The organism is Gemmiger sp. An50, from assembly GCF_002161595.1.
In the GTDB taxonomy this organism is placed as follows: Bacteria; Bacillota; Clostridia; order Oscillospirales; family Ruminococcaceae; genus Allofournierella.
Genome location: NZ_NFID01000005.1, coordinates 1 through 56695, shown reverse-complemented (window position 1 = coordinate 56695; position 56695 = coordinate 1). Strand labels below are relative to the sequence as shown.

Here is a 56695-nt window from a genome sequence, read left to right as displayed (position 1 = left end):
GAGATGCCTTGATGCAGAAAACCTATACCAAGGATTTTCGCACACATAGATCTGTAAAAAATACGGATTTGAATATGTACTTCAAGGAAAACCATCACACAGCGATTATTAAAAAAGAAGATTGGCTAAAGGTACAAAAGCTGCTGACAGAGAAACGTGGTACGCCCCCCAAAGCAAAACTGAGATTGCTGGGTACCCGATTCATTGTGAACCGTTTGAAAGACGGTTTGTTCAAAGGGTATCTGATTGTGGATTCCCGCTGGTCGTTTGCAGAGCGACAGGAATTTGTAAAAATGATACAAGAACCGCAAAATATGCAGAAGTAAAAGGATGGTCTATTATGAATTTTGATTTTTCCGCTTTGAATTTTGAAACGATTGATTCCAATATTAACGCATATCCCGATATGTTCCTGAACCAGAATGGCGTGACTTTCACGAAAAAGGTACTGGAGGATTTGGGGTATCCGGCCTACGTTCTGTGTTTGCTGGATGCCAAGGCGAAGGTGTTCGCGATCCGTATGTGCAAGAGCAACGAGCCGAAGGGCTTCAAATTTTCCAAGCCCAAGGGTGAGCAGAAAGGCGTTGTGACCATCGCCAATAAAAACCTGTTGGAGCCTCTGCGTGCGGTTACGGGAGAAAGCTGGATTCCGGGAAAGCGGTACCGCGTGCGCGGGTTCTGGGTTGCTGATGCAAAGACCATGTGCTTTGACTTGAACGAAGGTGTGCAGGAAGATTTCCGGCCTGTCGCGTCTGATGCCGAAGAAAAATAACGCATAGCAAGTCTACCCCAATGCATTGGAAGGATTACCCGACCGCTCTTTTGAATTTAGGTATGCAGTGCGGAAAAACGATTCTTCCTACTAAAGCCAAACAATAAAATGCGGCCACCGCAGGATATGTCCAGCGGTGGCCGTTTTCGTTCAAAAAATTCTCGGGATCGATATGGAGACATAAAGTTTAATGCGTACCTTTGTAGCAGTGTGCTTTCCCGATCGTTGTCGTATCGCCCATATATTTTACGCCATTTCTGTGTGGAAGTGCGTGGAAAGACATGGAATTATATGCGGCTGATTTTTCTGAAAATGCTTGTAACAGCAGGCTTTATCGGCTTTTGGGAAGATATAAGAAGTTATAAAATCAGGCCGGTCCCCTCCGATTCCTAATTTCATAGTTCGATCTATCTCCTTAATTTTTCGTTCGTGTTTCCTGGGGGAATGCGTTTGCAGGAGTCCGTTCGATCTGCCGGGCAGCCCGGAGCCGGTGGACGGGCAGCCGGATGAATGCGGGCCACTGTGGCCCGGAACGGGAGGCTCGGAGAGGTTTGGCGGAGCTGTCCTACAAAGAAAAGAGCATACCACTACATAGTAATGATACCATATAGCGATCTGTTTCTCAAGGCGGATTTTCGCCCTTTGGAACGGCGAAGAGCAGCATGCGGCCATTCTGGCGGGTCCATTCGTGTTGCGAAGGAAAAAACGGGAAGGATTGCGGGCGGAAACCTGCAGAGAACTGAAGGCTTTGATTTTTTGAACAATTTGGCTTTGAAAAGTTTGTCGAAATTTTTTTGAAGATTTTGAGCTTGCCGACAGAGGGGAAATCACCGTAACTGATATTATCAAAGTGGAATGATTGGTTAACAAAGTATAGGCGATTGAAAACAATACGACAAAAAACGACAGGTGAATTTGTTAAAAAGTAACTTTGTATTATCATTCTTGACCAAAAATAAGCGAAAGAACTGTTAAAGATGCTGCCTTTGTTATATTACGATGAAAAAATTGACAAAATAGAAATGCTTTTGTATAATTCGAACTAAAGATGACACGGAAATTTCAAGCTTTTTTCACGAAATCATTTTGAAAAATTGAAAAAAGCCAAAGCCGGAACAACAAATGCCTGCTGAAAAAGAGGAGAAAGCAGAGTTTTGTAGCAATTTTTGGATATTTTGTAAATGCTGTTTTGACTATTCACGTTAACGATGTTAACACGATAATAACAACTGGATTTGAACGAATCGAAAACATACGGAGCATATTCGGGCGATGAAAGAAAAAATAGAAAACAATACCATGGGAATAACGCCCAAAAACAAGCGCGGAAGTTTTTGGAAAACCGTTGGCAACGTGGCGTTTTATCTGGTTATGGCACTGATTCTGGTGTGGGCCTTCTGGTTTTCCAGAAGCGATGATCCCACCAAATCGGTTTTTGGATACCGCTTTTACTACATACAGAGCCCCAGTATGGAGCCGGATGTGCCGGTGGGGGCGGCGATTTTTACGAAAATTACCGATCCCGGCGAGATAAAAATCGGGGATGTGATCACCTACTATCTGGGCGATACCAGCGTATCCCATCAGGTCATCGAGATCCAGTCAGCGGGTGAGGGGATGCAGGAACTTTGGTTCCGTACAAAGGGCGTCGCCAACGAGGAGCCGGACCCGGAACTGGTGCCGGCGGAAGCGGTGGCGGGTGTAATGGTCCTTTGTATCCCCAGGCTGGGATTTGTGATGTCCTGGATCGGGGAGCACATGATGATGATCCTGTGGCTGTTCGGGTTGATCTGCGTTTTGTGTGTGCTGGTGCAATGGCTCGTGCGGGAAAGCAAAAAAGAGCCGAAAGAACCGCAGGAACAGCCTTGCCCCCAGGGGTAGTCCTTGCCCCCAGGGGTAGTGAAATTGGAACGAGCGGTGTCAATGTGAATGCTGCAGCCGTTGACACTGCAAAAAAGATGATATAAGGAGGAAAAAATGAAAATCAAAAAGAGCTTGGTCGTGGGCGGCGTGGCGCTGACCACGGCGGCACTGCTGTTCTCTGGCACGTTCGCGTGGGTCAGCAGCGTACAGGAAGCAACCAACCGGTTCTTGATGGAAGACTACAACGTTGCGCTGCATGACGTTCTGGATGGCACGCCTGTGGACAACGGCGGTTCCCATCAGGTGGAATGGGTAGCCGGTACCGAGGTCAACAAGGACATCTGGGTCAGCAACGAGGGTTCGGATAATATCCTGGTTCGCGTAAAGCTGATCGAGAACATGAGAATCCGCAAGGGCACTGAAGAAAAACTGAACGTGGAGAATGTGGTTCACGGCAGTGCTGAGGATGTACTTCATGATTACGTCACCTGGACCAACGGCGCGGCGGTCAAGACCTATGACGAGTGGAAGGAACTGAGCAAAGAGGAGCAGAGCGGCGAATACTGGGTACTGGCCGACGACGGCTATGCCTACTGGATGAAGCCTCTGGCACCCAGCGGCGATGAAGACGCTGTGGGCGCAGTGGGCAATACCGCCCTTCTGCTGGACGGCGTTACCCTGAACGAGGGTCAGGAAGGCGCCATCGAATACTCCATTAAGGTGGAGATGGATGCCATCGACGCCCAGCTGGCCGGCCTGAACGAGGAAGGCACCACCTGGACCGGCGAAACCGCCAAGGCGATGGCTACCGCCGCGGTATACGATCCGATTCAGGAAGAGATCAACCGCATTCAGGAAGACATTGCCAATCCTCCCACGGACAAGGAAGCCCATGTGAGCGCTTACCTGGCACAGAAGCAGAAGGCCCTGGACGCTTACAAGGCTGCCCAGAGCGCGCCCGATCCCGAAGAGAAGGAAGCTTATCTGTATGAAGCCAAATGGCGTGATCTGCGCGGTGAAAGCGAGATCGTCGGCGGCGATTACGTGAAGAGCCCCGGAAGCGGAGCGCAGTTCATCATGCGTGTGGATGACCGTCAGCCTGGTACCGGCGTTGTGGATGAGGCCTGCACCGGCACCATCGTGATGTACTACAGTAAGGATCTGCCCAATGCCCGCATTACTGATCTGAGCAATCCTGGCGTATGGCAGCACACGGATTATGTGGATGGAGTTCTGCGTGAGTACACCGTTACCGGTATCGAAGCTGGCGCCATGAAGAATGTGACCGCCAAGAACCTGATGCTGGAGAAGTGGAAGGCACATCCCGAACTGCTGAACGAGCACACCTTCGACGGCCTGACCACCACCTACGTAATCGTGGGCTACAAGGTTGCCGTCGGTCAGGAATTCCTGGATGATTTCAAGGCCGGCAAGTACGGTGTTCTGGCCAATGAAGTTCCCGAGGAAAACTACAAGTACTGGAAATAAGCGCAGCGTTTGGCTGTGAATCCGCATTTGCAGGCGGCCCGTTTTTGTGGGCGGGGCCGCCTGCAAAAATGCGGACAGGCCTTGTTTGAAGGCCACGCGGTTTCCGGCAAAGACTTATTTCAGGCCGTGTGCAGCAGAAAAACGGTTCTGCACGCGGCCTGATGTAAGGCTTTGGCGGATGTTTTTTCAATCTGCAAAAGAATTTTATTGGCACAGCAGGGAGGTATGGAACGCCATGAGGGAACACATGGGCAAAAAAACCTGGCTCCGGCGTTTGGGGGGACTGTGTGCGGCGCTGCTCATCTTTGTCAGCGCCATGGCCCAGGGCTCTTACGCCTGGACGGGCACGACCCAGACGGCAACCAATATATTCCTGCAGTATGAAAACTGCGGGAAGGTGCGTCTGGTAAAGTACGAAAAGGATACCCAGACCTCGCTGGCCAATGCGGTGTATGATCTTTACAAGGAAGATGGGACCCGAATGCCGGGGCGTTACACCACCGACGCCGAAGGAGTCATTGTGCTGCAGGATCTTGCGCCGGGAGAATATTTCCTGCGTGAGGTGCGCACACCCTATGGATATAACTTCGCAGACACGGAAAACGCGCTGCGGTTTACGGTACAGCCCAATGAAGAGGAAGTGCAGGAGCTGCGCGCGGAAAATATCCGGCGCAAAGCGGCGCTGACCATCCGCAAGGAAGTGGAAGGTCAGATGACCGATCCTGCCCATAAATTTACGTTCAATGTCTGGGTTGGCACGGAAGAGCAGACGTCCTTCGCCTACCGCATTTACGATGCGGCCGGAGTGCCCCTGACGGAACAGCTGACTCTGGTGAGCGGCCAGGCCATTTCTCTTTCGGCCGGCGAATTTGCCGTGGTGGAGGATATCCCGGTGGGAAGCGCCTATTCCGTGCGGGAAGTGTGCGAGCCCGGGTATGAGGTCGCCAGCACCGGCGCTTCCGGCACCATTCTGGAAGAGGGAAGCACCGCTGTGTTCCGGAATACCGTGAAAGAGACGGTACAGCCCTTGTATGGGGCTTTGACCATTACAAAAGAGGTTGAAGCCGTGAACGAGGGCGGAGACAACGAGCAGCCGGAAACTCCCAATGCGACGGAACCTCCGGCAACGGAAACTCCCGCCAGCCCGGAACCTCCGGCAACGGAAACTCCCGCCAGCCCGGAACCTCCGGCAACGGAAACTCCCGCCAGCCCGGAACCTCCGGCAACGGAGACTCCCGCCACTCCGGAGCCCCCGGCAACGGAAGCTCCTGCTACCCCGGAACCCCCGGCAACGGAAGCTCCCGCCACTCCGGAACCCCCGGCAACGGAAGCTCCCGCCACTCCGGAGCCTTCGGCAGCGCAAGCGATGGCATTGAAGACATCTGCTTTGCCTCAGCTGCGGAACGCATCCCAGAAGGCAGAGCCTGTGCAGCCGGTTGCGGATACGGCGCAGCCGGTACCAGCCCCGGAAGAAATCTTCCGGTTTACAGTCTGGATCGGCAATGACCCGGAGGCCGAATACACCTATACGGTGGATGGCGGTGCCCCGCAGACCCTGCGCAGCGGCGATACCCTGGAACTGCGGGCAGGTCAGAGCGCGGTCTTTGACCAGACGATTCCCGCCGGAACCTGGTATGAGGTCGTGGAACAGGAGCCCGGCGACTACAATGTTCGAACCGAAGGCAGCACCGGTACGGTAAAGACGGAAGGCAGCCTGGCCCGGTTCGTCAATACACCGGAGCGCACGGAGGGAGAACCTTCGGTGCTTCGCATCCATAAAATGATGCCGGATGCCGCGGCAGCAGACGAAAACGCGCGTTTTGCGTTCCGTGTACGCATCGGCAGCGATCCGGAAGCAGTTTTCACCTATACCGTGGATGGCGGCGAGGCGCAGAGCCTGAAAAACGGCGAAGTGATCTGGCTGGCCTATGGACAGACCGCAGAAGTTTCGGGCCTGACCTCCGGCACGGCCTATGCCGTCACAGAAGAGGTCCCGGCGGGCTATTCCTGCAGCAGCGAGCGTGCCTCCGGCACACTGGAGCCGGAGGGAACCACTGCTATCTTCCGCAATACCCTGCCCGCCGAACAGGAGCGCGGCAGCCTTACCATCGGGAAAACGGTGGTGAACGGCCTGGAGGATGCGGACCAGAGCTTTGACTTTGTGGTGACCATCGGCGAAGATCCCGAGGCAGAATATCCTTACATCCAATACAGTGCCGGAGAAACTCCGCAGCAAACCTCTGGTGTGCTGAAAAACGGGCAGACGGTCTCTCTGCGAAACGGAGAGAAGCTGGTCTTTGCAGACCTGGAAGCCGGTCTGACCTACTGCGTGGAAGAAAAGGACACCATGCCCGAGGGCTACGTGACGAGTGCCGTGGGCAGCTTTGGAACCATCACGGCCCAAGGTGTAAAGGCTGATTTTGAAAACCGCTATGTGGGCGTGCGCCCGGAAGAGGCGACGATCCTGCTGCAGGGCACAAAGCAATGGGATCATGGCGATACGCCGGACCAGCTGCGTCCCCAGGCAGTGAAGCTGAACGTACTGCTGGGCGAGACGATTGTGGCGGAGCAGACCGTCACTGCACAGCAGGAATGGAAGTATTCGTTTGACCTGCCCCGCTATCAGGCGGACGGCGTGACCCCGGCGGAATACACGCTGCGGGAAGAGCCGGTGGCCGGATATACAGCCTCTTATGGCGAAGCTTCGGCCGATGAGCAGGGCAACATCACGCAGGATGTTCTGAACACTGCCCTGGCGGCTGTGTACTACACACCCACACTGCAAAAGGAGCTGGCAGGCGACGAGCCTCCGGCAAAAGCCGAGTTCGTCTTTGAGCTCAAGGCGGAAGATGCCATGAGCCCGCTGCCGGAAGGCGCGACGGATGGAACGGCGCAGACCAGCATTACCGGTGCGGGTACCGCAGACTTCGGTGCGATCCGTTTTGACCGGGCCGGAAGCTATTCCTATACCATCCGGGAGCTGCCGGGCAGTCAGGAAGGCTATACCTATGATGAGTCCGTATACCGCCTCCTGGTTGAAGTGGAGGAGCAGGGCGGTGCGCTTGTGCTGACCCGTACGACGATGGAGCAAAACGGCAAGGAGACGGAGGAAATCCGGTTTGTGAACCGGTTCGAGAACAAGGCCACTCCGGAGCCTACCCAGACTCCTCAGCCTACAGACCGGCCGGAGCCTACTCAGGCACCTCAGCCCACGGACCGTCCGGAACCCACCGGGGCCCCGGTGCCCACCAGCCCGGCCCAGACACCGGTTCCCACGCCTGTAGCCACCGAGCGTCCGGCAGCCGGAACAGCAGGGACCGGCGGGGAAGACGGCACAGAACCGACGCCCCCCGCGCCCACTGCAGCACCGGAACCGGAGCAGACCCAGCCGCCGGAGGAATATGAGGACATAGACCCGGAGGAAACACCTCTGGCAGGCGGCACCAAAACGTCCTGGGCGCTGCTCAATCTGATTCTGATGATCCCGACAGTTCTGAGCGGCCTGGCTTCCCTGCTGTGGAGCCGGAGCAAGGAACAGAAGGCGGAACAAGAGACGGCGACCCGCGGAAAGAGACAGATGTTCTGGCGCATTGCCGGAGCGGTCGTGGCTATAGCATCCGTTGTGGCCTTCTTCCTGACGGAGGATATGCAGCTGCCCATGGTATTTGTGGACCGCTGGACGATTCTGATGGCCCTGCTGGCAGTGATTCAGATTGTGGCTCTGGTTCTGCGCCGCCCCGGACGGGAGGAACAGGACTGACCACCCCGTGAATCAGACCAATTGAAGCAAAACAAATAAGAGTGCGGCATCCGTTAGCGGATGCCGCACTCTTGTTTATTGGATATTGTTTCGAAACTCAGGTTCCGGCAGAGCCGCTTACAGGCTGCGGCCAAGCTCGTAGCCGTCCCAAATGGCGGCCATGATGTTGCGCACCTTGTTGGAGTCGCCGATGTTATGTACCGGCACGTCGCCCTGAGCCAGTTTGTTGTACAGGCCGTCGTTTGCCCGGTAACCCACGCAGCAGATCAGCGTGTCGCAGGGAACCTGGAACTGTTCTTCGCCCTTGCGCACCGTCACCTGATCCGGTGTGGTCTGCTCCACCACCGCATTGTCATGGATGGTTACATGCTCGTGGTTCAGCAGATCCTCCAGCATGAACTGATTCATATGGGGCACCACGCCGTGGCCGCCCAGCCGGTCGGATTTTTCCACCAGGGTGACCTTGTGGCCCCGCAGTGCTGTGACCCGGGCAGTCTCCATGCCGCCCACGCCGCCGGTGACCAGGATATTCTTCTTGCGCAGAGCGGGCTGCAGGCCGTAAATCTCCTCCCGACCGCAGGCAGGGTTTACCGCGCAGCAGACCGGGCCGTTGGCGATGCGGCCCAGCAGACAGCCGTCGTGGCAGCCCAGGCAGGGACGCACCTCATCTTCACGGCCATAGCGGATCTTGGTCACGTATTCCGAGTCGGCCAGCAGCGGGCGGCCGTAGCTCACGATGTCGCAGCAGTCGCCGATGGCGGCGTTGGCCATCTCGGGGTCGTCCATGCGGCCGGCCAGGATGATGGGCACGTTCACGTGCTGCTTCAGGATGCGGGCATATTCATTGTATACGCCCTTGCCGAAGTACATGGGCGGATGGTTCCAGTACCAGGAATCGTAGGTGCCGGCATCCACGTTCAGCATGTCGTAGCCGGCTTCCACCATCAGCTTGGCCGCCTGGATGCCTTCCTCCACATCGCGGCCCGTCTCCTGGTAGTCCTCGCCGGGCAGGCCGCCCTGGCGCAGGCCCTTCATGCAGCTCTTCAGGCTGTAACGCAGGCTGACGGGGAAGTCCGGTCCGCAGACCTTCTTGATGCCCTTCACGATCTCGGTGGCCACGCGCAGGCGGTTTTCCAGTGAGCCGCCGAACATGTCGGTGCGGTGGTTGTAGATGCTGATGGCGAACTGATCCAGCAGATAGCCCTCATGCACCGCGTGGATCTCCACACCGTCGAAGCCGGCCTTTTTCGCAATGGCGGCAGACATAACGAACTGCTTGATAAGCTTCTGGATCTCCTCCACGGTCATCTCGCGGTGGATGACGCTGGGGTCAAAGCGGTTGCCCTGCTCAGAGGGAGCAATGTTGTTTTTGATGAAACCGGGCAGGGCGCTGCGGCCCAGGCCGCCGGTGAGCTGCAAAAAGATCTTTGCGCCGTAGGCATGGACGCGGTCGTTCATGCTGCGGGTGCTGTGGATAAAAGCCACAGGGCAGGTGGTGGGGCAGGGCAGCGCCACGGTAGGGAAGCCCTCGATGGTGGTGTCTACGCTGCAGATGCCGGTGATAATCAGGCCGACATCATTTTTGGCGCGCTCCACATAATAATCCTGCAGGCGCTGATTGAATCCGCCATTGCTGTCTGCATAGCCAACGGGGCCCATCGGGGCCATGGAAGTGCGGTTCTTCAGGGTCAGCTTGCCGATGGTGACCGGCTCGAATAGCTTTTGATACTTCATACGACGTCCTCCTGTTTGAGTGGATGGAATTTCACAGAATTGATTCGGCGAATTTCTTCGGTTAAGTCCTACCACAGAGAAAAAGACCCGTCAAGAGATTAACATGTACAAAAAAACAGGCTGTATTTTGGTAAATACAGCCTGTTTCAGGTTAATGTTTTGTTATGCGGTGTAGCTTTTCAGATAGTTGGAAACCAGCTCCAGCGCGAAGGCCTTCAGGTCATAATTGCCCTTGCACTGGCACCAGTTGTACAAAACGCCGCGGGAGATGACCAGAATCTCCCGGCAGATATCCTCCGCCGGTTTTTCGCTGCGGATCACGCCGTTCTGCTGCAGGTGGGCCAGAATGCGGGTCAGTCCCAGAGGAAGCCCTCGCTCGGGCGAGAGGAAAAAGTCGGTGCCTTCGGTCAGCTGAGCCTTGTAGATCTGCAGGATGCTGTCCACGCCAAAGTCCATGGCGTACTGCATCTGACAGGCGATGTACTGAAGCACTGCGTTTTCGGTGCAGTCCTCCGCCAGGCTGGGGTATACCGTTTCGGTAAAATAGGCGTCACACTGGGAGTAGGATTCGATCACGATGCCCGCCTTGCTTTTCAGATGATGATAAAACGCGCCGGTGGAAACCCCTGCGGCACGGCAGATGTCCTCGATCTTCACGTTGTCGAAGCCCTGCTCCTGGATCAGCCCCATGGCCACGTTCAGCAGCTTTTGTTTTGTCTGCTCGGCCTGCTGCTTCCGGCTGGTCTTTGCCGGGGCGTTGTTTTGTTCTGCCATCGGTCCCGCTCCTCAATAGATAGAATCGAACAATCGTTGTGTCCTTCTGCACTATAGCAGAATCCGGCGGGAAACGTCAATAGAAAAGCGTCGGGCCGGCCACGTACAGGCGGAATGCATAAAAGAATGCTGGCTTTCCCTGTGTTCTTTTTTTATCCACATTTCTATTGTATAATAGATACAATTACTTGAATACCTGAAACAATCCGGGCCGCGGGGATACCCCGCGCTGCCCGACAAAGAAAAAGGAGCGGGAGAATATGCCCAACCAGAAAATTTTGATCGTGGACGATGACCAGAACATCTGCGAGCTGCTGCGTTTGTATCTGGCCAAGGAAGGCTACGAGACTCTGATCGCCCACGACGGCGAAAAGGCCCTGGAGCTGTTTGAACAGAACAAGCCCAACATGGTGCTTCTGGACGTGATGATGCCCAAGATGGACGGCTGGGAGGTCTGCCGCCGTATCCGTGCCCAGGCCAACACCCCCATCATCATGCTCACCGCCAAGGGCGAGACCTTCGACAAGGTGCTGGGCCTGGAGCTGGGCGCCGACGACTATGTGGTCAAGCCCTTTGATTCCAAAGAGGTAGTGGCCCGCATCAAGGCGGTGCTGCGCCGCTGCAACCCGGAGGAATCCGGCAAGGACGGCGTGATCCAGTTCGAGAACCTCTCGCTGGACATGAGCCGCTACGAGCTGAAGGTGAAGGGCAAGGTGGTGGAGGCTCCCCCCAAGGAGCTGGAGCTGCTGGCCTATCTGGCCGGTCATCCCAACCGGGTGTTCACCCGCGACCAGCTGCTGGACGAGGTGTGGGGCTTCGAGTACTATGGCGACTCCCGCACCATCGACGTGCACATCAAGCGCCTGCGGGAAAAGCTGGAGGGCGCCAGCGAGCAGTGGAGCCTGAAGACCGTTTGGGGCGTGGGCTACAAGTTTGAAGCAAAGGATTGATCGCGCGTGAGAAAAAGCATCAGTTCCATGTATTTCAGCACCACCGCCATTCTGCTGATTGTAAGCACGGCGGTGATGGGCCTGATCCAGATGTATCTGGTGATGGGCTATTTCCAGGACGACAAGCGCAGCACCCTGAACGACGTGGTGCAGGTGACCGCCATGCAGGTGCAGGAGGATTCCCCCCTGCGCCGCCTGCTGGAGGACGAGAGCGCCCGCATCAGCGTACAGGACCAGATGAAGCTGATCGGCCGCACCAGCAGCACCAATCTGCTGCTCACCGACGCCTCCGGCCAGGTGATGCTGTACACCCAGAACGAGGCCGAGCAGCTGATCGGCAGCCAGGTGGACGCCGAGATCCTGCGCCAGGCCCAGGAAGAGGACGGCTTTTTTGAGACCGGTACGCTGGGCGGGCTGTACGCCGGCAAATACTACACCGTGGGCCGGGTCATGCGGGACGAGACCGGCGCGGCCAGCGGCTATGTGTTCGCCTCGGCCAGCGCGGCCAGCCTGAACGTGTTCGTGAGCGACATGTTCTCCATCTTTGTGCTCAGCGCCGGGCTGCTTTTGCTGGCGGCCAGCCTTCTGGCCATCTTTGTGACCAACCGGCTCACCACCCCGCTGCGGCGCATCAGCGAGGCCGCCCGCAAGTTCGGCAGCGGCGATTTCAGCGTGCGCGTTCCGGTGGACGGCAACGACGAGGTGGCCCAGCTGGCGGTGACCTTTAATAACATGGCCCGCAACCTGGAGACCATCGACTCCTCCCGGGCCAGTTTCATGGGCAACATCGCCCACGAGCTGCGCACCCCCATGACCAGCATCAAGGGCTTCATCGACGGTATGCTGGACGGCACCATCCCCGACGACATGCGCCAGCACTATCTGGGCCTGGTGAGCCAGGAGGTGGGCCGGCTGACCCGCCTGATCCAGAACATGCTGGACATCTCCAAGCTGGAGGCGGGCGAGTACCGGGTGAACGCCCAGAGCTACGACATTTGGGAGAGCGTCACCGGCGTGGTGTTCAGCGCTGAACAGCGCATTCAGAACCAAAAGGTGGAGATTCAGGGCCTGGCCCCCACCCGCACCCTGGTCTATGCGGACCAGGACCTGGTGTACCAGGTGATCTACAACATTCTGGACAATGCCCTCAAATTCACCCCCGAGGGCGGCTATATCCGCTTCTCGGTGAAAAAGAGCGGCGGCATGGTCACGGTGTCCATCCGGAATTCCGGCCAGGGCATCGGGGCGGACGCGCTGCCCTTCGTGTTCGAACGCTTCTATAAAGAGGACAAGAGCCGCGGGCTCAACGCCCGGGGCAGCGGACTGGGACTGCACATCTGCAAGATCCTGGTGGGCCTTTCCGGCGGCAAGATCTGGGCCGAGAGCGAGGAGGGCCAGTGGTGCCAGTTCAGCTTTACCTTGCCCTGCGACCCGCCCCCGGAGCAGCGGCGCAAACAGCCCGGAAAAAAGTAAAAAGATAAGAGGTGCGGTTTCCGGCCAATGGGCTGGAAACCGCGCTTTTTGTTGTTTTTGTGCAAAAAACGTGAAAAGGGTTATGGCGGTTTGCTTTTTAGCGGGAAATAGGATAAAATTATACTGTATATCTTTGCGCACGCTCTGACGTTTTACGATTTGTAGAGCGGGCCCGTTGCGCGTGATCCATAAGGAGGACCTTTCCCATGACTCAACTGAGCCCCTCGATTCTGGCGGCGGATTTCGCCCGCCTGGGCGAACAATGCCGGCAGGTGCTGGACGCCGGAGCCGACATGCTGCACTTCGACGTGATGGACGGCTGCTTTGTGCCCAACATCAGCTTTGGCGTGCCGGTCCTGCAAAGCCTGCACAAGGCCCTGCCCGAGGCCTTTTTCGACGTACATCTGATGATTCGCCGCCCGCTGGACTATGTGGAGGGCTTTGTGAAGGCCGGCGCGGGCTGCATCACCTTCCATCTGGAGAGCGAGAGCGATCCGGGTGCAACCATCGACGCCATCCACGCGGCGGGCTGTAAGGCGGGCCTGTCCATCAAGCCGGGCACCCCGGTGGAAGCTCTTCTGCCTTACCTGGACCGGCTGGAGCTGGTGCTGGTGATGAGCGTGGAGCCGGGCTTCGGCGGCCAGAAGTTCATGCCCAGCGCGCTGGAGAAGCTCAAGGCGCTGCGGGCTGAGTGCACCGCCCGGGGCCTTTCGCCCTGGCTGGAGGTGGACGGCGGCGTGGACGCGGTGACCGGACCTGAGTGCGTGGCCGCTGGCGCCAATCTGCTGGTGGCGGGCAGCGCGGTGTTCGGCAAGGCCGACATGGCCGCCGCCGTGCGCGGGCTGAAGAGCCTGTGACCGGCCCAAATTTTGCAACGAAGGGAGCAGAGCACTTGAAGGAACAACAACTGGCCCGTATCCGGCAGGATAAGGGCGTTCATCGAGATCTGTTTTATATGTGCCTGCCGCTGCTGGCCATGGCCTTTGCGTTTTACGGGCTGCGGTCGGTGCTTTTGTGCGGCACGGCGGTGATCGCCGCCAACCTGAGCGACCGCCTTGTGGCCCGCCTGCGCAGCCGTCCCTATGAAAAGGGCGAATGGAGCAGCGAGGCCTTTGCCTTTATGCTGGCCCTCATCCTGCCCGCCACGGTGAGCTACTATGTGGTGATCGTGGGCGCGGTGGCGGCGGTGCTGCTGGGCAAGGAGGCCTTCGGCGGCTACGGCTGCTATGTGTTCCACCCCACCGCCGTGGGCTATGCGGTGGTGGCGGTGAGCTGGCCCGAGCAGGTGTTCCGTTATCCGGAGGCCCATCTGTTCCAGGGCCTGCCGCTGGGCAGCGTTTCCGGTGTGCAGCTGGTGGATTCCCCCCTGCATGCCTTAAAGACCGGCGGTCTGCCCACACTGGATAATACCACCCTGTTTCTGGGCAACTACGCGGGCCCCATGGGCGTGACCGCCCTGCTGGTGATCCTGGCCTGCGCGCTGTTTTTAGCAAACCGGCGCCGGCTGCATCTGAGCGTTGTGTTCGGCTTTCTGATCACCTGTGCGCTGGTGGCCTTTGTGGCCCCCCGCCTGGGCGACATCCCCGCCTTCAGCATGCCCTGGACTTATGTGGCCGACCGGCTGGCGGTGATGAAATACGAGCTGTGCAGCGGTGGACTGCTGTTTGCCGCGGTCTACCTGATGGCGGACCCGGTGATCTGCCCCACCAACCGGATCTCCCGGATTTTGTACGGGGCGCTCAGCGGCTTCATGGCCATGATGTTCCGCTACTACGGCAACTACGAGACCGGCGTGTGCTTTGCCATCCTGGCGATGAACGCCTTCTCCGGCTGGCTGGACCGGGCCGTGCTTCGCATCCTGCACCGAAAGGGGGTCGTGCGCCGTGAACTCTAAAAAGGCGAAATACCTGTCGGAAAACATGGAGCGCATCGCCCGGCGGGATCGAATCTTCCTGAACAACCCGGTCATTATGCAGGGCATGGGCCTGGCGCCGCTGGTGGTGGCCGCCACCAACGGCATGAATGCCCTGATGCTCAGCGTGGCGGTGCTGCTGCTGCTCACCCCCACCCGCGTTGTGGCGGCCATGGTCTGCCGCACCGGCCGGGGCCAGCTGCGGGCGCTGGTGTACTGCTTCACCAGTTCGATTCTGTACATCGGCGTCTATTTTGCACTGCGCGCCATGTTCGACGTGGAGATCCTGCAGCTGGGCGTCTATCTGCCCATGCTGGTGGTGGAGCCGCTGATCATCAAGCGGTACGAGCGGCCCCAGCCCGAGCGGGTGATGACCGCCCTGCGCAAGGGCCTGCGCACCACCGCGGGCTATGTGCTGGTGCTGATGCTCATGGGCTGCCTGCGGGAGATTCTGGCCGCGGGCACCCTGTTCAGCGCCCCCATCCCCCGGCTGAGCACCACCCTGCTGCCCATGGCCAGCCTGCCCGCGGGCGGGTTCATCCTGTTGGGCGTGGTGTGTGCCATCTGGCGTGGTTTGGTACGGGCCTATAAAAAACATGTGCATACGGAGGCGAGACGAGGCGAATGATGGAAGTAATAAAAGCCTGCAGCACCTTCTTTTTGTATGCTGTAACGGCGATTTTCGCGGAAAACGCGGTGTTTAGCCGGGCGATGGGCGTGTCCCGCCTGGTGAAGCTGGTGGAGGACTCCACCGTGGACACCCTCACCTTCGGGGGACTGCTCTGTCTGATCCAGCTGGTGGCGGCGCCGCTCACCTACTGGGTAAACCTGCTGCTCACCCCGCTGAGCTGGCGCAACGCCGTGCGCCCGTTTTTGTTCATTCTGTGCAGCACGGTGGCCTTCTTTGTGGTGCTGGGCGTGCTGCTGCTGGTGCTGAAGGAAAAAGCCCGCCGCATGCTGGCGGTGCTGCCCATGGCCACCTTCAACACCGCAGTGCTGGGCGTGCTGCTCATCGCCGCCACCCAGAGCTTCAATCTGGTGCAGACCATGGGCTTTGCGCTGGGCAGCGGCATGGGCTACACCGCCGCCGTGGTGGTGGTGAGCGAGGGCCAGCGGCGCATGCGGCAGGACATGGTCCCCGGCAGCTTCAAGGGCCTGCCCATTACCCTGATCTACATCGGTATCCTGGCGCTGGCCATCTACGGCTTTACCGGACACCGGATCTCCATTGGTTGACACAGCGCGAAGGGCGCCAAGCGCCCACGCGGAAAGGCGGCTTGATTTCGTATGGCAAAGAAAAACCTGGGTAAAGTAAAGCGGTACCGGCGCAGCTTCTACACCGGCCGGCAGCGCGCAGCGCGCATCATCGGCGGCGCGGCGGCTCTGGTGGCCCTGTTCGTGGCGGGCTGGCTGGTGGGCCCCGCGGTGATCAATTTCGGTACCAGCACCTGGTACAGCATCATGCGGGGCGATTCCGACAAGGCCCCCACCAGCACCTCGCAGAGCGTTTCCCAGCCCGAGAGCGGCAGCGGCGAGAGCCAGGGCCAGGCGGCCAGTGAGCCCCAGCCCACGGCCCAGCCCCAGCCGGAGGGCGATATGACCCAGGGCGGCTGGGCCTTCCTGGACCCGGCCAGCCTTACCAGTGCGGACGCAGCGGCGCAGCTGGCTGGCCAGCTGGCCGGTGAAGGCGTGCGCTATGCGGTGGTGCCCTTGAAGGACAGCACCGGCAGCGTGTATTACGCCAGCGCTCTTCCGGCGGCGGCAGCCGGCCTTTCCACCACCCAGATCGACGGCGCGGCCGTGGCTTCGGCTCTGAAAGAGCAGGGCATCGTGCCGGTGGCGGGCGTGTGCGCCTTCCAGGACCCCCTGGCGGCCAGCGCCAATCGGGAGATGGCGGTGAAGTATCAGGGCACGGATTATCTGTGGCTGGACGCTGCCCAGGACAAGGGCGGCAAGGCCTGGCTGAACCCCTGGTCCAGCGCCGCGGTGGACTACATCGGCGGCATCATCGACGAGGCGAAGGCCATGGGCTTTGAGCAGATCTGGCTCACCGGCGTGCAGCTGCCCACCACCGCAGGCCGCGACAAGGCCAGCTATGGCGACACCGCGGGCGTGACCGAGGCTCAGTGCCTGGCAAACGCTCTGGCCGCCTGGCAGGAAAAGGCCGATTGCTGGGTGGAATATCCGCTGAACGTGGCCAGCGGCCAGGAGACCCGCCTGACCGGCGGCACCATCGACGCGCTGGGCATTGAGAATCTGGCCATCCGGGTGGACGGCGAGCTCACCGAGGAGACCCAGACCCAGCTGGACGCCGCCAAGGCAGCGGCCAAGGGCTGCGCCTATGTGGGTGTGCGCACCGGCGACGTGTTCGCGGTGGAGGCGGGCCAATGAGCCAGCCCTGCTTTTGCCCCGGGGAGCTGCTGCTGCCCGGGGAACCGATTTCCGTTGAGCAGTGGGCCTGCCCCTCGGCGGGCGCTTTGAGCCGGGAGAGCTGGCAGGAGCTGGAGGCCCGGGGGGAAAACGCCCCCGGCGCCATGCGGCTGCTGGTACCGGACGCGCTGCTCCAGCGGGTGGAGACCGGCCAGCGGCTGGCCGCGGCAAAGGCGGCCATGGAACGGGCGGAAGAGACCCTGACGCGGGCAGTAAATGGCGTTGTCTATCTGGAGCGCACCCTGCCCGACGGCCGGGTGCGCCGGGGCCTGGTGGGCCTGGTGGACCTGGAGCAATACGATTTTGCCGAGGGCAGCCGCACCCCGGTGCGGGCGCCCGAGGCGTTGGCCGCCCGGCAGGTGCTGCCCCGGCTGGACCGCTGGGAGGACGCGGCGCTGCAGAGCAGCCACATCCTGCTGGCGGCGGACAAAAGCGAGGCGGAGCTGTTTGCTCCCCTGGCGGACATACAAAAGGAAGAGCCCCTCTATGAGGGGAATTTGAGCTATGGCGGCGGCAGCGTGAAGGGCTGGGCGGTGGAGGACACCGCCCGCTTGAACGCTCTGGCGGCGCTGTTCGATGCGGAAAAAGCACCCGAAGGCGCGGTGCTGCTTGCCCCGGTGAGCGGCGGGGAAGACCTGGCCGCCGCCCGGGCCTTTTGGATGCTGGCGAAAGAGGAGCTGAGCGAAGCGGAGCGGGAAGGGCATCCGGCCCGGTTCTGCCTGGCCGAGGTGTGCAGCATCCAGAGCCCCGGCCTGCGCCTTGCCCCCGCCCACCGGCTGGTGATGGGGGTGCAGGGCCTGCCGCTGCTGGCCGCCTTCCGCACCTGGTGCGCCGGGCAGGGGGTGCGTCTGGAGGACGAACCCGCGCCGGAAAGCCTTCGGCCGCTGTGCTTTGTGTACGGGACCTGGCAGCGGCAGGTGTGGCCCACCGGCGGCCGGTGGCCGCTGGCTGCGGGCCTCTTGGAGGCCTTTTTGCAGGATTACCTGCAAGCCAATCCCGCCTGCTTTACCGACCGGATGGCCGATGAGGCCGAGCTGCGGGAGCTGGCGGCGGACGGCAACACCGGCATTTTGCTGAGCGAGACAAACGAGGATCTGTTCCGGGGCCTTTGCGGGGGCGGGTTTCTGCCCCTGGGGCTGTTTGCGCCCCTTCCGGCCCGGGAACAGCGGTACGAGCTGGAGTGCAGGCGCATCCGCTGAGAGCGCCGCGCCCCGGCTTGTTTCAGACAGAGGCCGCGCCCGATGAACGGGTGCGGTGCTGCCTTTTAGGAAAGCGATTTTTGGAGGATTATGAATTTTAGCGAACTGAAACTGACCCGCCCCCTGCTGAAGGCAGTGGAGGAACAGGGGTACAAGACCCCTTCGCCCATCCAGGCCAAGGCGATCCCGCCGGTTCTGGCCGAATACGACCTGCTGGGCTGCGCCCAGACCGGCACCGGCAAGACCGCCGCCTTCGCGCTGCCCATCCTGCAGCGGCTGGCCGCCAGCCACCCCTCCCACAAGGGAGTGCGGGCCCTGATCCTGACCCCCACCCGTGAGCTGGCCTTGCAGATCGACGAGTGCTTTGCCAATTATGGCCGGTACCTGAACGTGAGCCACTGCGTGGTGTTCGGCGGCGTGGGCCAGCAGCCCCAGGTGGACGCGCTGCGCCGCGGCGCGGACGTGCTTACCGCCTGCCCGGGCCGGTTGAACGACCTGATCGGCCAGGGCCACGTGGACCTGAGCCGGCTGGAGATCTTCGTGCTGGACGAGGCGGACCGGATGCTGGACATGGGCTTCGTGAACGACGTGAAAAAGGTCATCCGCCACCTGCCCGCCCAACGCCAGAACCTGCTGTTCAGCGCCACCATGCCGAAAGAGATCGAGCAGCTGGCAAACAGCATCCTGAAAAAGCCGGTCACCGTGAAGGTGGACCCGGTGAGCAGCACCGTGGAACGGATCGAGCAGAGCCTTTACTTTGTGAACAAGCCGGACAAAAAGCGGCTGCTGGCCAAGCTCCTGGCCGACCCGGCGGTGACCAGTGCACTGGTGTTCAGCCGCACCAAGCACGGGGCCAACGCCATCGCCACCTTTTTGAACAAGCAGGGCATCGGGGCGGCGGCCATCCACGGCAACAAGAGCCAGAGCGCCCGAGTGGCCGCGCTGGACAGCTTCAAGGCGGGCAAGATCCGCGCCCTGGTGGCCACCGACATCGCCGCCCGGGGCATCGACATCAACGAGCTGTCCCATGTGTTCAACTTTGACCTGCCCGAGGTGCCCGAAACCTACGTGCACCGCATCGGCCGCACCGGCCGGGCCGGGGCCGAGGGCGTGGCCATCAGCTTCTGCAGCCCGGAGGAGAAGGAATACCTGGCGGGCATCGAAAAACTGAACCGGAAAAAGATCCCGGTGCTGGAGCTGCCGGACCTGGGCGAGCGCCCGGAGCCCGCTGTTCCGGCCCAGCCCGCACCTCGCCCGGAGCGCCAGAAAGCAAAGCCCGAGCAGCGGGTGGAAAAACCAAAAAAAGAACAAAAGCAGGCTGAAAAAGCGCCTGAAAATCAGCAGGAGGTTAGCATCGTGGAAGAAAAGAACACCCAGGCTGGCCAGCCCCTCTCGGCCAGTGCAAAGCGCCGCCGCCGCCGTCGCCGTGCGGCAGGTAAGGCTGCGGAAGCGGCAGCCCAGGAAAACGCAAAGCGGGAGGAGCGCGGCGAACGCCCGGAGCGCAATGAACGGAATGAGCGCCCGACGGAAAAGCAGGCCGCAAAGCAGGCTCCTTCCAATCGGGAAAAGGCCCAGAGCGGCCGCGGCCAGCAGAAGAACGCCGCCCGCCCCGAGCAAAAGCAGAGCCAGCGGAATTCCGGCCGCGGCCAGCAAAAGCCCGCCCGGGCGGAAAAGCAGCCCCGGCAGACAGCCCCGGTGAAGGACGAGGACCCGGGCCTGCTACTGATCTCCCGCAAGCCCCCGGCCCAGAAGTTCGCCAGCTTTGAGGAGTACATGAAGAGCCACGGCGGCTTCTCCGAGCCCATCGAGGGCGAGGCGGAGGAATGAGCGGCTTCGTATGCCCGGTGTGCGGCAAGCCCCTGAGCGAGAGCGGCGGCGCGGTGCGCTGCGCGGCGGGCCACAGCTTTGACAAGGCCAAGGAGGGCTATGTGAACCTTTTGCTGGCCAGCCGGATGCGCACCAAGGCCCCCGGCGACAGCAAGGAGATGGTGGCCGCCCGCAACCGTTTTTTGAACGGGGGCGGCTATGCCCCCTTCGCCGCCGAGCTGGCCCGGCTGTGCGCTGAGCTTGCCCGCAAAAAGGGCGGCGTGCTGCATATCCTGGATGCAGGCTGCGGCGAGGGCTATTACGACGGGGCCATCTGCGCCGAATTGGAGCGGCAGGGCCTGGCCTTCCGACTGGCCGGGTTCGACATCAGCAAGGCCGCGGTGCGGCTGGCGGCAAAGCGTAAGCTGCCCGGAGCGCAGTTCGCGGTGGCCAGCAGCTTCGCCGCCCCGGTGGAAAGCGGCTGGGCCGACGTGGTGCTGAACATCTTTTCTCCCTTCGCGGGGGAGGAGTTCCACCGCTGTCTCGCGCCCGGCGGCACCCTCATCTATGCGGTGCCCACTGCGGATCATCTGATGGGCCTGAAAGACGTGCTCTACGACGAGCCCTATGAAAACCCCTGCCAGCAGGTGGAATACCAGGGCTTTGCCCTGGCCGGGGAGACCCGGGTGGAGGGGTGCATCACCGTGGAGGGGCAGGCCATCGGCGATCTGTTCGCCATGACCCCCTATTACTGGAAGACCCCCTCCGAGGGCAGTGCCCGTCTGGCCCGGCTGGAGCGGCTGGAGACCCCCATCGGGTTCCGCTTTTTACTCTACGACCGGCGAGATTGATAAAAAAGAATCATTTTTGTTGCCGCTGCAACACAGAGGTGCTTTTATTCGCCGTATAATAAGGTGTATTTTAAAAAGAGGAAGCGCAAAGCGGCGGTCGCCGCGAAGCGCACGGCAATATTATCAACAAGGCGGCCAGCCCGCCCGATAAAGGAGAGAATCGACAATGGGAGCATTACAGGCAAAGGAAAACATTTGGTGGGTCGGCGTGCAGGACCCTGATCTGCGCGTGTTCGATATCGTGATGTACAGCGAGTACGGCACCAGCTACAACGCCTACGTGGTGAAGGGCACCGAGAAGACCGCCGTGTTCGAGACCGTAAAGGCCAAGTTCTTCGACCAGTACCTGGAGAACCTGAAGGAGGTCTGCGACCCCTCCACCATCGACTACATCGTGGTGGGCCACACCGAGCCCGACCATGCCGGCGGCGTGGAGAAGCTGCTGGCCCTGGCCCCCAATGCCACCGTTGTGGGCAGCGCCACCGCCCTGACCTTCCTGAAGGAGATCGTGAACCATCCCTTCAAGAGCCAGGCCGTGACCGAGAAGGACCAGATCGACCTGGGCGGCATGCATCTGGAATTCCTGAGCGTGCCCTTCCTGCACTGGCCGGACAGCATGTACACCTACATCCCCGAGGCCAAGGCTCTGTTCACCGTGGACTCCTTCGGCTGCCACTACGCCGACGACCGTGTGTTCAACGACCAGATCGAGGGTGACTTCGAGGCCGCTTACAAGTACTACTTCGACAACATCATGGGCCCCTTCAAGCCCTTCGTGCTGAAGGCTCTGAACCGGATCAAGGATCTGGACATCGAGTTCATCGGCAACGGCCACGGCCCCGTGCTGCGCACCAACCTGCAGCACTACTTCGACCTGTACCGCAAGTGGGCCACTCCCGTGAAGAAGGCCCCCGAGGACCGGAACGTGGTCATCGCCTACGTTTCCGCCTACGGCTACACCAAGCAGCTGGCCGAGACCATCGCCGAAGGCCTCGCGGACGGCGGCGTGCAGCACATCCAGATGTTCGACCTGGTCACCGACGACAACGCCGCTGCCAAGGCTGCGCTGCAGTCCTCCGACGGCTTCCTGCTGGGCAGCCCCACCCTGGTGGGCGACGCCCTGCCTCCCATCTACGAGATGCTGGTGGGCCTGAACCCCATCATCCACCGCGGCCTGCCCGCCGCCGCCTTCGGCAGCTACGGCTGGAGCGGCGAGGCGGTTCCCAACCTGACCGCCCGCATGGAGGCTCTGAAGCTGGGCCAGCCCCTGCCCGGCCTGAAGATCCGCTTCAAGCCCAGCGACGCCCAGCTGGCCGAGGCCCGTCAGTATGGCCGCGACTTCGCCGCCGCCGTGCTGAAGTAAGCATAACTCCCAAAAGCAAGCAAAAAGGACCGATGCGTTTCGCATCGGTCCTTTTCTTGTGTGATTAAAGATCGTCCGCGTCCTGCTGGGGCATCTCGCCGGGGATGGCGGGCATGCCGGTGTAGCTGCCCTCCGGGTCGTCCTTCGCGGGGCGGGCGGCTTTCAGCACCTGCTGTGCTGCCTTGGGAATGGGTGCGGAATCCTGTTTTTTCATGGCATATCGCCTCCTTTGGTATATACTCTGCCCAAATGGCCCATGCTGTATGCGCAAATCTATGCAAAGGAGCGATGTGCATGCAAAACGGCCCCAAGGCCTTCTGGCTTTCGTTTTTTCTCACCCTGGCCATTCTGGTCCCGCTGCTGGGGGGCTTTGTGCTGTACGGCCTGTGGCAGCAGGGTACCGCCGCCCCGGCCCAGATCGCCCAGAGCGGGGTGCCGGTGGGCAGCCCCACCCAGGAAAACGACCACACTCTCTTTGTGGCAGTGGCCGCCGAACAGCCCGGCTTTGTGCTGCTGCGGCTGGACGGCGTGAACAATGTGATAAGAGTCTGCCCGGTGCCTGCGGCTAGTGTGGTGTCCGCCCCCAGCGGGCCCACCCTTCTGCGGGACAGCTACCAAAGCGCCGGACCCGGCCGGGCGGCGGAGCTGCTGAGCCAGACGCTGAACATCCAGATCGACCGGTATCTGGCCATCGCCCCGGCCAGTTTGGGCACCGCCTGGAACGGCATGGAGCCGCCCCGGGTGAACCTGACCGGCCTGCTGGAACCCCAGGAGCTGGCGACCCTGGGCCTGAGCGAGGACCCGGTGGTGAGCCTTGCGCCGGAAAGCGCCTCGGAGTTTCTGGCAAAGCTGGCCGCAGAGGGGGTTCCGCCCGCCCGGCTGGAGCGAGTCCGGGGCGCGGTGTGGGATGCAGCCCTGCGCCAGCAGCTGCCGAGCCTTTCCACCACCCTGATCGAGGGCCTGCGCAAGGCCAGCAGCACCCTGCTTTCCGACCTGACGGTCACCGATCTGTACGACATTCAGGACACCCTGAACTGGCTGGCCCGCCAGCAGGCCCAGGTGGAGGTGGAGGTCATCCCCGGCCGCTGGGGCGACGCGGGGGACCGCTACGAATTCACCGAGGACAGCATGGCCAGCGCCAGCGGCTGGTTCGTGCAGCGCCAGCAGCCCAGCGAAAGCCCGGCCCTGGCCACGCCCCAGCCATCGGCGGGCGCTTCGGCAAGTCCGGCGCCCAGCCCCACGCCCGAGCCGTCTCCCGGCCCCTCGGGGCAGGCGGCAGCGGCGCAGCCGGTCAGCCCGGTTCCCACGGCCACGGCCCAGCCCTCTGCCAGTCCCACGCCGCCCCCGGTGAGCGGGGCCCCGGCGGGGGCGCTGGGCTGAACAGCTCAATCCCAGAGCCGGGCCAGCAGGGCGGCCAGCGGTTCGATCTGTTCACTGGCCAGCGCGCCGTAGCCCGCCACCAGGGTATTGGGCGGGCAGGAGGTGGTGGTGCAGTATTCCGAAAGACCTGTAATTCGTATCCCCTCGGCCCGGGCCAGACGGACCAGCTCCGCTTCGCCCGGGCCGTTTTTTACCTGGATCAGCAGATGCAGACCGGTGTGCTGACCGGAAAAGTGCAGCCGCCCCGGCCCAAAGGCTGCGTTCAGCGCACCGGTGAGGGCCTGCATCCGGGTGCGGTACTGGCCCCGGCAGCGGGCCAGGTGGCGGGTGAAGTGGCCCTCCTGCAAAAACACCCGCAGGGTCTGCTGCTCGAACCGGCTCACGGTGGAGGAGTAAAAGCCGAACTCCTCCTCAAAGCGGGCCAGCAGGCCCCGGGGCAGCACCATGTAGGCAATACGGATGCTGGGGGCAAGACTGCGGGAAAAGGTGGAGAGATACACCACCGGCCCGCCGCTGCCCGCCATGCCCTGCAGGCTGGGCAGAGGGCGCAGCTCGAACCGAAATTCCGAGTCGTAGTCGTCCTCGATGATGTACCGCCCCGGCTCGGCCAGCGCCCACTGCAGCAGCGCCGCCCGCCGCCCGGCGGGCATCACCGCGCCGGTGGGGAACTGGTGGCTGGGGGTTACATAGGCCAGGCGGGCGTTTGTCTCAGCCAGTTTTTCCACCACCAGGCCCTGCTTGTCCACCGGCACCGGCACGCAGTCCATGCCGCTGCTGTGCAGAATGCGCTGGGTCCGGCTGTAGCCCGGGTCCTCCACAGCGGCCGGGCCCTCCACCAGCCGGGCCAGCAGGCCCAGCAGGTACTCCACTCCCGCGCCCACCACGATCTGGTCCAGGGCGCAATCCACCGCCCGGTAGGCCCGCAGGTAATCCGCAATGGCTCCGCGCAGGTCCTCGTCCCCCTGGGGATGACCGCGGGTGAGCAGCTGGGGCTGGGAATAGAGCAGCTCTTTTTGAATACGACCCCAGGTGCGGAAGGGGAAGAGGGCGGTGTCGATGCCGCCGGTGGAAAGATCATACCGCCACACCGGCACGTCGGCGGGCCGGGGCGCGGGCGCGGGGCCGGGCAGGGCGGTCTTGGGGCCGGTGTAGCGCTGCACGAAAAAGCCGGACCGGGCCCGGGCTTCCAGGTAGCCCTCCGCCACCAGAAGCTGATAGGCGGTGTCCACCGTGTTCACGCTCACCGAGAGCTCCGCCGCCAGGCTGCGCTTGCCCGGCAGCCGTTCGCCGGGAGCCAGCTCTCCCTGGCGGATCTGGGCTACGATGGCCCGGTACAGCTGGTCATACAGCGGCCCGCCCCCGGCCTGGGCGGCAAAGGAAAGCTGAAACATACAGACAAACTCCTCTCTTTTGCTCAGTGAAGCGGTAAAACTGGACCCATAAAAAAGTTATCTTCTGGATATTATCATGGGTTCAGAATCCGGTATAATATGAGCATAGAGAACGGGGCGAAAAAAGTCAAGGTAAAAACAGCCCGCCCCGCCGGGAGGCATATCTATGGAAAAGAAGTTTTGGAGCGTGCAGCGGCTGGCGGTGTTCGGCCTGATGAGTGCGCTGGTATTCGCGTCCAGCTGGATGCAGATTCCCATTGGTGATGTGAGCCGGGTACATCTGGGCAACGGCTTCTGCGCTTTGACCGGCCTGCTGTTCGGACCCTGGGTGGGCGGTCTTGCCAGCGGCATGGGCAGCATGCTGTTCGATTTCACCAACCCCCTGTACATCGCCGAGAGCTGGATCACCTTCCTGACCAAGTTCTTCATCGGCTTCGTGGCCGGTCTCATCGCCCGCAAGGGGATGGGCAAAAGCCCGGCAGCCCAGCGCGTGTGGGACATTGTAGCCGCGGTGGCGGGCACCCTCACCTATGTGGTGCTGTATCTGGGCAAGAGCTTCATCATGATGTATTTCATCGAGCGGCAGACCCTGGGCGCGGTGCAGGTGCAGCTGGTCACCAAGCTGCTGAGCAGCCTGATCAACGCGGGCGCGGGCGTGCTGGTGGCAGTGATCCTGGCCGGGGCGCTGCGTCCGGCGCTCAAGCGGGCGGGGCTGTTCCGCAAGCAGCTGCTGTGCTGAATTTCATCTGGAATCCAAGGGGCCGGGGATATTTCCCCGGCCTGTTTTTTTGTTCGACGGCCCTCGTTTGACTTTTGCCCGCCCGCCGCGATACAATAAATAGTACATTTACATCCGCGCGGGGCGCGGGCGGCCGCAGGGCCGCGAAACGGAGGGCGAAACATGAACACAGCGCGTCAGGTGCTTTTGATCTACAATGCGGCCGCGGGCAAGCGGCGGGTGGCACAGGAGCTGGAACCCATCATCACCGGGCTGACCCGGGCGGGCTGCCTGGTCACCGCCTGCCCGGTGGGCGAGGGGCCCGGCGCGCCGGAACTGCTGGCGGCATACCCGGACCGGTTCGACGCGGTGGTCTGCTGCGGGGGCGACGGCACCCTGCATTACATGGTGAACGATGTGATGGGCCTGCCCCGGCCGCTGCCGGTGGGGTATCTGCCCTTCGGTTCCACCAACGACTTTGCCGCCTCGGCGGGGCTGCGCCGCTCTTTGGAGGAAAACTGCGCCGCCATCGGGGCCTTTTCGCCCCGGGCGCTGGACCTGGGCCGGTTCAACGAGCGGCATTTCTGCTATGTGGCGGCCTTCGGAATGTTCACGGCGGTGTCCTACCAGACGCCCCAGGCCACCAAAAACCTGCTGGGCCATTTTGCCTACGTGCTGGAGGGTGTGCTGCGGCTGGACCTCTCTCAGGGCTGGAAGGCAACCATCCAGGTGGATGACCAGACCCTGGACGGCGAATTCTGGTACTGCTCGGTGAGCAACTCCCGTTACATCGGGGGCATGGCGGTGCCGGAGCAGAGCGCGGTGAAGCTGGACGACGGCAGCTTCGAGGTGATGATCCTGCGCAAGCCCCAGACCCTGCCCCAGGCCCGGCGGCTGGTGACGTGCCTGATGAGCCAGAAGCCGGACGGCGAGCTGCTGTATCTGATGCAGGCAAAGCATGTGCGGGCGGTGTTCGACGAGCCCACCGGCTGGACGCTGGACGGCGAGGCAAGCCCCCAGGTGATGGAGGCGGACATCCGGGTGGAGCCGAGGCGGCTGGAGCTGCTGGTTTGAAGCCAAAGGCAATACCGCGCAATTTCAGGCGATGCGCCGCCTGAGCCCATCAGGCGTGAATTGTGCGGCGTTGCCCTAAGAAAAAAGGGCGGAGAACGGCGTTTCTCCGCCCTTTTTCTGCGCCAAAGAGAGGGCTCAGAGGGAAAAGATGGCAAAAAAGGTGAAAAATTTGCGCGGCCGGGCGTTTTTTCGCCGTATTGTTTGCGCCCCGGGGGAAAATAGTGTAAAATAGCTTGGTACGAGTAATTTTCCCGACTGAAAAAAGAAAGGTGAACGAATCGTGGCATCCAATCGTAAACGTGCGCCCTGGCAGAGAAAACTGCGGGCGCTGCTTCAAAAGCCGGCGGCTCTGCCCATCCTGGCGGCGGTCTGCGGCTTGATTATCGTGGTCATCGCGGCCATCGTGGTGTGGTTTACCGTGCTGGGCGGAAAGTCTGCCACTTCCGACGGCTCCAGCTGGTCCGAGCCCGCCAGCGATGCTTCCTACGACGCCACCGCCGACAAGGTGGACGTGGAGGCCTACAAGGGCACCGTGCTGCCCGAGAGCGAGGACGCCGACCAGGAATACCTGGACGAGACCCTGTTCCTGGGCGACTCCAACACCGTGCGCTACATGGTCTACGGCCCGGAGGGCAGCGAAGAGCCCTTTACCACCATCGACAACAACATCGGCGTGGTGAGCATGGGCGTGCAGCAGATCGACAGCCTGAAGTGCGAGAACTTCGTGGGCCGCTCCTCGGCGGTGACCATGCCCGAGGCGGTGGAGATCATGCAGCCCCGCCGGGTCATCATCGGCTTCGGCACCAACAACCTGACCATGGATGTGGATACCTTCATTGAGGAGTACAAGAAGGGCCTTGCCGCCATCCACGAGGCGTACCCCTACGCGGACATCATCGTGAACGCCATCCCCCCGCTGGACAAACAGCGCAGCAACACCGCTCTGAGCATGAAGCAGGTGGACACCTTCAACAGCGCCATCGTGCAGATGTGCGAGGAGGAGGGCTATAAGTATCTGGACAGCAGCCAGGCTCTGGAGGACCCGGTCACCGGCTGGGCCAAGACCGACTACACCCTGAGCGACGGCGTGCATCTGAGCCAGAACGGCGTGCGCGCCCTGTTCGAGTATATCAAGACCCACGCCTACATCACTGAGGACACCCGTCCCAAGCCCTTGAAGAAGGTGCCCGAGGTACAGGGCGTTACCCCGAACCTGATCACCAGCGATCCCATCGCGGTGCGGGGCGAGAACGGCCAGGCCAGCACCAAGGTGCCGGTGGAGTTCGTGTGCAGCGAGGGCGGCAGCCTGAGCGGCGCCACCAGCCAGATGGTGGCCAAGGGCGGCACCTGCAGCACCGTGACCGCCGTGCCCGACGAGGGCTGGGTATTCGCGGGCTGGGCAGCCACCATCGGCAGCACCGGCGGCAGCGGCGAGAGCCTGACCTTCACGGTGCCCGGCGATGCGGACGCCAACGGCGTAATCATCACCGCCTACTTCGAGCAGGTGGAGGCCGAGCCCACCGCGACTCCGGAGCCCACCGCGACGCCCGCCCCCACGGCTTCGCCCAGTCCGAAGCCGCAGCCCACGCAGGCCCCGGCTACTCCGGCTCCTGCCACTCCGGCCCCGGCGACTCCGGAACCGCAGCCCACGCAGGCTCCGGCTACTCCGGAACCGCAGCCGACCCAGGCTCCGGCCACTCCGGAACCCGTACCTACCGAAGCACCCGCACCGGAACCCGCGCCCAGTGAACCTGCGGTGACCGAGCCGGGCGAGTCCAAGCCCGCCCCCGCGCCGGAAGACACGGAATCCGTTCCGGCCTCCACAGCGGGCTGACCTTACATAAAAAGCGAAGAGGCCGAAGGGTCTCTTCGCTTTTGTGTGTAATTGCCCCAAAATCTATAACAGAGGATGGACAACACTATGAAAACCAAAGCCAACAAGCAGGGTCTGATGCGGCGCTTCTGGCCCTACCTGCGCAAGTACCGGCGCATCCTGATTCTGGACCTGTTCTGCGCGGCCCTCACCACATTGTGCGACATGGTGCTGCCGCTGATCATGCGCTATCTGACCAACACCGCCACCACCGACCTGGCGGCCCTCACCGCCCAGGTGGTTCTGCAGCTGGGCGCCTTGTATCTGGTGCTGCGGCTCATCGACGGCGCGGCCAACTATTACATGGCGGACATGGGCCACGTGATGGGCGTGTATGTGGAGACCGACATGCGCCGGGACGCCTTCGCCCACCTGCAGCGGCTGGGCCATACCTATTATTCCAACACCAAGGTGGGCCAGATCATGGGCCGCATCACCAACGACCTGTTCGATGTGACCGAGTTTGCCCACCACTGCCCGGAGGAGTTCTTCATCGCGGCCATCAAGATCGCCGCCTCCTTCGTGATTCTGTGTCAGTCCAGCGTGGCGCTGACCCTCATCCTCTTCGCCTGCGTGCCCCTGATGGCGGTGGTGTCCACCATCATCAACCAGAAGATGCGGGCGGCCTTCCGCCGCCAGCGGGTGCAGATCGGCGAGCTGAACGCCCGCATTGAGGACAGCCTGCTGGGCGAGCGGGTGGTAAAGGCCTTCGCCAACGAGGAAGTGGAGAAGGAGAAGTTTGAAAAGGACAACGCCGCCTTCCAGGCCATCAAGAAGCAGAGCTACCGCTACATGGCCGCCTTCCAGACCAGCACCCGCCTGTTCGACGGCCTGATGTATTTGGTGGTGATCGTGGCCGGCGGACTGTTCCTGGTATACGGCAAGATCGATCCGGGCGATATGGTGGCCTACATGCTGTATGTGACCACCCTCATCGCCACCATCCGCCGCATCGTGGAGTTCGCCGAGCAGTTCCAGCGGGGCATGACCGGCATCGAGCGCTTCTGTGAGATCATGGACGCGGATGTGGAGATCTTCGACGAGCCGGACGCAAAGCCCCTGGACGTGAAGGCGGGCGCCATCCGGCTGGAGAACGTGAGCTTTGAATACCCGGACGACCACAACCAGGTGCTGCGGGATGTGAACCTGTCCATCCGGCCCGGCGAGAAGGTGGCCCTGGTTGGCCCCTCCGGCGGCGGCAAGACCACCCTGTGCAACCTGATTCCCCGCTTCTACGATGTGACCGGCGGCCGCATTTTGATCGACGGTCAGGACGTGCGCAGCGTGACCCTGAAAAGCCTGCGCAGCGCCATCGGCGTGGTGCAGCAGGATGTGTACCTGTTCAGCGGCAGCGTGTATGAGAACATCGCCTACGGCAAGGTGGGCGCCAGCCGGGAAGAGGTGATCGCCGCCGCCAAGCTGGCCGGGGCCCACGAGTTCATCACCCAGCTGAAAAACGGCTACGATACCTATGTGGGCGAGCGGGGCGTGAAGCTGTCCGGCGGGCAGAAGCAGCGCATCTCCATCGCCCGGGTATTTCTGAAGAACCCGCCCATCCTGATTCTGGACGAGGCCACCAGCGCGCTGGACAATGAGAGCGAGGTGCTGGTGGGCAAGAGCCTGGAGCAGCTGGCCAAGGGCCGCACCACCCTGACCATCGCCCACCGGCTGACCACCATCCAGCACGCGGACCGCATCCTGGTGCTGGGCGCCGAGGGCATCGAGGAAGAGGGCACCCACGAGACCCTGCTGGCAAAGCAGGGCGTGTACTACCGGCTGTGGAACGGCCTGGTGGGCGCGGAATAAACCTGATTTTATGAGAAGGCCCCGGGCGGCAGCACGCCGCCCGGGGCCTTTTTTCGTTCCGCGTGCATAAACTGGAAATTCTGGCAGATACTACGAATTACAATACCAATCCAAAGAAGGAGTCTGCCATGAAAGCAACAGGAATCGTGAGACGCATCGACGATCTGGGCCGGGTGGTCATTCCCAAGGAGATCCGCCGCACCCAGCGCATCCGGGAGGGGGACCCGCTGGAGATCTTCACCACCGGCGCAGGGGAGGTCATCTTCAAAAAATATTCCCCCATGGGCGAGCTGGCGGGCTTTGCTGGCCAGTACGCCGAGGTGCTGAACCGGTCGCTGAGTTTGACCGCCCTGGTCTGCGACCGGGACAGCATCATCGCCGCCGCGGGCGGGTCCAAGCGGGACTACCAGGAGCGGGGCGTGAGCATCCCGCTGGAGCGCATTATGGACCGGCGCAAGCCCTTCTGGCACAGCGGCAAGGCCGAGGAGTGCGTCTTCCCCTGCGAGGGATCGGACAAGCACATCCTGGGCGCCTGCCCGCTGCTGGCCGGGGGCGATGTGGCGGGCGCGGTGCTTCTGCTCTCGGCCGACAAGAGCGCCCGCCCCAGCGAATCGGAGCAGGCCGCCTTGCAGATCGCCGCGTCCTTCCTGGCAAAGCAGGTGGAGGACTGAAGCGCCAACTTTCCGGCTCCCACGGCCAGCACCGGCCGCGGGAGCCTTCCTTTTGCCCCGCAATCATCAGAGAGTGTGAACAAAGCATGAAACTTTTAAAATTTTTGCGCACCCTCTTGACAGCTGTATAAAATGGAGTAAAATAGACTTAGCACTCGGGAACATAGAGTGCTAAAACAACAAGCGAAAGAGGTGAGGACCTGTGCCGATGGATGATCGAAAGCAGCGTGTGCTGGAAGCGATCGTTGCTCTGTATACCGAGGGCGGCGAACCGGTGGGCTCGGGTCTTCTGAGCCAGTATCTGGATATGGCAGTCTCCAGCGCGACGTTGCGCAACGAGATGGCCGCCCTTACCAAGCTGGGCCTTCTGGAGCAGCCCCACACCAGCGCGGGCCGGGTGCCCAGCGCCAAGGGCTACCGGTATTACCTGGATCATCTGATGCAGCCCAAGGCGGGTTTGAGTCCCCGCCAGAAGGCCCAGATCGACCAGGTGTTCGCCCGGCTGGATTACGAGCCGGATAAGCTGGCAGAGGGCGCGGCCAAGGCGCTGGCGGAGCACACCGGTTACACGGTGGCCGCCACAACCCCCCGGTCCGACGATCTGCGCATCGCCCATTTCGAGGTGGTGCAGGTGGGCCGCTATTCCGCGGCGGTGCTGGGCGTGACCAGCGCGGGCGGAGTGCGCACCCGGGTGGCCCGGCTGGAGACCTGCTTTTCCCGGCAGGACGCGCAGCTGGTTGCCATGGCGCTGAACCGCGGGCTGGCATTCATTGCCCCGGCGGATCTGAGCGCTCAGCGGCTGGCGGCTGTGACCGCCAGCATGGGCGAGCGTGGCCCGGCTCTGTACCCGGTGGTGCAGGCCGCCGCGGCGCTGCTGAGCGAAGCCGCCAAGGCGCGCACCTATCTGGAGGGCCAGCAGTATCTGCTGCGGTGGCCCCAGCTGGAAAGCTGCCTGCCCGGCGTGCTGGAATTGTTTGCCGATCAGGAAAAGGCGGGCCGGTTCATCACCCCGCCCACCGGCCGCACCTCGGTGCTGCTGGGGGAGGATATGGAAAACCCCATGCCCGGCCTTTGCGTGATGGGCAAGCGGTATCTGGCAGGCGGAGGGCTCACGGGAGCCATTGCGCTGCTGGGCCCGGTACGGATGCCCTTTGAACAGCTGATCCCCATTTTGGAATATTATGCCTTGAAGCTCGGCGAATGCATGGCCGGCAAGGCGCAGGAGGACAATACATGAGCGAAGAGATGAAGAACCCCGCCCAGCAGCCCGAAGAGCAGCCCGCGGAGGAGACCAAAGCCGAGACCGGCGCCGCTCCGGAGGAGAACGCCGAGCAGGAGCCCAAGAAGCACGGCAAGGAAAAGAAAAAGGACCTGGCCGCCGAGCTGGAGGCCGCGAAGGCCCAGGCACAGGCCGCCGAGACCGCACTGAACGCCGCCAAGGACCAGCTGTTGCGCACCGCCGCTGAGTATGAGAACTTCCGCAAGCGGTCCGCCCGCGAGCAGGACGCCGCCTTCAACAACGGCGTGGGCTTCGCGGTGAGCCAGATCCTGGCGATCCTGGACACCCTGGACATGGCGGCTAACGCCCCCACCACCGACGAGAACTACAAAAAAGGCGTGCTGATGACGCTGGACAAAGCGGCCGCCGCCTTCAAGGTGCTCAAGGTGGAGGAGATCCCTGCACTGGGCCTTCCCTTTGACCCGGAGGTGCACAGCGCCGTGATGCAGCAGCCCGCGGCCGAAGGCCAGGAGAGCGGCACCGTGGTGCAGGTCTTCCAGAAGGGCTACAAGCTGGGCGACAAGGTCGTCCGCCACGCTACCGTTGTGGTGGCTGAATAAGTCAAAAAGCCAAACGGCTTTTTCATACAAACAATCAAACAATTAACTTCATTCTGACATGATTCGAGAAGGAGAGGAATAGATTATGAGCAAGATCATTGGTATTGACCTGGGTACTACCAACAGCTGTGTATCCGTTATTGAGGGCGGCGAGCCCGTTGTGATCGCCAACGCCGAGGGCGCCCGCACCACTCCCAGTGTGGTGGGCTTCACCAAGACCGGCGAGCGTCTGGTTGGCCAGGTTGCCAAGCGCCAGGCCATCACCAACCCCGAGCGCACCGTGAGCTCCATCAAGCGCCACATGGGCACCGACTACAAGGTTTCCATCGACGGCAAGGACTACAACCCCCAGCAGATCAGCGCCATGATCCTGGCCAAGCTGAAGGCGGACGCCGAGGCTTACCTGGGCGAGACCGTTTCTGAGGCCGTCATCACCGTGCCCGCTTACTTCAACGACAGCCAGCGTCAGGCCACCAAGGACGCCGGCACCATCGCGGGCCTGAACGTGCGCCGCATCATCAACGAGCCCACCGCCGCGGCTCTGGCCTACGGCGCTGACAAGGACAACGACCAGAAGATCATGGTTTACGACCTGGGCGGCGGCACCTTCGATGTGTCCATCATCGAGATGGGCGACGGTGTGACCGAGGTTCTGGCCACCAACGGTGATACCCACCTGGGCGGCGACGACTTCGACCAGCGCATCATCGACTGGATGGCCGACGAGTTCCAGAAGGAGAACGGCATCGACCTGCGGGGCGACAAGATGGCTGCCCAGCGTCTGAAGGAAGCCGCTGAGAAGGCCAAGATCGAGCTGTCCGGCGTGCCCAGCACCGCCATCAACCTGCCCTTCATCACCGCCGACGCCACCGGCCCCAAGCACCTGGATATGACCCTGACCCGCGCCCAGTTCGACAAGATGACCGCCGATCTGGTGGAGCGCACCATGGTTCCCGTGCGCAAGGCTCTGCAGGACGCCGGCCTGCGTCCCAGCGATCTGGGCAAGGTTCTGCTGGTGGGCGGTTCCACCCGTATCCCCGCCGTGCAGGAAGCCGTTAAGAAGGAGATGGGCTGCGAGCCCTTCAAGGGCATCAACCCCGACGAGTGCGTTGCCATCGGCGCTGCCATCCAGGGCGGCGTGCTGAACAAGGAGGTCGGCGGCATCCTGCTGCTGGACGTTACTCCTCTGAGCCTGGGCATCGAGACCCTGGGCGGCGTCTGCACCAAGATCATCGAGCGCAACACCACCATCCCCACCAAGAAGAGCCAGATCTTCTCCACCGCCGCCGACAACCAGCCCAGCGTTGAGGTCAACGTGCTGCAGGGCGAGCGTGAGATGGCTGCCGACAACAAGAGCCTGGGTATGTTCAAGCTGGACGGCATCCCCGCCGCTCCCCGTGGCGTGCCTCAGATCGAGGTTACCTTCGACATCGACGCCAACGGCATCGTGCACGTAAGCGCCAAGGATCTGGGCAGCGGCAAGGAGCAGAGCATCACCATCACCGCTTCCACCAACATGAGCAAGGACGACATCGACAAGGCCGTTCGTGAGGCCGAGCAGTTCGCCGCCGAGGACAAGAAAAAGCGCGAGGAGATCGACACCCGCAACGGCGCCGATCAGCTGGTGTTCCAGACCGAGAAGACCCTGAACGAGCTGGGCGACAAGGTGGACGCCGCCAAGAAGGCCGAGGTCGAGAGCAAGCTGGCCGAGCTGAAGGAAGCTCTGAAGGGCACCGACATCGAGGCCATCAAGGCCAAGCAGGAGGCTGTGCAGAAGGCCTTCTACGCCATCAGCGAGGAGCTGTACAAGAACGCGCAGGCCGCTCAGGGCGCTCAGCCCGGCGCGGATGCCGGCGCTGCCAATAACGGCAAGCCCGACGACGGCGTGGTTGACGCAGACTTCAAAGAAGTATAAAATAGTATTTCCAGCCGCCCCGGCTTAGGCTGGGGCGGCGATTTCTGGTTTTGCTCATTTCAGTGATTTTACATGAGGGGCCCGCCCGGCGGGCTTTTAGGTGAGAAATTTATGGCAGACAAACGCGATTATTACGAGGTCCTTGGCGTTGCGAAGAACGCCAGCGACGATGAACTGAAAAAAGCGTACCGCAAGCAGGCCAAAAAGTATCACCCGGACCTGAACCCGGGCGACAAGGAGGCCGAGGCCAAGTTCAAGGAAGTGAACGAGGCCTACGAGGTGCTGGGCGACAAGGAAAAGCGCGCCCGGTATGATCAGTTCGGCTTTGCGGGCGTGGACCCCAGCTACGGCGCGGGCGCAGGCGGCGCGGGCGGCTTTGGCGGCGGCTTCGGCGGCTTTGGCGGCGGTTTCGGCGGCGTGGACCTGGGCGATATCTTCGGCGATATCTTCGGCGGCGGTTTTGGCGGCGGCTTCGGCGGCGCCCGGGCCAACCCCAACGCCCCCCGCAAGGGTGCGGACGTGCGGGTGAGCCTGGTGCTCAGCTTCATGGAGGCCGTGCACGGCTGCACCAAGACCATCACCATCAACAAGCAGGATACCTGCCCCGAATGCGGCGGCAGCGGCGCGGCCAAGGGCACCAGCCCCGAGACCTGCCCGGACTGCCACGGCACCGGCTACGTGAACCGGAACATCCGCATGGGCGGCATGGTCATGCAGCAGCGCCAGCCCTGCTCCCGCTGCGGCGGCAAGGGCAAGATCGTGAGCACCCCCTGCGGCCATTGTCATGGCACCGGCAAGGTGGGCGCCAAGAAGACCCTGGAGGTCAAGATCCCGGCCGGCATCAACGACGACCAGAGCATCGCGCTGCGTGGCCAGGGCGACGCGGGCGTGAACGGCGGCCCCGCCGGTGACGTGATCGTGATCGTGACCGTGCGGCCCGACCCCATGTTCGAGCGGGACGGCTACGATGTGTGGGTCAACGTGCCCATTACCTTCAGCCAGGCGGTGCTGGGCGCTTCCGTGGTGGTTCCCACCGTGGACGGCAAGGTGGAGTACACCGTGCCCGAAGGCACCCAGAGCGGCACCACCTTCCGGCTGCGCGGCAAGGGCATCCAGTATCTGGGCGGCCGCGGCCGTGGCGACCAGTACGTGAAGGTGAATGTGGAGATCCCCAAAAAGCTGAACAAGGCCCAGCGCGAGGCGCTGAAAGCCTTTGAGGAGACCCTCAAGGACGAAAACTACGAGCAGCGCAAGGGCTTCTTCAAGAACCTGAAGGACCTGTTCGACAAGAATAAGTAAACACATAAGCGCAAAGCGCCCGTTCCGGGAAATTTTCGGAACGGGCGCTTTTTTGTTTTGTTCGGTTGTTCTTTAGAACGACTGTTTGATTTTTGGATTCTGTAAGACAAAGCGCTGTCACCGTATACTATCTTTAGAGTAATATCACGGTCTAAAGAAGGAGGCGGGAAAATGGATGCCAGGGCAGTCGGGCAGCGAATCAGAGCTGCGAGAGAAAAGAAGGGGCTGACCCAGGAAGAGCTTGCCGCCCTGGTGGACATCAGCCCTACCCATGTGAGCGTGATTGAGCGGGGAACCAAGATTCCCCGGATGGACACCTTTGTGGCCATCGCTAACGTGCTGGAGGTCTCGGCGGACAGCCTGCTGGTGGATGTGGTAGACTATGCTGCGGAAGGCGCGGCCTCGGAGCTTTCCCGACTGTTGGAAGGACTTCCCAGAGAGGAGAGAGCACGAGTCTTGAAAGTAGTAACGGCCATGATCGAATGATGGAAGATGGAAAAGCAGGACGCTTTTCCATCTTTTTTCGTTTCATCGACAAGGCGGGTGCGATTTCGACATTGAAAGGAATGTATACTTGTGCTAAAGAACGAGGAATGCTTCAAAAGATGGAGGAATGTAAAATGAAACAGTTTCAAAAAATCGTGGAGAAAATTGCCCGGGAAAACGGTACCACACCGGAAAATGTGATGCGCCAGATGCAGCGGGCCATTGACCAGGCCTATGACAGCAGGAATACAGGGTCCGCGACGATGTGGGCGGGCATGACCTTCCGGGGAGAAAAGCCCACCCCGGAGGAGCTGGTTTTGCAGCTGGCGATGAGGATGCAGGGCAGCTCCGCCCGATAAACAAAAGCGCCCCCCGCGCCCGGGGTTTCCGGGAGCGGGGGGCGTATTGTGTTAGAGAAAACAGGGAGTGAGCTGTCAGCCCTGGTCCTTTGCCTCGAACCAGAAGCAGGAGCCCTCGCCCAGGGTGCTGTTCACGCCGAAGCGGAAGCCGTGGCTTTGCAGGATCGCCTTGGTGATGGAAAGCCCCAGACCGGTGCCCACCTTGCCCGCGTCGCTGCGGCTGCGGTAGTAGCGGTCGAAAATGTAGGGCAGGTCCTCCTTGGCGATGCCAGCGCCGTGGTCGGCCACCTCCACCCGCACGGTGCCCTTTTCCGGGGCGTTCACCCGCAGGATGAAGACGTTGTCCGGCCCGATGTGGTGCATGGCGTTGCCCAGCAGGTTGTGCAGCACCCGCTCCATCATGGCCGGGTCCGCGCACACGGTGCAGTCGGTCTCCGGCTGGGGCAGCTCCAGCGTGAGGGTGTAGCCGTTCTGGGCGCACACCGCTTCGTACCGCTGGGCCACCTCTTCACACAGCTGGGAAAGGTCGAACCGCACCTTCTCCGGCTTGTCGGTGCCGCTGCTCATCTTGGAAAGCTCCATCACGCTGTTCACCAGTCCGCTCAGCCGGTCGGTCTCGTCCACGATCACGTCCAGTTGGGCGGTGCGCTTGTCCGGATCGTCGCCGGTCAGGTCTCGCACCGTCTCCGCATAGCCCTTGATGAGGGTCAGCGGGGTGCGCAGGTCGTGGCTCACGTTGGCCAGCAGGTCCCGCTGCAGCTGCGCCGCGTGGGACACCTCACCCGCCATGTGGTTGAAGTCCGCCGCCAGAAGGCCGATCTCATCGGTCTCGGGTACGTTCACCCGCACCGAGTAGTCGCCCTCCGCCAGCTGGCGGGTGGCGTGGGAAAGCTTGGTCAGCGGCTTTGTGAACCACCGGCTGAACAGCCAGGAGGCCACGATGGAGAAGGCCATCAGGCACAGGAAAATCCAGGGCATCAGCTGGCCCAGCACCACGCCCGCCTCGTCGATGCGGGCCAGGCTGGTGCAGAAGATCACCGAGTAGGCCTCGTCGCCGTTTTTGGCCACCCGGCCCACGGCCATCTGCCGGGTGGAGGCGTTTTTGTCCACCACCAGCTCCTTTTTCACAAAGCCCTGACTGAGCACAGTGGCCCGCAGGCTTTCCACCACGCTGCCGTTCCACACCGAGGTTTTCCCGTTGATGGAGGTGGTGAAGGAGGCCTCGTGCAGCAGACAAGGGTACAGGTTTTCAAAGCCGGTCACATGCTGCAGGGTGGAGTCCGCCAGATCGAAGCAGGTGTTGGAGGCGTCCAGCTTGCGGCTCTGGATGGCCGAAAGCAGCGAGGCCTCGAAGCTGCTGCTCACCTTGGCGTCCAGAATGGGCAGGGTACGGGTGCTGATGGGCTCGGTGGAGGACTCGATGATGGACACCACCGTGTTCACCTGGTTCAGCAGGTGCTTATAAATATAGTGGTTGTACAGCGGCTGCATGAACTGGGTCACGAAGATCCACACCAGCATCAGCACAAAGGCGCTGGCCAGGCACAGAAACAGCATGAGCCGGTAGCGCAGGCTGAAAAAGTGGGGTTTGGTGTTTGCCATGAGCGCCGCCCCTTACTTGACCGCTTCCGGGTCGAACTTGTAGCCGATGCCCCACACGGTGACGATGGCGTCCCGGTAGCGGCCCAGATGGCTGCGCAGCATCTTGATGTGGGTGTCCACCGTGCGGTCCTCGCCGTAGTAGTCGTAGTTCCACACCTTCTGCAAAATCTTCTCGCGGGAGAGCGCGATGCCCCGGTTGGTGGCCAGGAACACCAGCAGGTCGAACTCCTTCGGGGTGAGCGAGGCCTCCTGGCCGTCGATCTTCACGCTGTGGCTTACCGAGTCCACCGTGAGGCCGCCGAAGGTGTAAACGCCGCCCTCCGCCTCGGTCTTGGGCAGGGTGCGGTTGAGCACCACCTTCACCCGGGCCACCAGCTCCCGGGGACTGAAGGGCTTGACCACATAGTCGTCCGCGCCGCCCTCCAGACCGGCCAGCTTGTCGTATTCCTCGCCCCGGGCGGTGAGCATGATGACGGGCGTGTTGATCTTGCGGCTGCGCATCTCCCGCAGGCAGGTCATGCCGTCCACAAAGGGCATCATCACGTCCAGGATCACCAGGTCGATACCGCCCAGCGAAAGTGCGGCCAGTGCCGCGCCGCCGTCGCTGGCTTCCTCACAGGTAAAGTTTTCGTGCTCCAGATGGGCGCGGATCAGGTCCCGGATGCGGGGTTCGTCATCTACGATCAGGATTTTCGGCATAAAAGATTACCTCCTGTTAATTGCTGTAAAACGGGCGGGAGCAGCCCGGGCCCGCAGTTCTGTCTTTAGGTAACACCGCACAATTCACGCCTGCCGGCTCAGGCGGCGTATCGCGCCAAAATTTTCCGTGCTATTTTCCAAAAATGCTCGCCAAGCCACCAAGGCTTGGCTGTGCTTTTTGGTTCATATCACAAAAAATTTTCCGGCGCGCTCCACCACCTGAAATTGTGCGTTATTACCTCTTTATATTACCATAATAGGGGAGCGGTGTGGACAAAATGTGAAAGCGGCGCAAAAAATTCGTGGCAGGGCATAAAAAGGCCCGGCGGGGCATAGTTATGGACCAGTGCTTCGCATGACCGAAGAGCAGTTCACAGAGGAGGGTGCAAAAGAATGTTTGTGTTGACATTGGGCAAAAAAAGCCTGCGCAGGCTGGGGGCCGCGGCGGTGTGCGGCATTGCGCTGGCAGGAGCGGTGCTGGCGGTGAGCGGGTTCATCCACGCGGGGGACGGCGCGCTGGAGGCGAACGCCCCGGCTTCCCAGAGCGGAGCCGCCGCCATCCCTGAGCAGATCGGCGGCTCGGAGGACATCGCCGCATTTTTCAAAGGCTTCGGGCTGGAGGTGGACCTGACCACCGCCACGGTGGATAAGGTGAAGATCCCGAAAAAGTGGGACGAGAGCTTTTCCGCCTTTAACACGGTGGTGAAGGAGAGCGGGTTTGACCTGGCGGAGATCAAGGGCAAAACCGTGGAGAAATGGCTGGTGGAGTGCCCGGCCCGTTCGGGCGGCGAGAATACCTGCCAGTGCGTGCTGCTGGTGTATAAGGAGAAGCCGGTGGGGGCGTATCTGTTGAACCAGCCCTCCGGCGAGGTGACCGGCCTGACCAGCGCCGCCGCCACCCCCGCGCCCCTGACCAGTGAGCAGGCGGCCCAGACTGCCGCGGGCTTTGGGGAAGCGGCGGCTGAGACCTCGGCGGACGGGGTGCCCCAGGCAGACAGCGCCCCCCAGACGGACAGTGCGGCCCAGCAGGCCAGCGGCGACGAGATCGTGGAGTTCGACCTGGCCCAGGTGGGAGCGGAGCCGGTGGAATGAGCCGGACGCCGCCTCCGGGGGCCGGACAGGACACGCAAAAATTTTTTGAAAAACAGGCTTGACAACCCCTATTCCGTATGCTATTATATATAAGCACCCAGCGAGGGGGCAAACAAAATAGCGCGGAGTGGAGCAGCCTGGTAGCTCGTCGGGCTCATAACCCGAAGGTCGTTGGTTCAAATCCAGCCTCCGCAACCAACAAAGAATCCCCGGTCCAATCGGACCGGGGATTGTTTTTGTCTGTGAGCAGAGAGGATTTTCGGGTGCAGCAGTCCCAACCGACGGGGCCTGAAAACGGAGCTTCGCAGGGTATTCAAAGGCTCTGCCGGATTTTGGGGCAGGGCACAAATTGACGGTCAGGCGTTTTTTTCCTATACTGAAGGTAGAACAATGCAGAGGAGGCGCGGCCTATGCGCATACCGTACATCGTCGGAATGGGAGCGGCCTACACCGCCGCCCTGTGGCTGCTGGTGCGGCGGCTGCGCCTGCCGGGTCGGGGCTATCTGCCCGAAAAAACACTGTGCAGCCTTTTGTTTGTGGTCGTGGCGGCGGTGTGCGCTGCCCTGGGCAGCCGTCCCGAAGCTTTTTGGCGCTTGCTGCCGGCGCTGCTGTGCTGTGTGGCGGGGGATGTGGTGCTGGCGCTCTACAACGACCTGCGCCGTCCGGGCCTGTTTTTGGCCGGACTGGGGGCCTTTCTGGCCGGACACACTCTGTTTGTGTGGGGCCTGTGCCGGCTGCAGCCCATGGGCTGGCCGGTGCCGCTGGCCGCGGTGCTGGGAGCCGGCGGCGCGGTGGCGCTGTCCGGCATGCAGGGAATGCAGACCGGGCGGATGCGCCCATGGGTGGTGCTTTATGCGGCCTTTGTCTCGGCGCTGCTGGGCAAGGGACTGCAGCTGGCCTTTGGCATGGGCCAGCCCTGGTGCTTTCTGGTGCTGGCAGGGGCGGCGCTGTTCTGGATTTCGGATCTGCTGATTTTGTTCCTGTATTTTTACGCTTCCAGGCACCCTGCCGTGCACGTGGCCAATCTTCTGACCTACTACTATGCCATGTTTCTGATCGCGGTCAGCCTCGCGGTCTGAGAACGGGGGCACGCTATCACGTTGCAGCAGCTTGTGGAACGCGGTATTTTGTATTATCCTGAAAATGAGCAAGAACCCCAGCACGAATGTCACTTACCACTGCAGAACACGAGTCGGGGAGGAATTTGCCATGAAGAAACTGCTTTGTGTGATGGTATCCGCTGCCATGCTGCTTTTCTGTGCCTGTTCCGGCGCCAAATCGGGGCAGAGTTTGCGGGAAGGAACCGCTCTTTCCTTCCCCGGCACGAACTGGAACATGAACATGGACGAGGTCATGAACGCCTGCGGCTTTACGGACGCCGACGATCTTCAGGTGTCGGACGATGACTACGCACCGGCGTTTCTGGTCTCCGACCGGGAGGTCTTTGGGGAAACTGCAACGACCCTCTCGTTTTCCTTCGTCAATCTCAAGGCGGTCGCGCAGGATTCCGAAACGGCATCTGCCCCGGGCGAGGAGGTCCTGGCCGGTGTTACGGTGATCTACCCCGCCGGCGCTGATCTGGAAAAGGTACGTCAGCAGCTGGATTCGCTGTATGGGAAAAGCGCTCTGAACGAGATCACCGTGTTTTCTCCGTATAGCCCGCTGGATTCGGATACGCTGTCCGGCCAGAAACAAACTGCCTCGGACACGACCGCGCTTTGGGGAACCCCGGCGCTTTCTTCGGAAATCGGCGGTAAGGACAAAGCGAGTTTTCAGGAGAAGTGGCCCGCGTTCCAGCCCGGACTGACGGCGGAGGACTGGGAATCCTTCTCCGACGAGGCGCGGTTTGTCACCATCGTCTGCGAGGAAGGGGAGGAGTTTTCCTCCGTTCAGTTCTACGCCTATAATTTGAACGTATACAACGAGCTTTCCGCCCAAATGGACACCGAGTAAGAAAATTCGCTGTTGAATCACTCCCGAGAACGGGCTGCACGACCTTTTCCGTTGTGCAGTCCGTTTTGTTCTTTGGCAAAACAGCGGTATTGCGTGGGCGTTTTGCCTTCGTACAGCTTGAAGCTGGCGGCAAAGTGCTGCGATGAGGAGAAGCCCAGCAACCCGGCGATCTCTGTGACCGTCAGCGCGCTGCTGGCCAGCAGCTGTTTTGCGGTTTTCACCCGCATGCGCAGCAGATAATCGTGGGGGGGGCAAATCCGGTCTGCTGTTTGAATTTGCGCTTGAAATAGGAAAGTGACAGGCCGGACAGATCGGCCATATTCTGGTCGGTTCAGGCTTCGCCCGGGGCGTCGGAAATACGTCGCACCACGATTGCAATGGAGCCATCCATGCTGCCGGGCAGGGGATGACGGCGGATATAGCCGGTAAGCTGGTAAAAGAATTCCACCATAACGCCGCGGATGCGCTCGGCCCGGAAGGGGTCGGGCTGGTCATACAGCTCAAACACCTTTTGCAGAAGCGGATGAATGGTGTGCGCGCCCTGGATATGGCGGCAGTGCAGCTGACAAAGCGTATCCCGTATGTAATCCGACAATTCCGCAGGCAATCCCATAAATTGCTGCGTCTCGGGGGTCAGCTCAAAAATCAGATAAAATAGTTTGGATTTTTCTTCGCCGCAATCGCCGGAACCGTGCCGCTCGTTGGGGCGCGTGATAAAACGATCGCCGCTTTGGGTGGTGTACTGCACGCCTTCCACCTCGTACTGCTGGTGCCCGTCATAGTGGAAGCACACCTCGAACTGATCGGGATGAACGTGGCGAAGCAGGCGCTGCTGGGTATGGGCGGACAGCTCCACCTTTCCCAAAGAATACAGATGCGGTATTCCCAGCGCCGAAAAATGGATCAGCTGCCGTTTTTCCTGCAATTCCGTTTGCCCCCTTCTGTGTGGATTTGTATACCAAGGCAGCGCCCCACGATTCCAGAGGTGGGAGCGCGCCGGAGAATTTGCCGCGGCGCTCTGCGCCGTTTGGTTGGAATTGTGCGGTGTTGTCATATCCCTGCAAACGGCTCAAGGCGCTGGACAAGCGGTACCGCACAAGATACCACATGAGCATGCTGGAAAATCTGGCCTTCCTTCAGGCGAACGGTCTGGAGGAATTTGTCCGGCAGCAGAACGAGCGGTACCGGTGCGCCCGGTGCGGAAAGCTGCGGACGGTGCATCAGGAGTATTGCATCCACTGCGCCACGCTGGAAAAAGCGAATCGGAAAAGAAAGCAGGCGCAAAGAAGCCGAAAGTGAAATGAGGACGATTGCTGTGCCTGAACTATCGAAAAACCGGTCGACCAATGGTTGACCGGTTTTTGTGTGTTCGGGTATATCCGGGGCGGGAAAAAGCGTCGGCCCGGCGGCTTTCCTTTGCGGGGAAGATGTTATATAGTATAGTGAGAAAGTTTTCAAAAAATAGAAAGGGGCTCCAAGATGCTTTTTCTTATCCTGGCCCTGGTGTTCAGCGCTGTGCTGGCTCTGGTCCTGAAATATCTGAACACCAGCAGTCCGTATGGGGTGTATTTGGTCAATTACATCACCTGCGCCCTGCTGGCCTTTGCCACCCTGCAGCCGAAGACGCTTTACAACGGGGATGCCACTCCCTGCTGGCTGGGAGCCATCACCGGCCTTGTCTATCTGGCGTCTCTTGCCGCCAACGGCTACAGCATCCATAAAAACGGAGCGATCCTTTCCTCGGTGTTTACCCGCCTGGGGGTGCTGGTTCCCATTGGACTGTCCGTGACGCTGTTTGGTGAGCGGCCCACTCTGTTGCAGGGGCTGGGCGTGGCGCTGGCGGTGGTGGCTGCCGTGGGGATGAACGGCCTGCCCGGTAAAACGGCAGCACCCGCACAAAGCAAGGTGTACCTGCTGCCGCTGGTGCTGACTCTGCTGCTCAACGGAACCGCCGACGCCATGTCCAAGGTGTTCAACCAGCTGGGCCGCCGGCAGGATGACGGCCTGTTCATGTTCTATATCTTTCTGTTCGCCGGGCTGGCTACCCTGGTGCTGCTGCTTCGGGAGCGCCAAACCATTACGAGGCGGGATGTGTTCTTCGGCATCCTGGCAGGTGTGCCCAATTTCCTGTCCTCCCGGCTGCTGCTGGCCGCCCTTGGCGAGCTGCCCGCCTTCCTGGTTTATCCCTCCTACAGCGTGGGGGTGATCCTGGTGATCAGCGTGGCCAGCTTCTTTCTGTTCCGGGAGCGGCTGAACCGCCGCCAGCTGGGCGCGGCGGGCATGATCCTGGGGGCGCTGGTGCTGCTCAACCTGTGAGCGGGGGAGGGGCCGGACGGCTCGAAAGCTGACTGAAACAAAAAAGGATCGGTCAACCGCAGAGTTGACCGGTCCTTCTGCATTTTGGCGCAAAAGGCCGTTTTATTCCTTGGGAAAAAACATGCGGATCAGCCCCCAGAGACCGGAGGCGAGGCCCGCCAGCAACAAGAACTGGCTTCGCTCGTCCACCTCCAATCCGCCCATGGTGCGGCTTGCTTCCACCAGCAAAATGCCGAAGAGAAGCAGAGCAAAGCTGCGAAGCTCCTGTTTCATGGTGTGGTCCTCCTTTCTGAAAAAATAAGGAACCGGGCGTCAGACGCACCGGGCCGACCGGCAGGAAATGCCGGAAAACTCAGCCTGCCGCCTTTGTATCATCGGAAAGCACACCGGCTAATACGCCCTCTTTTAAATTCAGAATAGCATGGCCTGTTTGCTGGCGTCAACCGGTGGAAATCCCTGCGCGGAAACGACGCAGTTTTCCACAGCGAACGGGCTTCTTTGTGTAAAACTTTAGAGTGGTAGAAGAAAAAACCGCCTCGGCAATTGCAATTCCGGCGGGAATATGCTAACTTTTGATATAGGGACCCGGGAGCGCCAAACGGAATGCTCCCACACCGGGCCAAGAAACAGAGGCTGGGCCGAAGGGGAACCTTTTGGGCGGCCCATCGCCCTGCGGCGCGGTGCGATCACCATTGGAAAGGAAGAGTTGTTGTGGCACAGAAAAAAGCGCAGTCCACCCAGAAAAAGACCGCCGAAGCAAAAGGTGCTTCGACTTCCGCAAAGAAACCTGCGGAGCCTGTGAAAGCAGCCCCCGTCAAGAGTGAACCCGTAACCAAGACCGAGCCCGCCGCCAAGGCGGAGCCTGCCAAGAAGGCCGAGCCCGCCGCCAAGGCGGAGCCCGCCGCCAAGACCGAGCCCGCCGCCAAGGCGGAGCCCGCCAAGAAGGCCGAGCCCGCCAAGAAGGCCGAGCCCGCTGCCAAGGCGGAGCCTGCCAAGAAGACCGAGCCTGCCGCCAAGGCGGAGCCTGCCAAGAAGGCAAAGCCCGCCGCCAAGAAGCCTGCGGCCAAGAAGACCAAGACCGCTGCCAAGAAGGCAGCCGCTGAGGAGGTCAAGACCGCCGCTCCCGCCGCCGAGGCCGCTCCTGTGGCCGAGCAGCCCGCGGAGCCTGTAGTGGAGCCCGCGCCCGCTCAGCCTCAGTACGACACCCCCCGCCGGAGCGTGGCCTTCATCGGCTCCGAGTGCCATCCCTTCGTCAAGACCGGTGGTCTGGGCGACGTGATGTACGCTCTGCCCCGCGAGCTGGTAAAGCAGAACTGCGACGTGCGGGTCATCCTGCCCCGCTACGCCTGCATCCCCCAGAAGTACCAGGACAAGATGGTCTACCGGGGCGAGTTCTACATGGACCTGGGCGAGACCGGCCGCAGCTACTACGTGGGCATCATGGAGTACATCTGCGACGGCGTGGTCTACGACTTCATCGACAATCAGGAGTTCTTCTCCGCGGGCAACCCCTACATCGGCCTGGTGGATGACATCCCCAAGTACTGCTTCTTCAGCAAGGCCGCGCTGGCTGCCCTGAATTACATGAACTGGATTCCCGACGTGATCCACTGCCACGACTGGCAGGCGGCTCTGGTGCCGGTGTTCCAGCGCACCCTGTTCCGGGATTCTCCGGTGGGCCACGCCAAGACCGTGCTCACCATCCATAACCTGCGGTTCCAGGGCATCTACAACATTCCCACCATCCGCTACTGGACCGGCCTGCCCGCCGAGGTGTTCAATATGGGCGCGCTGCAGCAGGCCTGGCGGGACGCCAACATGCTCAAGGGCGGCCTGGCCTACGCCGACCGCATCACCACCGTGAGCAACACCTACGCCCACGAGATCCAGACCCCGGAATACGGCGAGGAGCTGGAGGACCATCTGCGTTACCACAGCTACAAGCTGCGGGGCATCGTGAACGGCATCGACTACGGCATGTGGAACCCGGCCACCGACCCGGCCCTGGCCGTGAATTACGACATCACCAATGTGCTGGAGCACAAGCCCGAGAATAAGCGCGCCCTGCAGGAGGAGCTGGGCCTGGAGCAGGACGAAAGCAAGTTCGTCATCGGCCTGATCTCCCGCCTGACCAACCAGAAGGGCCTGGATCTGGTAAACGCCATCGTGCCCCAGATCATGGACGGCAACACCCAGGTGGTGGTGCTGGGCACCGGCGACAAGGAGTATGAGGACACCTTCCGCTACTACGAGAGCGCCTACAAGGGCATGTTCAGCGCCTGCATCCAGTACGATGAATCCCGCGCTCACCGGATCTACGCCGGTGCGGACGCCCTGCTGGTACCCTCTCGCTTCGAGCCCTGCGGCCTGACCCAGCTGAACGCCATGCACTACGGCACCCTGCCCATCGTGCGCGAGACCGGCGGCCTGAAGGACACCGTGGAGCCCTACAACGTGTTTAACGGCGGCGGCAACGGCTTCACCTTCGACCGCTACGACGCCGGCCTGCTGCTGGACGCCATCAACCGGGCCAAGACCGAGTACTTCACGAGCCGCTACCACTGGGATGAGGTGGTCCAGCGGGATATGGCCAAGGACGTATCCTGGACCAATTCCGCCCGCCAGTACAAGGAGCTGTATCTGGAGCTCACTCCCTGGTAATCACACAACCGAACAAAACAAAAAAGGCAGACCCTTGTAAAAGGGTCTGCCTTTTTTGCTGTGTACAGGGGGGAAGGGGGATCGGGTGCAAAAAACGCCGGGCGCGAAGGGCGTTTGCCCCGCGTCCGGCGGATGAAATTCAATCCGAAGCTGCTGTTCACTCCATATATTCCCGCATCAGGTGCAGCAGCTCGATGTCGCTGCGGAAGCTCTGCCGCCCGGCGGGCAGCTCGCCCCGCCCCGGCACGATGATCCGGCCCTGCATGCTCTGGTTCTGGCGGTAGAGGATCTCCACGGTGAAGTGCCCCAGCTTACGTTCCGCCGCCGGCTGGGCCGGGGCAAGACGGATCGGCGCGCCGTTGCCGGACCGGAAGCTGTTCAGCTCGTCGCTGCGCACCGGGCGGCCCAGCTCGTCGCACAGTGCGTCCAGCAGGGAGGTGAGCTGGGCAAAGCTGGAAAAGGCAAAGGGCGGCACGCCTCCGCACAGCGGGATCGCCACACCGGTGAAGCTGTCCTCCTGGCGGCCGGTCACCTGAATCAGCACGCTCACCGGTCCATAGCCGCAGAAATGCCGGCCCGGCTCGTTGTTGGGGCGAATATTGCAAAAATCGTTCATAGGTCTCACACTCTTTCTCACTGGGGCTGCCAGATCCCGCTGTTGGGGAAGGGCATGTCGGTCTCCACGGTCTGCAGGGAGTGGCGCAGCGCCACCCCGCGCACCGGCTGCTGCTTGTAGCGGGCCTGGATGCGCTGGTCCACGATCTCGCAGTTTTCCCGGTCGGTGCCGATGAGCAGCACCAGAAAACGGTCCCGGCCGTGCTGGGTGAAGGCGTCGCCCCGGCGCAGGCTGTCGTGGATCGCGCCGGACAGAAGCGGCGCGGCCTGGGCGATCTTGTCGGTGTCGGTGAGGGCGTGGCCCTTGGGGTCCACCAGCCAGTACAGCAGCAGACAGGCGCTCTGGCCGGTGCGCTCGATCATGCGGCAGCACATACGGTACACGTCGATGAAGCTGGGATAGCTGCAATAGTAGGCGCCCCGCTGGTGCTCGGCCTCCCGCAGCTGGTTGTTCAGCTCGAAGATGGTTTCGTGACTGTCCTGGTTGGCCAGGCTCAGCAGCTGGAACCGGCGGGTCAGCTCGGCGCTGGGCTTCACCACAAAATCCTCGGTGAGGGTGCGGATGGCCTGGTCGTATACCTGCTTTGCCTCCTGGTAGCGCTCCAGGTTCATCAGGCAGTCGATGCGCAGGCAGAAAAATTCCTCCAGCGGATGCATCGCGCTGGCCCGGGTGGCGATGCCCAGCAGCTGTTCCCATTCCCCCCGCTCGGGCAGCAGCTGGGTCAGCGCGTCCAGACAGGCAAAGTAATCCATGCGGTATTTGGCTGCGGTGGTCACGGCCCAGTCGTCCATGGCCAGATGGGGCAGGAAGTCGCCGGAATACAGCTGCTCCGCCTCCAGAAGAAGCTCCAGTCGCTGGTCCGCGTCGGTGGTCTGCCCGGCCTGGGCCATGCACTCCTCAAAGCGGGTCACATCGCTGTGGATGGGTACCGAGCAGGTGAGGGTGTACTGGTTGCTTTTCAGCTGTACGCCCACCTCGCCGGGCAGCGCGGCCTTTTTCAGGCGGCGGCGCAGCTGAGAGATGGTCACGTTCAGATTGTTGGCCGGGTCGCTGGTGGAATCCTCCACGAAAAAGGCGTCCATCAGGGTGTTGCGGGAAACGCCCGCCGGGTATCGGAACAACAGAAACTGCAGCACCCGTATGGCCTTGGTGGTGCAGTTGTCCAGCGGAACGGGCTGACCGTTTACCCAAACGGAAAACTCGCCGAATAATTTAATGTAGATGGTATCCTGTGTCATTGTTGCGCTTCACCTCTGGCAGCCAAACGGCCGCAGAAAATCTGAAACGGTGGGGAACGCACAACAAAATAACTATTTTGTTGTTTTAAATTCCTACTTATGTGAAGTGAAATAGCTGTTTCGCCCAAAAGCTGCCGGAAAACTACAAATTTCGCCTGAAGCAGCGCAATTTTGATTAAGCCGAGGTTCAAAGTCACAAACATCGGCTTATTTTTTTGCGTCTTCCATTCAGATTAACCGGGTAGAAAAGGGCGAATTACTTGAAATAAAACCGCTTATGCTCTATTATTTTATATAGATAGAGGACAAAAGCCGGTGGAGGCAACAACAAAATAGTTATTATGTGACAAGCAGCCCCAGTTGTTCGATCTGGCGGGCATGAATGAGTCCGCTTTCCATGGTGTAGATGCGGGTGGTAGCGGTGCTGGCGTGGCCCAGAAGGTCGGCCAGACGTACCAGATCGTGCTGGGCGGCGTAGTAGGTGCGGGCGAACAGATGCCGCAGATTGTGGGGAAAGACCTTTCGGGTCCCCACGCCCGCAGTGTGACACAGGCTCTTCATGGCGCGCCAGATATTGCTTCGGTCCAATGGCTGGCCGGTCCGGGTGGTGAACACCGGGCCGGCCGGCTTTTTTTGTTTGGTCAGGTAGCGCTGCAGTGCCCGGCACAGCTTGCGGGGCAGAAAAATGGTACGCCGCTTGCCCTTGTTGTTCACTTCGGCATAGCCCTGCTCCACCGCCTGCGCGGTGATGTATTGCAGCTCGCTCACCCGGATACCGGTGGCGCAGATGGTCTGCAGCACCAGCGCAAGGCGCACGTCTCCCCGGCGGCGGGCCGCCTGCACCAGGCGCAGATACTCGGATTTGTTCAGTTCCCGGTCCTGGCGGCAGAACACCTGCCGCTGGATGCGCAGCGGCCGCAGCCGCAGATGGGGCAGCCGGGCATAGACCAGGTATCCGTTCACTGCCGCCAGCATGGAATTCACCGTGGCGGGGGCATAGTGTTCGCTGAGCTGGTTCTTCCAGGCCAGCAGTGCGGTTTTGGTCAATGGGCGGCCCGCCAGAAAGCTTTGCAGGCTGGCCAGGTCCCGGCGGTATTTGGCAAGAGTGCTCCGGCTGCGTTCCCGTTCGGTCAGCCAGTTCAGGTAGGCCTTCACCCGGCGCGGAGTGAGTGCCGTGCTTTTGCAGTTGGGCAAAATTGATCCGTCCTTTCTTCTGCTTCCATATATTATATAGTATTGTACAATATTTGGGTTAAGATGATGGGATTCCGGCAGCGAAACAGGAAGATACAAGAACCCCGGCAGCTTTTTTGGGGAAGCTGCCGGGGATTTTTTCTGTTCTCTTAAAAAAAGATGAAATTTTTGTGCCGGATTTTAAGCGGATTTTAAGTGCCGTGTGGGATAGTATGCTCAAAGCTTTGAGGAAGACGAGGTGAAGAGCATTTGAATATGGAAGGCTTCCATTCCGGGGCGCCGAACCTGTGCCGCGTGTGCGTGGATGCATGGGCGGGCGGCGAAGCGACCGGCAGGCTCTATCACTGTTATTCCAAACAGCCGGAGCCGATCGGCCGGACCAGCGATGTGCTGGACAGCATCGACCGCCTGTGCGACCGGCTGAACTACCCGGCCAGGACCCAGCAGCCCAGACGATTCGGACCGCAGAAACCGAGGCCGCAGCCGCAGACCCCGCAGAAGAAGGTGGAACCACAGATGACAAGGGACGAGCTTGCCGAACAGAAAGGGAAGATGGCCACCTTTGTGGTGCATGTGATGTACCGCCAGCATTCCACCTGGCAGGGCAGCGTGACCTGGGCCGAAACGGGAGAAAAAGCGAATTTCCGCAGTGCGCTGGAGCTGATCAAGCTGATGGACAGCGCCGTGGATGAGACCCTGGAAGACGAGTCACCCCCGCAGGACGAAACAAATCTTGCACAACCAAAGAATCCGGTTAGGGAGGAAACAGACTATGAAACATAAAATGTGGAGCCGTTTACTCAGCATGATGCTGGCGGTAATGATGATCGCCAGCATTGTGCCCAACAGCGCCTTCGCCGAGGCGGCCAGCGAGATCGCTGCCAGCAGCCAGGTGGTGACCGAGATGGTCGAGGGGACTGAGGAAGTGACTCAGCCGGAGGAGGAGACTCCTGCTGCGGAGGAGCCTGTGGCCGTGGAGCCCACTGCCGAGCCTGCTCCCACCGAGGAGCCTGTGGCCGAGCCCACTGCTGAGCCTGTCACCGAGAGCGAGCAGCCCGCCGCCGAGCCCACTCAGGCACCGGCTGAGACTGTTGCTCCCAGTGAAGAGCCCAGCGCCGAGCCCACTGCGGCTCCCGAGGCCACCGAGGCCCCGAACGCCAGCGCGCAGCCCAGCGAGACCCCCGCTGCCAGCGCAACTCCCGCGCCCAGCGAGAGCCCTGTGCCCAGTGAGACTCCGCTGCCTAGCGAGACCCCGGCCCCTAGTGAAGAGACTAGTGAAGAGCCTGAAAATTCTATTGAGGAATTGATGGGTGAAGAGCTCTTGCAGGCGTTGCTGGAATTGGAAAACGATAGCTTTAGAGATGCTTTGAAGAATCTCACCGAGGAACAAGCAAAGAGCTTGTCTGTTTTGCCCGAAGAAAGTTTGGCAAAATTGCAGGAAAAATGGGAGTTGACTGAACCGGCTGTTCCGGAGCCGCCAGTAGATAATAGTGAGGCTGCACAGTTTACTACTGTAGGGCCATTGTTCAATGCGACTCCGATGATGTATAAAGCGAAATCGTTTGGATTGGGAAATCAGCACCAAATGACAGAGCCGATAGACGGACTGAAAATCAACAAAAGCGTTTCCAAAGAAAATGTTGCAGAAGAAATTTACAAAATAGATCTTAGTGCAGAAGCGGAGTCGAATATCGTTATTACATCGATTCCGTGCGATATCATTCTCGTGCTGGACCGTTCCGGCAGCATGAAAGGAGCTCCAGCCCAGGATTTGACGCTGGCAGCGGAAAATTTTGTAAAAACGATTTATGAAAATTCTCCGGAAAGCCGTGTGGCCGTGGTAGCATATTCTGAAAGCGGTGCAATCTATTCTGGAAATGGTCAGCCGGCGGGCGCGTTCGTGCCTGTTGAAAATCAGGTGCAGTTAGTCAATAGCATTACAGCGGCGATGAGTCGTCCAAACGGCGTTACGAATTCTAATACTGGATTGGAGCTGGCATATCAGATCTACCAGGCTGTGCCCAGTAGTGATCCCAATTATCAGAATAGCCGGGCGGTTGTCATGTTTACGGATGGCGTTCCTGGAACGGGAAGCTGGGGAGCAAACAGTTCGAAGGAATGTGCGCAGAGTTCTATTTACTGGGGTCAGGTTTTGAAAGCTGACAAAGGAACTTCCATAACAGTTGATGCAGATGACGGTTTCTATGGATCGAAGGGCACAGACTTTGTGGAACGGTACTTTGATTGGGGATTTAAGTGGAGAGTTAAGGCGGACCGCCAAAATATGCCCGGCAGTGGAGCAACTATCTACACAGTTGGTTTAGGTCTGCCGAAGAATGATGTTCGAATCAATGAGTATTTGTATCGGCTGTCCAGCAACAGGCCGGACGGCACCCATGTTTCCGAATGGGGTTCTGGTGGGTATACAGATGTTCGCACTCGAAATCTTCCGAAGGGATATTATCTGACAACGGATAATTCGGCGGAACTTGACAAGATCTTCCAGCAAATTGCGGATCAAACGGGCAAACCAATTGAGAATGCAATTATTCGCGACTACATATCTCCGTATTTTCAGTTGGTTGATCAAAACGGCACACCCATTCAGGTGGGGGATTCAATCCAAAGCGGTAAGCATGAAGGTGTTGTCTGCAAAGACCAGAATGGTATTTATGTTGAGTGGAAAAATGTAACCTTAAAGCCCATGGAGCCGGAAAAGCCGGAAACTGCGGAGAAATTTAGTGGTACGCTGTATGTTAAACCGAAGACAGAGTTTATGGGCGGTACTAATGTACCGACCAATATCGATGGAATTTCAGGCGTATACAGCAGTGATGAGAAATGCATCGGTAGCTTCCCGCATTGTGATGTTGATGTACGTGTGAAGAACGAGTATAACGTTCAGGACCAGAGCATTTACATCACAAACAATGCGAATATCTCCAGCATGATTGGCGGAAATGAAAATGGTCCGCGACCTTTTGTAAGTCTTGGCGGAGGTGCATACAGCAACGACTTTGTAAAAACTGTATACACTGTGAATGATTCTGATGGTAAGCATGTTGGAACCTGGACCTTTGAAAAGGGGAAAGACGGTGTTTGGGAAGGAAAGGCCATCAGCCCGGACGAATGCAGTCAATATACTGTATCTTGCACGGTGGAAGGCGGTACGATTCTTTCCATGACCGGAAGCAACGAGGCATGGGTCCATGTATTTACACCTACTGTGACTTGGAAGGACAGTTCTCAGGATTATAACACCATTCTTACCAAAGACCTGTTGAACAGTCATGCATCCAAAACAGAATGGATCGACAAACACGGTCACGATGCGGAAATAAGTGGTGCTGCTCCGGATATTAGTTTTGAATTTGTTGGCAATATCGTAGATAAGCCGATTCAGCAGAATCTGGATGTTAAGATCAGCAAGGTCCTGATCGCTGGTCAGGACAAGACAAAGCATGTTGCGTTTGCTTGGGAGAAGGATGCACATTGTCCAGACGAATGCACTGCCGCCCCTGCAAATGCGCAGTTCCGCATCCATCTGAAGACCGGCGATTTGACCATTATCAAAACTCTGAAGGATGACGCAACGGCTGAAAAGCGGGAAACCTTCCTGTTCCAGATTACCGGAGCAGACAAAACCTACTATGCCAGCGTTGTGCTGAATGCACGTGAGAACCACAACGACACTGTAGTCAAAAACCTGCCGGCCGACAGCTACACGGTAGAGGAGATACTGTGCCCGAAGGGATATGCCTTGGAGAGCAGCAATCCGGACAATGGCACGGTCTTTGTATCCGGAGCAGATGCTTTGATTGTATTCGTCAATACTGTGACCACAAATCCGGATGATCCCACCAAGGATGATAGTATGGCAATCAACCGTTTCAGCAAGGACCAAAACGGAGAGTGGACCTGGGATTGGGCCAATAAACCTTCGGATTCGTCTCAGTAAAACAGTAGAAAGGAGAGAAAGTAATGAAAAAGAAACGCATGATTCAAGTCTTGCTTTCCGTTCTGCTGGTTGCGCTGATTGTTGTGGGCGGAACAGCTGCCTACCTGGTCGCGAGCGACAGTCCGGTCGTAAACCGTTTTTCATTTGTCGACGTGGATACAGACATTGAGGAACCCGACGGCGATGACCCTATTGAGAAAACACCTAAGGTAAAAAACGAAGGTGATTCTACGGTGTTTGTGCGCGCGAAGGTGATCGTTGCTTCTGCACCCGGCGTAAGCGATCCGGTCAGCGAGTCGGATATGACCATCAACTACAACAATGGTAAAGATGACAAGGGCGGTTCATGGGCAAAGCATGATCCGGATGACGGCTGGTATTATTACAGCAGAGAGCTGGAAACAGGTGAGTCTACGGTTGCGCTGTTCAATGGTATCGAAGGGATCAATGTGGAGGCCAGTTCCTTTGATGTGATTATTTACCAGGAAAGTGTAGTCGCAGGAAACTATAAGACTGCGTATGAGGCCTTCAATCCTTCCAAAAACGGATGATTCCGGTGCATCCAGATCCGCAAGTAACTAATCCAGGAGGACCGGAATGGTCAAAAAAATCTGCAATTTTTTATCCACCATTGTTCTGATCGTGCTGTTGGCGGCTGCCGCTACCATCTTTGTCCCCATGCTTCTTGGGTATAAGGAGATGGCGGTGCTGTCCGGCAGCATGGAGCCCACCATCCCGGTGGGAAGCCTGGTATACGTGAAGCCGGTAGAAGCCAGCGAACTGGAAGCCGGTGATGTGTGTACTTACTATCTGTCCGATGGCGAAACCTTTGTGACCCACCGGGTGCTGAGCATCGATGCCGATGCTCAGACCCTGGTCACCCAGGGCGATGCCAACAATGCAGCGGATGGTGATATCCAATTCAGCCAGATTTATGGCCGGGCGGATTTCCACCTGCCCTATCTGGGTATCGCTATCCAAAATATCCGCACCCCGGTGGGCATTATGACCATCTGCGGTGTGGTGATGCTGGTGATCCTGCTCAATTTTATCCCGGCGATCATTGACGCGGCCGAAGATGAAAAGAAGCAGAAGACTCGGCGGAACGAACCGGAAAAAGCTGGAACGAATTAAAATTCAAACCCTAAATTTTAATTGGTTTTTAAGCGTAGACCGGTATAATCCATTCAGTAAGCAAAAGCGGCTTGCCCAGGGCCCGGTCACCAAACCGCTTTTACTTCATAACAAAGTTTCTTTTTAAAACCGTAAATAAAACACAAAAAGGAGCGTAACGATTATGAAAATGAAAAACATGTTGATCGGCGGTATGTCTCTGGCGCTGGTAGCCTGCATCTCCATTGGCGGCACTTTGGCTTATCTGACTGCTACGGCTAAGAGCGTTACTAACACCTTTACCTTCGTTGGTAAGGACAGTGGCTATGATGGCGTTATCAACGTTAAGTTGGAAGAGGATCAGCCGGCACTGGGCGAGGCATATGGCGGTGCTACTGCAAGTTTGAACGCAGGGAACAACGGTTATGACTATAAGGATGTTCTTCCCAATCAGGAGCTGCCGAAGGAGCCTAAGGTCTCGGTACATACCAATACGGATGCATATGTGTTCGTACGAGTCACCGATGCAGGCACCAATCTTGGTGTAACTGCGAAGATGAACTCGAAAGAATGGATTGCGGTGGGTGAAGCGACTACGAATAAAGATGGAACCAAAACCCAGGCGTACTACTACAACGAAAAAGTGTTGAAGACTGATGATGGAACAGATTGGGATCCCATCACCTCTCCGTTTACCACTGTTACCGTAGCGAACATTGATACTGTTAAAGATGGGGAGACCGTCGAACTGAACGATGTAAAGATCGAGATTGCAGCAATCCAGTCCGCTACTTTTGAGAATCAGGTAAAAGCATATGAGGCACTGGGAGATGCTGATTGGCAGCCTGTTACTGCCCAGCCCTGAGCTGAGATAACTTTCCCTAAAGATTAAGGAGCGTTTGACTTATGAACAAGAAAAATATTCTGACCGCTGCTGTCAGCCTGTCTCTGGTAGCTTGCCTGTCCATCGGCGCTACTCTGGCTTACTTCACCGACAAGAGCGATACCATGACGAACGTATTCACCACCGGTAAGGTTGATATGACCCTGATCGATGAGACGGAAGA

53 protein-coding genes and 1 tRNA gene (1 of these 54 cut by a window edge) are annotated in these 56695 nt (G+C 60.2%); 41 read left to right on the top strand and 13 right to left on the bottom strand.

Annotated elements, in window-relative coordinates:
* The 5 genes from B5G03_RS06350 to B5G03_RS06330 all read left to right on the top strand — a co-directional run.
* A protein-coding gene (locus B5G03_RS06350; protein ID WP_006573578.1) for a recombinase family protein crosses the window boundary here: on the top strand, nucleotides 1-326 show its 3' portion. It extends 877 nt beyond the left edge of the window; 326 of the gene's 1203 nt are visible here — the last part of the coding sequence; the start codon falls outside the window, past its left edge; its stop codon occupies nucleotides 324-326.
* A 14-nt stretch (nucleotides 327-340) separates the two neighbouring features.
* Nucleotides 341-772, top strand: coding sequence for a hypothetical protein (locus B5G03_RS06345; RefSeq protein ID WP_006573579.1), 432 nt, complete (start codon nucleotides 341-343; stop codon nucleotides 770-772).
* 1272 nt (nucleotides 773-2044) lie between these two features.
* Nucleotides 2045-2653 (top strand): signal peptidase I, encoded by a 609-nt coding sequence (locus tag B5G03_RS06340; RefSeq protein WP_087180906.1) that lies wholly within the window; start codon nucleotides 2045-2047, stop codon nucleotides 2651-2653.
* A gap of 96 nt (nucleotides 2654-2749) precedes the next feature.
* Nucleotides 2750-4123 (top strand): hypothetical protein, encoded by a 1374-nt coding sequence (locus B5G03_RS06335; RefSeq protein WP_087180905.1) that lies wholly within the window; start codon nucleotides 2750-2752, stop codon nucleotides 4121-4123.
* Nucleotides 4124-4370: 247 nt separating this feature from the next.
* Nucleotides 4371-7883, top strand: coding sequence for a DUF7601 domain-containing protein (locus B5G03_RS06330; RefSeq protein WP_087180904.1), 3513 nt, complete (start codon nucleotides 4371-4373; stop codon nucleotides 7881-7883).
* A 117-nt stretch (nucleotides 7884-8000) separates the two neighbouring features.
* On the opposite strand, the gene B5G03_RS06325 is transcribed toward B5G03_RS06330, so the two are convergent.
* Both B5G03_RS06325 and B5G03_RS06320 read right to left on the bottom strand, forming a co-directional pair.
* A complete protein-coding gene (locus tag B5G03_RS06325) occupies nucleotides 8001-9617 on the bottom strand; it encodes an oxidoreductase (RefSeq protein WP_087180903.1) in 1617 nt (538 codons plus the stop codon).
* 162 nt (nucleotides 9618-9779) lie between these two features.
* Nucleotides 9780-10391: a TetR/AcrR family transcriptional regulator gene (locus B5G03_RS06320; RefSeq protein ID WP_087180902.1), complete on the bottom strand. Its 612-nt coding sequence runs from the start codon at nucleotides 10389-10391 to the stop codon at nucleotides 9780-9782.
* Nucleotides 10392-10651: 260 nt separating this feature from the next.
* Here B5G03_RS06320 and B5G03_RS06315 point away from each other — a divergent pair, with 260 nt between their 5' ends.
* The 11 genes from B5G03_RS06315 to B5G03_RS06265 all read left to right on the top strand — a co-directional run bounded on the left by B5G03_RS06315 (nucleotide 10652) and on the right by B5G03_RS06265 (nucleotide 22375).
* The gene (locus tag B5G03_RS06315; RefSeq protein WP_087180901.1) at nucleotides 10652-11341 is read left to right on the top strand and encodes a response regulator transcription factor; all 690 of its coding nucleotides are present in this window, start codon (nucleotides 10652-10654) and stop codon (nucleotides 11339-11341) included.
* A gap of 6 nt (nucleotides 11342-11347) precedes the next feature.
* A complete protein-coding gene (locus tag B5G03_RS06310; RefSeq protein ID WP_087180900.1) occupies nucleotides 11348-12814 on the top strand; it encodes a sensor histidine kinase in 1467 nt (488 codons plus the stop codon).
* Nucleotides 12815-13020: 206 nt separating this feature from the next.
* Entirely contained in the window at nucleotides 13021-13671 is a 651-nt protein-coding gene (gene rpe / locus B5G03_RS06305; RefSeq protein ID WP_087180899.1) for a ribulose-phosphate 3-epimerase, read from the top strand.
* A 35-nt stretch (nucleotides 13672-13706) separates the two neighbouring features.
* The gene (locus B5G03_RS06300) at nucleotides 13707-14708 is read left to right on the top strand and encodes an RnfABCDGE type electron transport complex subunit D (RefSeq protein ID WP_087180898.1); all 1002 of its coding nucleotides are present in this window, start codon (nucleotides 13707-13709) and stop codon (nucleotides 14706-14708) included.
* Nucleotides 14698-15354 carry an Rnf-Nqr domain containing protein gene (locus tag B5G03_RS06295; RefSeq protein WP_242962315.1) on the top strand — a complete coding sequence of 219 codons (657 nt, stop codon included), beginning with the start codon at nucleotides 14698-14700 and terminating at the stop codon, nucleotides 15352-15354. Before B5G03_RS06300 ends, B5G03_RS06295 begins: the two co-directional genes overlap by 11 nt.
* Nucleotides 15351-15962 (top strand): Rnf-Nqr domain containing protein, encoded by a 612-nt coding sequence (locus B5G03_RS06290; protein ID WP_087180897.1) that lies wholly within the window; start codon nucleotides 15351-15353, stop codon nucleotides 15960-15962. Before B5G03_RS06295 ends, B5G03_RS06290 begins: the two co-directional genes overlap by 4 nt.
* 51 nt (nucleotides 15963-16013) lie before the next feature.
* Nucleotides 16014-17117, top strand: coding sequence for a putative glycoside hydrolase (locus B5G03_RS06285; RefSeq protein ID WP_087180896.1), 1104 nt, complete (start codon nucleotides 16014-16016; stop codon nucleotides 17115-17117).
* Entirely contained in the window at nucleotides 17114-18355 is a 1242-nt protein-coding gene (locus B5G03_RS06280; RefSeq protein ID WP_087180895.1) for a DUF1015 family protein, read from the top strand. Before B5G03_RS06285 ends, B5G03_RS06280 begins: the two co-directional genes overlap by 4 nt.
* 90 nt (nucleotides 18356-18445) lie before the next feature.
* A complete protein-coding gene (locus B5G03_RS06275; RefSeq protein ID WP_087180894.1) occupies nucleotides 18446-20182 on the top strand; it encodes a DEAD/DEAH box helicase in 1737 nt (578 codons plus the stop codon).
* Nucleotides 20179-21012: a putative RNA methyltransferase gene (locus B5G03_RS06270; protein WP_087180893.1), complete on the top strand. Its 834-nt coding sequence runs from the start codon at nucleotides 20179-20181 to the stop codon at nucleotides 21010-21012. Before B5G03_RS06275 ends, B5G03_RS06270 begins: the two co-directional genes overlap by 4 nt.
* 166 nt (nucleotides 21013-21178) lie before the next feature.
* A complete protein-coding gene (locus tag B5G03_RS06265) occupies nucleotides 21179-22375 on the top strand; it encodes an FprA family A-type flavoprotein (protein ID WP_087180892.1) in 1197 nt (398 codons plus the stop codon).
* 64 nt (nucleotides 22376-22439) lie between these two features.
* On the opposite strand, the gene B5G03_RS17375 is transcribed toward B5G03_RS06265, so the two are convergent.
* Nucleotides 22440-22589 (bottom strand): hypothetical protein, encoded by a 150-nt coding sequence (locus B5G03_RS17375; RefSeq protein ID WP_162613356.1) that lies wholly within the window; start codon nucleotides 22587-22589, stop codon nucleotides 22440-22442.
* Nucleotides 22590-22669: 80 nt separating this feature from the next.
* On the opposite strand from B5G03_RS17375, the gene B5G03_RS06260 reads away from it, so the two are divergent.
* The gene (locus B5G03_RS06260) at nucleotides 22670-23755 is read left to right on the top strand and encodes a hypothetical protein (protein WP_087180891.1); all 1086 of its coding nucleotides are present in this window, start codon (nucleotides 22670-22672) and stop codon (nucleotides 23753-23755) included.
* A gap of 5 nt (nucleotides 23756-23760) precedes the next feature.
* Here the strand turns inward: B5G03_RS06260 and pdxR are convergent, their stop codons facing one another.
* On the bottom strand, nucleotides 23761-25146 hold the full coding sequence (pdxR, locus tag B5G03_RS06255; RefSeq protein WP_087180890.1) for a MocR-like pyridoxine biosynthesis transcription factor PdxR: 1386 nt from the start codon (nucleotides 25144-25146) through the stop codon (nucleotides 23761-23763).
* A gap of 166 nt (nucleotides 25147-25312) precedes the next feature.
* On the opposite strand from pdxR, the gene B5G03_RS06250 reads away from it, so the two are divergent.
* The 11 genes from B5G03_RS06250 (at nucleotide 25313) to B5G03_RS18155 (ending at nucleotide 37186) form a co-directional block, all read left to right on the top strand.
* Entirely contained in the window at nucleotides 25313-25885 is a 573-nt protein-coding gene (locus B5G03_RS06250; RefSeq protein ID WP_087180889.1) for an ECF transporter S component, read from the top strand.
* Between the two features lie 162 nt (nucleotides 25886-26047).
* Nucleotides 26048-26938, top strand: coding sequence for a diacylglycerol/lipid kinase family protein (locus B5G03_RS06245; RefSeq protein ID WP_087180888.1), 891 nt, complete (start codon nucleotides 26048-26050; stop codon nucleotides 26936-26938).
* Between the two features lie 280 nt (nucleotides 26939-27218).
* Nucleotides 27219-28772 (top strand): SGNH/GDSL hydrolase family protein, encoded by a 1554-nt coding sequence (locus B5G03_RS06240; RefSeq protein ID WP_087180887.1) that lies wholly within the window; start codon nucleotides 27219-27221, stop codon nucleotides 28770-28772.
* A gap of 87 nt (nucleotides 28773-28859) precedes the next feature.
* On the top strand, nucleotides 28860-30617 hold the full coding sequence (locus tag B5G03_RS06235; protein ID WP_242962314.1) for an ABC transporter ATP-binding protein: 1758 nt from the start codon (nucleotides 28860-28862) through the stop codon (nucleotides 30615-30617).
* Nucleotides 30618-30745: 128 nt separating this feature from the next.
* Nucleotides 30746-31288, top strand: coding sequence for a stage V sporulation T C-terminal domain-containing protein (locus B5G03_RS06230; RefSeq protein WP_087180885.1), 543 nt, complete (start codon nucleotides 30746-30748; stop codon nucleotides 31286-31288).
* A 208-nt stretch (nucleotides 31289-31496) separates the two neighbouring features.
* A complete protein-coding gene (hrcA, locus tag B5G03_RS06225) occupies nucleotides 31497-32525 on the top strand; it encodes a heat-inducible transcriptional repressor HrcA (RefSeq protein ID WP_087180884.1) in 1029 nt (342 codons plus the stop codon).
* Nucleotides 32522-33127, top strand: coding sequence for a nucleotide exchange factor GrpE (locus tag B5G03_RS06220; protein WP_087180883.1), 606 nt, complete (start codon nucleotides 32522-32524; stop codon nucleotides 33125-33127). The genes hrcA and B5G03_RS06220 overlap by 4 nt, the downstream gene beginning before the upstream one ends.
* An 85-nt stretch (nucleotides 33128-33212) precedes the next feature.
* Nucleotides 33213-35042, top strand: coding sequence for a molecular chaperone DnaK (dnaK, locus tag B5G03_RS06215; protein ID WP_087180882.1), 1830 nt, complete (start codon nucleotides 33213-33215; stop codon nucleotides 35040-35042).
* Between the two features lie 111 nt (nucleotides 35043-35153).
* Complete coding sequence (gene dnaJ / locus B5G03_RS06210; RefSeq protein WP_087180881.1) at nucleotides 35154-36341, top strand: molecular chaperone DnaJ; 1188 nt, start codon at nucleotides 35154-35156, stop codon at nucleotides 36339-36341.
* 171 nt (nucleotides 36342-36512) lie between these two features.
* Nucleotides 36513-36827: a helix-turn-helix domain-containing protein gene (locus B5G03_RS06205; protein WP_087180880.1), complete on the top strand. Its 315-nt coding sequence runs from the start codon at nucleotides 36513-36515 to the stop codon at nucleotides 36825-36827.
* Nucleotides 36828-36961: 134 nt separating this feature from the next.
* Nucleotides 36962-37186 (top strand): hypothetical protein, encoded by a 225-nt coding sequence (locus B5G03_RS18155; RefSeq protein ID WP_481808407.1) that lies wholly within the window; start codon nucleotides 36962-36964, stop codon nucleotides 37184-37186.
* A 75-nt stretch (nucleotides 37187-37261) separates the two neighbouring features.
* On the opposite strand, the gene B5G03_RS06195 is transcribed toward B5G03_RS18155, so the two are convergent.
* Nucleotides 37262-38788, bottom strand: coding sequence for a sensor histidine kinase (locus tag B5G03_RS06195; RefSeq protein WP_087180878.1), 1527 nt, complete (start codon nucleotides 38786-38788; stop codon nucleotides 37262-37264).
* A 12-nt stretch (nucleotides 38789-38800) separates the two neighbouring features.
* Complete coding sequence (locus B5G03_RS06190; protein WP_087180877.1) at nucleotides 38801-39487, bottom strand: response regulator transcription factor; 687 nt, start codon at nucleotides 39485-39487, stop codon at nucleotides 38801-38803.
* Nucleotides 39488-39880: 393 nt separating this feature from the next.
* Between B5G03_RS06190 and B5G03_RS06185 the strand changes: the two genes are divergently transcribed.
* From B5G03_RS06185 to B5G03_RS06170, 4 genes are all read left to right on the top strand, one after another.
* Entirely contained in the window at nucleotides 39881-40579 is a 699-nt protein-coding gene (locus B5G03_RS06185) for a DUF4830 domain-containing protein (protein WP_087180876.1), read from the top strand.
* Between the two features lie 121 nt (nucleotides 40580-40700).
* A tRNA-Met gene (locus tag B5G03_RS06180) sits at nucleotides 40701-40777 on the top strand.
* Between the two features lie 212 nt (nucleotides 40778-40989).
* Complete coding sequence (locus tag B5G03_RS06175) at nucleotides 40990-41658, top strand: lysoplasmalogenase family protein (protein WP_087180875.1); 669 nt, start codon at nucleotides 40990-40992, stop codon at nucleotides 41656-41658.
* Nucleotides 41659-41788: 130 nt separating this feature from the next.
* A complete protein-coding gene (locus B5G03_RS06170) occupies nucleotides 41789-42532 on the top strand; it encodes a hypothetical protein (RefSeq protein WP_087180874.1) in 744 nt (247 codons plus the stop codon).
* A gap of 17 nt (nucleotides 42533-42549) precedes the next feature.
* Here B5G03_RS06170 and B5G03_RS06165 read toward each other — a convergent pair whose 3' ends face one another.
* From B5G03_RS06165 to B5G03_RS06160, 3 genes are read right to left on the bottom strand one after another with little or no spacing between them, the layout of a single operon-like run.
* Complete coding sequence (locus B5G03_RS06165) at nucleotides 42550-42789, bottom strand: helix-turn-helix domain-containing protein (protein WP_275539297.1); 240 nt, start codon at nucleotides 42787-42789, stop codon at nucleotides 42550-42552.
* Nucleotides 42750-42851, bottom strand: a complete 102-nt coding sequence (locus tag B5G03_RS18150; RefSeq protein ID WP_140401646.1) for a helix-turn-helix transcriptional regulator — start codon at nucleotides 42849-42851, stop codon at nucleotides 42750-42752. The genes B5G03_RS06165 and B5G03_RS18150 overlap by 40 nt, the downstream gene beginning before the upstream one ends.
* Nucleotides 42852-42863: 12 nt before the next feature.
* Nucleotides 42864-43457 (bottom strand): AraC family ligand binding domain-containing protein, encoded by a 594-nt coding sequence (locus B5G03_RS06160; protein WP_087180872.1) that lies wholly within the window; start codon nucleotides 43455-43457, stop codon nucleotides 42864-42866.
* Nucleotides 43458-43579: 122 nt separating this feature from the next.
* Here B5G03_RS06160 and B5G03_RS06155 point away from each other — a divergent pair, with 122 nt between their 5' ends.
* Both B5G03_RS06155 and B5G03_RS06150 read left to right on the top strand, forming a co-directional pair.
* Nucleotides 43580-43831 (top strand): hypothetical protein, encoded by a 252-nt coding sequence (locus B5G03_RS06155; protein ID WP_087180871.1) that lies wholly within the window; start codon nucleotides 43580-43582, stop codon nucleotides 43829-43831.
* Nucleotides 43832-44011: 180 nt separating this feature from the next.
* Nucleotides 44012-44848: an EamA family transporter gene (locus B5G03_RS06150; protein WP_087180870.1), complete on the top strand. Its 837-nt coding sequence runs from the start codon at nucleotides 44012-44014 to the stop codon at nucleotides 44846-44848.
* 102 nt (nucleotides 44849-44950) lie between these two features.
* On the opposite strand, the gene B5G03_RS17370 is transcribed toward B5G03_RS06150, so the two are convergent.
* On the bottom strand, nucleotides 44951-45121 hold the full coding sequence (locus tag B5G03_RS17370; RefSeq protein ID WP_162613357.1) for a hypothetical protein: 171 nt from the start codon (nucleotides 45119-45121) through the stop codon (nucleotides 44951-44953).
* Nucleotides 45122-46018: 897 nt separating this feature from the next.
* On the opposite strand from B5G03_RS17370, the gene B5G03_RS06145 reads away from it, so the two are divergent.
* On the top strand, nucleotides 46019-47509 hold the full coding sequence (locus tag B5G03_RS06145) for a glycogen synthase (protein ID WP_481808409.1): 1491 nt from the start codon (nucleotides 46019-46021) through the stop codon (nucleotides 47507-47509).
* A 157-nt stretch (nucleotides 47510-47666) separates the two neighbouring features.
* Here B5G03_RS06145 and B5G03_RS06140 read toward each other — a convergent pair whose 3' ends face one another.
* The 3 genes from B5G03_RS06140 to B5G03_RS06130 form a co-directional block, all read right to left on the bottom strand.
* Nucleotides 47667-48125 carry a hypothetical protein gene (locus B5G03_RS06140; RefSeq protein ID WP_087180868.1) on the bottom strand — a complete coding sequence of 153 codons (459 nt, stop codon included), beginning with the start codon at nucleotides 48123-48125 and terminating at the stop codon, nucleotides 47667-47669.
* A 17-nt stretch (nucleotides 48126-48142) separates the two neighbouring features.
* Nucleotides 48143-49363, bottom strand: coding sequence for an AfsR/SARP family transcriptional regulator (locus B5G03_RS06135; RefSeq protein WP_087180867.1), 1221 nt, complete (start codon nucleotides 49361-49363; stop codon nucleotides 48143-48145).
* A gap of 339 nt (nucleotides 49364-49702) precedes the next feature.
* Entirely contained in the window at nucleotides 49703-50557 is an 855-nt protein-coding gene (locus B5G03_RS06130) for a tyrosine-type recombinase/integrase (RefSeq protein ID WP_206423607.1), read from the bottom strand.
* A gap of 255 nt (nucleotides 50558-50812) precedes the next feature.
* Between B5G03_RS06130 and B5G03_RS06125 the strand changes: the two genes are divergently transcribed.
* The 6 genes from B5G03_RS06125 to B5G03_RS18145 all read left to right on the top strand — a co-directional run.
* The gene (locus B5G03_RS06125; RefSeq protein WP_087180866.1) at nucleotides 50813-51340 is read left to right on the top strand and encodes a hypothetical protein; all 528 of its coding nucleotides are present in this window, start codon (nucleotides 50813-50815) and stop codon (nucleotides 51338-51340) included.
* Complete coding sequence (locus B5G03_RS06120) at nucleotides 51330-54515, top strand: VWA domain-containing protein (protein ID WP_087180865.1); 3186 nt, start codon at nucleotides 51330-51332, stop codon at nucleotides 54513-54515. Before B5G03_RS06125 ends, B5G03_RS06120 begins: the two co-directional genes overlap by 11 nt.
* 23 nt (nucleotides 54516-54538) lie before the next feature.
* Nucleotides 54539-55066 (top strand): hypothetical protein, encoded by a 528-nt coding sequence (locus tag B5G03_RS06115; protein WP_087180864.1) that lies wholly within the window; start codon nucleotides 54539-54541, stop codon nucleotides 55064-55066.
* Between the two features lie 46 nt (nucleotides 55067-55112).
* On the top strand, nucleotides 55113-55649 hold the full coding sequence (locus B5G03_RS06110; RefSeq protein ID WP_087180863.1) for a signal peptidase I: 537 nt from the start codon (nucleotides 55113-55115) through the stop codon (nucleotides 55647-55649).
* 163 nt (nucleotides 55650-55812) lie between these two features.
* Nucleotides 55813-56493, top strand: coding sequence for a SipW-dependent-type signal peptide-containing protein (locus B5G03_RS06105; protein WP_087180862.1), 681 nt, complete (start codon nucleotides 55813-55815; stop codon nucleotides 56491-56493).
* Between the two features lie 41 nt (nucleotides 56494-56534).
* A partial coding sequence (locus tag B5G03_RS18145; RefSeq protein ID WP_164496670.1) for a TasA family protein occupies nucleotides 56535-56695 on the top strand: 161 nt, incomplete at its 3' end.

Excerpts from the sequence above, each read along its gene's own strand:
- B5G03_RS06345 (WP_006573579.1), top strand. The coding sequence starts at position 341 with ATGAATTTTGATTTTTCCGCTTTGAATTTTGAAACGATTGATTCCAAT.
- B5G03_RS06340 (WP_087180906.1), top strand. The coding sequence starts at position 2,045 with ATGAAAGAAAAAATAGAAAACAATACCATGGGAATAACGCCCAAAAAC.
- B5G03_RS06335 (WP_087180905.1), top strand. The coding sequence starts at position 2,750 with ATGAAAATCAAAAAGAGCTTGGTCGTGGGCGGCGTGGCGCTGACCACG.
- B5G03_RS06330 (WP_087180904.1), top strand. The coding sequence starts at position 4,371 with ATGGGCAAAAAAACCTGGCTCCGGCGTTTGGGGGGACTGTGTGCGGCG.
- B5G03_RS06325 (WP_087180903.1), bottom strand. The coding sequence starts at position 9,617 with ATGAAGTATCAAAAGCTATTCGAGCCGGTCACCATCGGCAAGCTGACC.
- B5G03_RS06320 (WP_087180902.1), bottom strand. The coding sequence starts at position 10,391 with ATGGCAGAACAAAACAACGCCCCGGCAAAGACCAGCCGGAAGCAGCAG.
- B5G03_RS06315 (WP_087180901.1), top strand. The coding sequence starts at position 10,652 with ATGCCCAACCAGAAAATTTTGATCGTGGACGATGACCAGAACATCTGC.
- rpe (WP_087180899.1), top strand. The coding sequence starts at position 13,021 with ATGACTCAACTGAGCCCCTCGATTCTGGCGGCGGATTTCGCCCGCCTG.
- B5G03_RS06290 (WP_087180897.1), top strand. The coding sequence starts at position 15,351 with ATGATGGAAGTAATAAAAGCCTGCAGCACCTTCTTTTTGTATGCTGTA.
- B5G03_RS06285 (WP_087180896.1), top strand. The coding sequence starts at position 16,014 with ATGGCAAAGAAAAACCTGGGTAAAGTAAAGCGGTACCGGCGCAGCTTC.
- B5G03_RS06280 (WP_087180895.1), top strand. The coding sequence starts at position 17,114 with ATGAGCCAGCCCTGCTTTTGCCCCGGGGAGCTGCTGCTGCCCGGGGAA.
- B5G03_RS06275 (WP_087180894.1), top strand. The coding sequence starts at position 18,446 with ATGAATTTTAGCGAACTGAAACTGACCCGCCCCCTGCTGAAGGCAGTG.
- B5G03_RS06270 (WP_087180893.1), top strand. The coding sequence starts at position 20,179 with ATGAGCGGCTTCGTATGCCCGGTGTGCGGCAAGCCCCTGAGCGAGAGC.
- B5G03_RS06265 (WP_087180892.1), top strand. The coding sequence starts at position 21,179 with ATGGGAGCATTACAGGCAAAGGAAAACATTTGGTGGGTCGGCGTGCAG.
- B5G03_RS17375 (WP_162613356.1), bottom strand. The coding sequence starts at position 22,589 with ATGAAAAAACAGGATTCCGCACCCATTCCCAAGGCAGCACAGCAGGTG.
- B5G03_RS06260 (WP_087180891.1), top strand. The coding sequence starts at position 22,670 with ATGCAAAACGGCCCCAAGGCCTTCTGGCTTTCGTTTTTTCTCACCCTG.
- pdxR (WP_087180890.1), bottom strand. The coding sequence starts at position 25,146 with ATGTTTCAGCTTTCCTTTGCCGCCCAGGCCGGGGGCGGGCCGCTGTAT.
- B5G03_RS06250 (WP_087180889.1), top strand. The coding sequence starts at position 25,313 with ATGGAAAAGAAGTTTTGGAGCGTGCAGCGGCTGGCGGTGTTCGGCCTG.
- B5G03_RS06245 (WP_087180888.1), top strand. The coding sequence starts at position 26,048 with ATGAACACAGCGCGTCAGGTGCTTTTGATCTACAATGCGGCCGCGGGC.
- B5G03_RS06235 (WP_242962314.1), top strand. The coding sequence starts at position 28,860 with ATGAAAACCAAAGCCAACAAGCAGGGTCTGATGCGGCGCTTCTGGCCC.
- B5G03_RS06230 (WP_087180885.1), top strand. The coding sequence starts at position 30,746 with ATGAAAGCAACAGGAATCGTGAGACGCATCGACGATCTGGGCCGGGTG.
- hrcA (WP_087180884.1), top strand. The coding sequence starts at position 31,497 with ATGGATGATCGAAAGCAGCGTGTGCTGGAAGCGATCGTTGCTCTGTAT.
- B5G03_RS06220 (WP_087180883.1), top strand. The coding sequence starts at position 32,522 with ATGAGCGAAGAGATGAAGAACCCCGCCCAGCAGCCCGAAGAGCAGCCC.
- dnaK (WP_087180882.1), top strand. The coding sequence starts at position 33,213 with ATGAGCAAGATCATTGGTATTGACCTGGGTACTACCAACAGCTGTGTA.
- dnaJ (WP_087180881.1), top strand. The coding sequence starts at position 35,154 with ATGGCAGACAAACGCGATTATTACGAGGTCCTTGGCGTTGCGAAGAAC.
- B5G03_RS06205 (WP_087180880.1), top strand. The coding sequence starts at position 36,513 with ATGGATGCCAGGGCAGTCGGGCAGCGAATCAGAGCTGCGAGAGAAAAG.
- B5G03_RS18155 (WP_481808407.1), top strand. The coding sequence starts at position 36,962 with ATGAAACAGTTTCAAAAAATCGTGGAGAAAATTGCCCGGGAAAACGGT.
- B5G03_RS06195 (WP_087180878.1), bottom strand. The coding sequence starts at position 38,788 with ATGGCAAACACCAAACCCCACTTTTTCAGCCTGCGCTACCGGCTCATG.
- B5G03_RS06190 (WP_087180877.1), bottom strand. The coding sequence starts at position 39,487 with ATGCCGAAAATCCTGATCGTAGATGACGAACCCCGCATCCGGGACCTG.
- B5G03_RS06185 (WP_087180876.1), top strand. The coding sequence starts at position 39,881 with ATGTTTGTGTTGACATTGGGCAAAAAAAGCCTGCGCAGGCTGGGGGCC.
- B5G03_RS06175 (WP_087180875.1), top strand. The coding sequence starts at position 40,990 with ATGCGCATACCGTACATCGTCGGAATGGGAGCGGCCTACACCGCCGCC.
- B5G03_RS06170 (WP_087180874.1), top strand. The coding sequence starts at position 41,789 with ATGAAGAAACTGCTTTGTGTGATGGTATCCGCTGCCATGCTGCTTTTC.
- B5G03_RS18150 (WP_140401646.1), bottom strand. The coding sequence starts at position 42,851 with ATGGCCGATCTGTCCGGCCTGTCACTTTCCTATTTCAAGCGCAAATTC.
- B5G03_RS06150 (WP_087180870.1), top strand. The coding sequence starts at position 44,012 with ATGCTTTTTCTTATCCTGGCCCTGGTGTTCAGCGCTGTGCTGGCTCTG.
- B5G03_RS17370 (WP_162613357.1), bottom strand. The coding sequence starts at position 45,121 with ATGAAACAGGAGCTTCGCAGCTTTGCTCTGCTTCTCTTCGGCATTTTG.
- B5G03_RS06140 (WP_087180868.1), bottom strand. The coding sequence starts at position 48,125 with ATGAACGATTTTTGCAATATTCGCCCCAACAACGAGCCGGGCCGGCAT.
- B5G03_RS06135 (WP_087180867.1), bottom strand. The coding sequence starts at position 49,363 with ATGACACAGGATACCATCTACATTAAATTATTCGGCGAGTTTTCCGTT.
- B5G03_RS06125 (WP_087180866.1), top strand. The coding sequence starts at position 50,813 with ATGGAAGGCTTCCATTCCGGGGCGCCGAACCTGTGCCGCGTGTGCGTG.
- B5G03_RS06120 (WP_087180865.1), top strand. The coding sequence starts at position 51,330 with ATGAAACATAAAATGTGGAGCCGTTTACTCAGCATGATGCTGGCGGTA.
- B5G03_RS06115 (WP_087180864.1), top strand. The coding sequence starts at position 54,539 with ATGAAAAAGAAACGCATGATTCAAGTCTTGCTTTCCGTTCTGCTGGTT.
- B5G03_RS06110 (WP_087180863.1), top strand. The coding sequence starts at position 55,113 with ATGGTCAAAAAAATCTGCAATTTTTTATCCACCATTGTTCTGATCGTG.
- B5G03_RS06105 (WP_087180862.1), top strand. The coding sequence starts at position 55,813 with ATGAAAATGAAAAACATGTTGATCGGCGGTATGTCTCTGGCGCTGGTA.